The following is a 56,137-nucleotide window of genomic DNA, read 5'->3' on the forward strand; positions in this document are numbered from 1 at the left end:
TCATACAGGGCGCCCTGGCGCAGCGCGCCCTGCGCGGGCAGCATCTGCTGGATGTCGAACAGGTCAAAGATGGCGCGCAACACGCTCACGCCGCCGCCCAGCACGGCCCGGCGGTCGTCCTTGAGCCCGTCGAGCCGGACCTGTTCCAGGTTGCCGGCCTTGATCAGCCGCTCCACCAGCCAGTCCAGCCCGGAACGGGTGATCACGCCGGAGGCCCAGCCGTTGGCGGCCAGGATGTCGGCCACCGCGCCCACCGTGCCCGAGGAGCCGTAGGCCACGTTCCATTCCGAAGGGGGGAAGGTGTCCAGCGCCTCGTCGAGCACCGCCTTGGCCGCGACTTCGGCGGTCTTGAAGGTGGGAGCGGTGAACTGGCCCTTGGGGAAGTAGCGCGTGGACCAGGCCACGCTGCCCAGCCGGTACGACTCCATGCGGCGGGCTTCGTAGCCTTCGCCCAGGATCATTTCGGTGGAGCGCCCGCCGATGTCCACCACCATGCGCTTTTCGTCGGATTGCGGCAGCAGGCGCGACACGCCCTGGTAGATCAGCCGGGCTTCTTCGTGGCCCGAGATGACTTCGATGGCGAAGCCCAGGATGGCTTGCGCGTTGCGCAGGAATTCGTCGCGGTTCTTGGCTTCGCGCAGGGTCTGCGTGGCCACGGCGCGCACCTGCTGTTTCTTGAAACCGTGCAGACGCTCGGCAAAGCGGGCCAGGCACTCCCAGCCGCGCTGCATGGCGGCCTGGTTCAGCACCTTGTTTTCGTCCAGCCCGCTGCCCTGGCGGACGGTCTCTTTCAGGTATTCGATGCGTTCGATGTGGCCCGAGTGGAAGCGGCCGATTTCGAGCCGGAAGCTGTTGGAGCCGAGGTCGATCGCGGCCAGGAGGGTTCCGTTTTGCATAGGGAGAGATGACCACGGCGGCTCCCATGGGGGCCGGTGGTCCGGGAAGTCGGATGAGGAGCCCGGATTGTGACGCATGGAGTGCACCCCCAGCGCCCACGGTCGCCCGCGCGGGCGTGCGGAAAATTGAAACCGTTTGTCTGTGTCGCGGCCCCGGACGGTCGCAGCGGGCTGCCGGCTGCGACGATGCTTGCACCCCGGCCGAGCCGTGGTGACCCGGCTTGACGCAGCGCGCGGGCGTGCGATGCTCGGTGCATCGCGCCACTTGAACATCCGCATGAACGCCGGCCACGACCATCACCACGACCACGCGCCCGACAACTTCAGCCGGGCCTTTGCCATCGGTATCGGGCTCAACACCATCTTCGTGGTGATCGAAGCGTTTTATGGCTGGAAGATCAATTCGCTGGCGCTGCTGGCCGATGCCGGACACAACCTGAGCGATGTGGCCGGGCTGGTGCTGGCCTGGGGTGGGGCGCTGGCGGGCAGGCTGCGCCCCAACGCCCGCCATACCTACGGCTGGAAGCGCGGCGGCATCATGGCCGCCTTTGCCAATGCGCTGTTGCTGCTGGTGGCCATTGGTGCGCTGGCCTGGGAAGCGGTGGGGCGCCTGATGTCCCCCGACCCGCTGGCGGGCGCCGAAGGGGTGACCATCATGGCGGTGGCGGGGGTGGGCATTGTGGTGAACACGGTCACCGCGCTGCTGTTCATGCGAGGCGGCGAAAGGGACCTGAACATCCGCGGCGCCTTTCTGCACATGGCGGCGGACGCGCTGGTGTCCGTCGGTGTGGTGGTGGCGGGCGCGCTCACCTTGTGGATGGGCTGGGCCTGGCTGGACCCGGTGGTGAGCCTGGTGATTGCGGCGGTGATCCTGTTCGGCACCTGGACGCTGTTCCGTCAGTCGCTGCACCTGCTGTTTGACGGTGTGCCCGACAGCGTGGACCTGATGGCCGTGCGCCAGAGTCTGCTGGACCTGCCTGGGGTGACGCAGGTGCACGACCTGCACGTCTGGGCCATGGGCACCTCGCAGATCGCCATGACGGCGCATCTGGTGACCCCCGAGGGCCACCCGGACGATGCGTTCTACCGCGCCGCCACCGATCTGCTGCACGAGCGCTTCGAGATCACGCACGTGACGCTGCAGGCCGTGCGCGAGCCCTTCATGCCGCTGTGCGGCGACGTGAGCCCCCTGTGACGCATCCAGCCGGCGCGCCCGGCCGGCACGATTGGGTACCCCGCGTCAACGAGCGGGTCAGCGAGCGGCCTTGACCGGCCGCCCCGCCATGTCCACCACCGGCTCGCCGTCTTCCTTGGCAAACGCTCCGCGCTGTGGCTGGGGCAGGATGTCCAGCACCTGTTCGGACGGGCGGCACAGGCGGGTGCCGAGCGGCGTGATCACGATGGGGCGGTTGATCAGGATCGGGTGGGTCAGCATGGCGGCAATCAGCTCTTCGTCGCTGCGCTGGGGATCGTCCAGCCCCAGCTCCTGGCACAGGGCTTCCTTGCTGCGCATGAGGTCGCGAACGCTCAGGCCGCCGTCGGCGATCAGCCGCAGCAGGGTGGGGTGGTCGGGTGGGGTTTTCAGGTATTCGATCACCTCGGGCTCGGTGCCGCTGTTGCGGATCATGGCCAGCGTGTTGCGGGAGGTTCCGCATTTCGGATTGTGGTAAATCGTGACTTTGCTCATGGGGGCTCCAGATGGGTTGCGCAGTGTATCGGCCCGCGGCCCGTGTTGCAGGGTCCGTTTTTTTCGGCGGGGAGGGGCGGCCACGTCGATTCGGGAAACGGTCTTGTGAATGTCACAGAGATGTCACATTGACTCCCTAGAGTCCGGGTTGTGAATCTGCTTCAACCAACGCGAGGACTTCCATGAACACCAAACGCACCCTGCTGAAAACCATCGCCGCCGCGGCATTCGCCTCCATGGCCATGGGCTCGGCCCTGGCCGCCGACATCACCGGTGCCGGCGCCACCTTCCCGTTCCCGGTCTACGCCAAGTGGGCCGAAGCCTACAAGGCAGCCACCGGCACGGGCCTGAACTACCAGTCCATCGGCTCTTCGGGTGGTCTCAAGCAGATCCGCGCCAAGACCGTGACCTTCGGTGCCTCGGACGCCCCGGTCAAGGGTGAAGAGCTGGACAAGGACGGCATGGTCCAGTTCCCGGCCATCATCGGTGGCACCGTGCCCGTGGTGAACCTGGAAGGCTTCAAGCCGGGCGAGTTGCGCGTGACCGGCCCCGTGCTGGCCGACATGTTCCTGGGCAACATCAGCAACTGGAACGACCCCAAGCTGGCCGCACTGAACCCGGGCAAGAAGCTGCCCGACCAGGCCATCACCATCGTGCACCGCGCCGATGGTTCGGGCACCACCTACAACTGGACCGACTACCTGACGACCATCAGCAAGGATTGGGCGGACAAGGTCGGCAAGGGCGCCGCCGTCAAGTGGCCCGCCGCTTCGTCGGTGGGTGGCAAGGGCAACGAAGGCGTGGCCGCCAACGTGAACCGCGTCAAGGGTGCGCTGGGTTACGTGGAATACGCCTACGTGAAGAAGAACAAGATGAACTTCATGCAGCTGCAGAATGCCGAAGGCAAGTACGTCAGTCCTGACGACAAGACCTTCGCCTCCGCCGCGGCCGGTGCTGACTGGTTCAGCGTGCCGGGCATGGGCGTGTCCATGGTGAATGCCAAGGGCGCCGAGAGCTGGCCCGTCAGCACCGCTTCGTTTATCCTGATGTACAAGCAGCCTGCCGACAAGGTGGCGTCCGCCGAAGCGCTCAAGTTCTTCGACTGGGCCTTCAAGAACGGCAAGCAGCTGGCTTCCGACCTCGATTACGTGCCGCTGCCCGACTCCCTGACCGATCAGATCCGCGCCAAGGTCTGGAACCAGGTCCAGAAATAAACCGGATTGGGTAAGAAGGCATCCGCCGGCCGGCGCTGAGCTCGCCGGCGGATGCTGTTTTGTGGTGGGTTCGAAGCCAACCGACGGGAGTCAACATGAGCATGGGAACTACCATGAATGCGCCAAGCATGCCCCTTGAAACGGGCAACCCCAACATGGTGTCGATCGCCAGAAGGCAACGACTCCAGGACATCGTCTTTCACCGTTTGACCCAGGGCTTTTCGCTGCTGGTGCTGATGGCCCTGCTGGGCATCATCGTTTCGCTGTTCATCAACGCCTGGCCGGCGTTCCAGAAATTCGGCCTGAAGTTCATCTGGTACGTTGAGTGGGACATCATCAACGAAGAGTTCGGTGCCGCGATCGCCATCGTGGGCACCCTGGCCAGCGCCACCATCGCGCTGCTGATCGCCGTGCCGCTGGCCTTCGGCATCGCGCTGTTCCTGACCGAAACCTGCCCCACCTGGCTGCGCCGCCCGCTGGGCACCGCCATCGAGCTGCTGGCGGCCGTGCCGTCCATCATCTACGGCATGTTCGGTCTGTTCGTGTTCGCGCCGCTGTTCGCCGACTACGCCCAGGTGCCGATGCAGAACGTGCTGGGTGGCATGCCGCTGATCGGTTTCCTGTTTGGCGGCAGCACCAACGGTTTCGGCATTCTGGCCGCGGGCATCGTGCTGGCGTTCATGGTGCTGCCTTTCGTGGCGGCGGTGATGCGCGACGTGTTCGAGATCGTGCCACCCATCCTGCGCGAATCGGCCTACGGCCTGGGCTGCACGACCTGGGAAGTGGTGCGCAAGGTGGTGCTGCCCTACACGCAAAAGGGCGTGATCGGCGGGGTCATGCTGGGGTTGGGCCGTGCGCTGGGCGAGACCATGGCGGTCACCTTCGTGATCGGCAACGCCAACCGCATGCCCACCTCGCTGTTTTCACCCGGCACCTCGATCGCATCCACGCTGGCCAACGAGTTTGGTGAGGCGGCGGACTTCCACATCTCCGCGCTGTTCGCGCTGGGCTTCCTGCTGTTCGTCATCACCTTCATCGTGCTCGGCCTGGCCAAGTGGATGCTGTTGCGGGCCGAAAAGGCCAAGGGTCTCTGACACTCCCATACCCACACAAGAACATGGAACTCAATCAATCGCTCTACCGCCAGCGCCGCTGGACCAACGCCATCGGTCTGACCCTGTCAATGGCGTCCATGGCGCTGGGCCTCGCGGTGCTGTTGTGGATTCTGGTCGTGCTGTTCAGCAACGGCGTTGCCGCGCTCGACTGGAACATGTTCACCCAGTCCACCCCCGCGCCGGGCACCGAAGGCGGTGGCCTGGCCAACGCCATCGTCGGCAGCCTGCTGATGGTCGGTTTTTCGGTGCTGGTGTCCACCCCGATCGGCATCTTGGCCGGGGTGTACCTGGCCGAATACGGCGACCAGAGCAAGACCGCCGAGCTGACCCGCTTCGTCACCGACATCATGCTGTCGGCACCTTCCATCGTGCTGGGTCTGTTCGTCTACGCTATAGCGGTGGCCACGGTGGGCACCTTCTCGGGCTGGGCCGGCACGCTGGCGCTGTCACTGATCGCCGTCCCGGTGGTCGTGCGCACCACCGAAAACATGCTGCGCCTGGTGCCCGGCAGCCTGCGCGAAGCGGCCTTCGCGCTGGGCGCGCCGCGCTGGAAAGTCGCCACCATGGTGACCCTGCGCGCGGCCCGCAGCGGCGTCATGACCGGCCTGTTGCTGGCCGTGGCCCGCATCAGCGGCGAGACCGCGCCGCTGCTCTTCACCGCGCTGAACAACCAGTTCTTCAGCACCGACATGAGCCGCCCCATGGCCAACCTGCCGGTGGTGATCTTCCAGTTCGCAATGAGCCCGTACGACAACTGGATCCGCCTGGCCTGGGGCGGCGCGCTGCTCATCACCCTGTCGGTGCTGGTGCTCAACATCGTGGCCCGCGTGTTCCTGCGCGAGAAGAACACCGCCTGAGGCCCGTCCACCTGGCCACCCCTACCGCCATATTCCATTTCTTCTGGATCTGACCCATGACCAACACCGCCACGCCCGCCAGGAACGCGCTGGAACTGCGCAACCTGAATTTTTTCTACGGCAAGTTCCAGGGCCTCAAGCAGGTCAACATGAACATCGAGGAACGCAAGGTCACGGCCTTCATCGGCCCGTCGGGCTGTGGCAAGTCCACACTGCTGCGCACGCTCAACCGCATGTACAGCCTGTACCCGGGCCAGCGCGCCGAAGGCCAGATCAACTTCTACGGCCAGAACATCCTGGACGACAAGCAGGACATCAACCTGCTGCGCGCCCGCATCGGCATGGTGTTCCAGAAGCCCACACCGTTCCCGATGTCGATCTACGACAACATCGCCTTCGGCGTGAAGCTCTACGAGAATCTGAGCAGCGACGACATGGACGACCGGGTCGAGTGGGCGTTGACGAAGGCGGCCCTGTGGAACGAGGTGAAGGACAAGCTCAACCAGAGCGGCCTGTCGCTCTCCGGCGGCCAGCAGCAGCGCCTGTGCATCGCGCGCAGCGTGGCGGTCAAGCCCTCGGTGCTGTTGCTCGATGAGCCGACCTCGGCGCTGGACCCGATCTCCACCGGCAAGGTGGAAGAACTGGTGCACGAGCTCAAGCAGGACTACACCATCGCCATCGTCACGCACAACATGCAGCAGGCCGCGCGCTGCAGCGACTACACCGCCTACATGTACCTGGGTGAGCTGATCGAATTCGGTGCCACCGAACAGATCTTCTTCAAGCCCACCAAGACAGAGACCGAGGACTACATCACCGGACGGTTCGGCTGACATGGCCCAACGTTCATCCATTCGTGTAACGGGAGTGCTTTCATGAGCGACAAACACATCTCCAGCCAGTTCGACGCGGAACTGAACTCCATCTCCACCCACGTCCTGGAAATGGGCGGGCTGGTCGAATCGCAGCTGCACCAGGCGGTGTACGCGCTGGTCAACCTGAGCACCGAGTCGGCCGACCAGGTGCTGGCCAATGAGGCAAAAATCAACCAGATGGAAATGCAGATCGATCACGAGATCATCTCCACCATCGGCCGGCGGCAACCCACGGCGCGCGATCTGCGCTTTCTGATGGCCATTTCGCGCACCACGCAGAACCTGGAGCGCGCCGGTGACGAGGTGGCGCGCATCGCGCGCATGGTCAAATCGATCATCCAGAGCGGCTCGCCGCGCAATCTGCCGAGCAAGGAGCTGCGCGTGGCGGCCGATCTGGCCGCGGCTCTGCTGCGCAAGACGCTGGATTCGTTCGCCCGGCTCGACACCGCCATGGCCGTGTCCATCATCAAGGAAGATCACCAGATCGACGACGAGTACAACGGCTTCATGCGCAAGCTGATCACCTACATCATGGAAGATCCCCGGACGATCTCTCCCAGCCTGGACCTGCTGTTCCTGGCCAAGTCGATCGAGCGCGTGGGCGACCACGCGAAGAACATCGCCGAGCAGATCATCTTCATCGTGATGGGCGAGGACGTGCGCCACACGTCCATGGACAAGGTGGAGTCGGTGGTCGGATGAGCAAGAGAACACCCCCCGCGCCGCTCCGCGTCTCCCCCCTGGGTGGAGGGCGCCAGCCGCAGCCCGTCCTGAATCAGGGGTTTCTGTCGTGAGAAAACTGCCACGCGTGCTGGTCGTGGAGGACGAGCCGGCGATCGCCGAGTTGATCGCCGTCAACCTGCGGCACAACGGGTTTGCACCCACTGTGGTGTTCGACGGCGCGGCGGCTCAGCGCGAGGTCGATGCGGTGCTGCCCGACGTGATCCTGCTCGACTGGATGCTGCCCGGCGAGAGCGGAGCCACACTGGCGCGCCAGTGGCGCAAGCAGGAGCGCACCAAGACCGTGCCGATTCTCATGCTGACCGCGCGCAGCGACGAGTCCGACAAGGTGCAGGGACTCGATGCCGGGGCGGACGACTACATCACCAAACCGTTCTCCACCCAGGAACTGCTCGCGCGCATTCGCGCCGTGCTGCGCCGCCGCGCGCCCGAGATCGTGAAAGACTCGGTGCAGGTGGGTGATCTGTCCCTGGACGCGGGCACCTACCGCATCACGTTTCGCGGGGCCGAACTCAAGGTCGGTCCGACCGAATTCAAGCTCCTGCACTACCTCATGAAGCACGCAGAGCGGGTGCACACCCGTGGTACGCTGCTCGACAAGATCTGGGGAGATCATGTCTTCATTGAGGAGCGAACCGTGGACGTGCATGTCAAGCGTTTGAGGGAATCACTGGGCGAGGCCGCGGGCATGGTGGAGACCGTGCGCGGCGCTGGCTACCGCCTCACGGCGTTGAACTCCACGGGACGTCCGGCCCAGGGCACAGACACCGCCACCGCATGACGCGGCGTGCGATCGAGCTGCTGCTCCTGGTGGCGCTGGGAGCGGTGTGGGGCTGGGCCCACGACACAGCGGCCTGGACGTTTGCCGGTGCCCTGGTGGGTGCGCTGGTCTGGAGCATCTTCGACGGCCTGCGTGCACGCAGCGTGCTGCGCTGGCTCAACAAGGCCGATGCCTCACGTTCCCCCCATGTGTCGGGCACTTGGGGCGAACTGGTCGAACGCTGCCGCAAGTTGATCAAGAAACTGGAGAAGAAGGCGCAGAACAGCGACGCCCGGCTGGAGGATTTCCTCGCCGCCATCCAGGCCTCGCCCAACGGCGTCGTGCTGCTGGATTCCGCGGGGCGCATCGAGTGGTCCAACCTCACCGCGGCGGCCCATCTGGGCTTCGACCCACAGCGCGATCTGGGCCAGTACGTGCGCAACATGGTGCGCGCGCCGGCGTTCACGGCCTACATGGCCGGTGGCGATTTCAGCCACGAGATACAGATCGATGGCCCGGGTGTGCGCCCCTCGCAGCCGGCGAAGATATCGCTGCAGATCCACCCATACGGCAAGAAGCGCAAGCTTGTGCTCACGCGCGATGTCACCGCCGTGCAGTTGGCCGAAGCCATGCGCCGCGATTTCGTGGCCAACGTGTCGCACGAGATCCGCACGCCGCTCACGGTGCTCAGCGGCTTCGTGGAAACCATGCAGAGCATTCCGCTCGAAGAGGACGATCGCGCGCGCTACCTGGGCCTGATGAGCCAGCAGGCGCAGCGCATGCAGACGCTGGTGAGCGATCTGCTCACGCTCTCACGCCTGGAAGGCAGTCCGGCGCCGGGGCCGGGCGAGTGGATCGACAGCGGGGAACTGCTCACGCACGTGATTCAGGAGGCGCAGGGCCTGACGCAGGCGATCGCCCAGCCGCCACACGAGATCCGCGCCGTTGCTTCGACCCCGTTCTGGGTCTCGGGCGCCAAGACCGAGCTGCTCAGCGCCATGTCCAATCTGCTCAGCAACGCGGTGCGCTACACACCCGGTGGCGGCCAGATTGAGGCTGGCTGGCGTTTGCGGCCCGATGGCGGGGGCGAGTTTTTCGTCACCGACACGGGCCCGGGCATCGCGGTCGAACACCTGCCGCGCCTGACCGAGCGCTTTTACCGTGTGGACCGCAGCCGTTCACGCGAAACCGGCGGCACCGGCCTGGGCCTGGCCATCGTCAAACACGTGACCCAGCGCCATGGCGGTCAGGTGGAGGTGCAGAGCACGCCGGGGCAGGGCTCGACCTTCCAGGTGGTGCTACCCGCTTCGCGCGTGCGCGAGCGGGTCACCGGCTGAGGCAAGCATCCGCGCTCAGCCGCCAACCCGTCGGTAGATCAAAAGACTTTCCTTGTTGTCGGTGAGTCGGCGCACCTTGGCCCGGTAGGCCCATTGTGTGAGGGTGATCCGCTCGTCCAGCGTGGGTTGGCTCGCGGGTGCCACCACCAGCATGCGACAGGCCGGGGCCGGCCCGCTGGTGCTCCGCACCAGCCGCAGGCGGCCGTGGTATTGCAGCGCCGCGATCTGGGCCTGTGTGAGCCCATCGGCGATCACGCAGCTGCCCGCAGGCACCATGCTGGCGATGCGGCGCGAAATCGGGCCGTAGCTGCGTCCGAAGTCGAGCAGCGGCAGCCACAAGGTCATGAGCAGCAGCCAGCACAGCGTGCTGCCCGCGGCAGGCAACACCAGGCTTTTCCAGATGGCCTCGCGGTGCTGGCCCACACGCCAGGCCACCAGCCAGACCCAGGCGGCGGAGGCCAGCAGGGCCAGCCCGAACAGCAGCCAGGAAAACTCGGGCACAAAACCCGGGGCCAGCCGCGCCACGTTGGCCGCCGGTTTGGCGGGCACGCCGGTCTGCATGGCGAACCAGATCACCCAGATGATCAGGGCGCAGCCGGTGAAGAAGATCAATGTGAACCAGTCGATCAGCGCCGACATGCTGCGTCGCAGCGTGGGCAGCGCAAACGCGGCCAGTGCGGCCAGCGCAGGCAGGGCCAACAGCAGCGTGCGGTCGTGCCGTTCGGACAGGGCGCTGGCGGCCACGCCCACCAGTGTGGCCCACAAGGGCAGGGCCACGTGGGGCCGGAAAAGCTGGCGGCGCCAGCGCCACAGCGTCCAGAGCACCAGAGGCCAGGCGGGCCAGGTGAACCACACCAGCAGGCGCCCCCAGCTGGGCCAGTTCATCGGATCGGGCAGGGTCGGCAGGCTGGGCATGGGCATCTGCCCCGCCAGTGACGACACGGCCAACACGATCACGAGCAGTGCGACGGACCACAGCCATGGGTCCGCCCAAGGGGGAGCGGCGGCGCCCAAGGAGCCGCCGTCGGACTCCGCGCTGGCCTGCGTCTGGCGGGCCACCAACACAATCACCAGAAGGCCGCTCCCCAGCAGGACCGTGGTCCAGGGCGCACCACTGAACACCAGGCCCAGTGCGGCCAGTCCCCACACCAGCACCGCGCGCCACGGGTGGCGCGATGTCACATGCGCTAGGCTGGCCGCTGCATAGAGCATGGCCGAAACCATGGCCAGGCGGGCCAGATCGGGTGTGGTTTCGTGTGAAAGCTGGGCCAGGCCCAGGCAGGCCACCAGGGCCAGCAGTCCGGCATCGGCCAGGGCGCGCGCGTAGTCCAGCGGGTTGGCCTCACCGCCGAACGCGAAGCTCACCGGCTGAGCCGCCGGCTGGCGGGCCAGGTGGTAGACGCTGTACCAGGTGCAGATCAGGGTCAGGGCCAGCAACAGCGCAAAAGGAACGCGCGCAGCGAGGTCGGCGGGCAGCAGCGGCAGCCACTGGATGAAGATGGCGCCCAGCCAGTAGGGCAGGGGGCCGGCCTCTTCCACCGCCCAGCCCAGGACCTGAGGCTGCCACCAGCCGCTGTGGCCGGCCGCCATCTCCAGCATCACGCCAAATGCCGTCACGTCGGCGTTCTTCCAAGGCTCGCGCCCCAGGAAACCGGGCAGCACGTAGGCGACGCAGAACAGGATGAGTGCAAGCCGGGGCAGGCGGCGCACGGCCGTCTGGCTGACGATGGCGGGGGTGGTCGGGTTCACTGCGGGGAATATACAGGGCTCAAGAGGGTGTCCTGGCAGCGGGCGTCGCCTTGCCTTTTCAGAGAGATGTCGGAGAGACAGCGCAAAAAAAAAGCAGCCGGGGTGACCGGCTGCTTTTGCAGGAGACTGCAGGAACCCAGAGGTTCCAGACTGCGGCCAGCTTATTTGGCGGCCGGGGTGCCCTTGCCGTAGCGGTTGCGGAAACGTTCCACGCGACCACCCATGTTGTCCACGCTCTTCTGCGTGCCGGTGTAGAAGGGGTGCGACTCGCTGGAGGTATCGAGCTTGTACAGCGGCAGTTCGCGGCCGTCTTCCAGCTTGATCATTTCCTTCGTGTTGGCGCAGGAGCGCGTCACGAACTGGAAGTTGTTCGACAGGTCCACGAAACAGACTTCGCGGTAGTTGGGGTGAATGCCGTCTTTCATGACGTTTCCTTGAGTTCAGGTGCGGCAGCCGCAACGGAACCATTCCGCTGTACTTGTCGCAAATTAATAAAGCCACTGATTATAGCCTGGAGAATGGGCCTGGCCGGAGCGAGATGCCTGAAACCCAGAACACCGCGGAACCGGCTTTGCCGGGCCGCAGGTGTTGCCCCCTGGGGGGTGACGCCGAAGGCGGCGCGGGGGGAGCTTTATCCACCCCTTCGCATCATGTCGAAGAACTCGGAGTTGTTCTTGGTCGACTTCATGCTCTTCAAGACCATCTCCATGGCCTCGATTTCGTCCATGTTGTACATGAACTGCCGCAGGATGCGGGTCTTCTGCAGGATCTCGGGCTGCAGCAGCAGTTCTTCACGGCGGGTGCCGCTGCGGTTGAGCTGGATCGAGGGGAAGACGCGCTTTTCGTACAGGCGGCGGTCGAGGTGGATTTCGCAGTTGCCGGTGCCCTTGAATTCTTCAAAGATCACTTCGTCCATGCGGCTGCCGGTGTCGACCAGCGCGGTGGCGATGATGGTGAGCGAGCCGCCTTCCTCGATCTTGCGGGCGGCGCCAAAGAAGCGCTTGGGGCGCTGCAGGGCGTTGGCGTCGACGCCGCCGGTCAGCACCTTGCCGGACGAGGGCAGCACGTTGTTGTAGGCGCGGGCCAGGCGGGTGATCGAGTCGAGCATGATCACCACGTCTTTTTTCAGTTCGACCAGGCGCTTGGCGCGCTCGATCACCATCTCGGCCACGTGCACGTGGCGCGCGGCGGGCTCGTCGAAGGTGGAGGCAATGACTTCGCCGCGCACGGTGCGCTGCATTTCGGTCACTTCTTCCGGGCGTTCGTCCACCAGCAGCACCATCAGTTCCACCTCGGGGTGGTTGGCGGTGATGGCGTGGCAGATGTGCTGCATCATGACCGTCTTGCCGCTCTTGGGCGGTGCCACGATCAGGGCGCGCTGGCCGCGGCCGATGGGGGCGATGATGTCGATGACGCGACCGGTGATGTTCTCGTCGCTCTTGATGTCGCGTTCCAGGCGCATCTGTTCCTTGGGGAACAGCGGCGTCAGGTTCTCGAACATGATCTTGTGCTTGTTGTCCTCGGGGGGCAGGCCGTTGATCTTGTCGAGCTTGTTCAGCGCGAAATAGCGCTCGCCGTCCTTGGGGATGCGCACCTCGCCCTCGATCATGTCGCCGGTGTGCAGATTGAATCGGCGGATCTGGCTGGGCGAAATGTAGATGTCGTCGGTGCTGGCGGTGTAGCTGGTGTCCGGCGCGCGCAGGAAACCAAAACCATCGGGCAGAACCTCGAGCACACCGTCGGCGTTCACCAGTTCGCCGCCCTTGGCGCGCTTCTTGATGATGGCAAACATGAGTTCCTGTTTGCGCATGCGGCCAGTGTTCTCGATCTCAAGTGCTTCAGCCTGCTTGAGGACTTCAGACACGTGCAGTGCCTTGAGTTCGTTGAGGTGCATGGAATTCACTCCGTGAGGGAGTTGAGTCAAAAAATCGGGGGAGGGGGCGCTGGCGTCCGGTTGTCGGACGGTACGCAATGAGAGGGCTGGTCTCTGTCTGGCCAGCGATGCCGCAAATTATGACAGGAAAAGTGCAGCCCGGAAATCAAGGCCCGGGCATTGCACCTGGGCGGGTCTTGCGGGCTGCGGGCCGACGATCAGGCGAGTTGCTGGTCGATGAAGGCGGTGAGCTGGGCCTTGCTCATGGCGCCCACTTTGGTGGCGGCCAACTGGCCATCCTTGAACAGCATCAACGTGGGGATGCCGCGGATGCCGAACTTGGCCGGCACATCGCGGTTGTCGTCCACGTTCATCTTGGTGACCTTGAGTTTGCCGTCGTACGAGCCGGCCACTTCGTCCAGGATCGGGGCAATCATCTTGCAGGGGCCGCACCACTCGGCCCAGAAGTCGACCAGCACGGGAGCCTGTGCGTCGAGCACATCGGCCTGGAAGCTTGCATCAGAAACGTGTTTGATCAGGTCGCTGGCCATGATTCATCCTAAGAACGTTGAACAGGGAGGTTAAAGTTTGGGCACGCGCATCACAGGCCGGTATGTACCGCACATACCCCCAGGGGCGTGATTCGCTCCATTGTGACAGAAACCCCCGATCCATGACGCCTGCCAGCCTGTTCCCAGAACCCGGTGACGCCACTGCGGGCCTGTCCGGTGCCGGGCCCACGCCACACCCTGTGTCGTTGCGTTGGGACGCGGTGATCGCACGCATCGAAACGTCCATGGAACGGTGCCAGGCCGACGCCGGTCGCACCCTTGTGCTGGTGCCGTACGCCCAGCTCATGGAGGCCGGGCGGCGCGCCTGGGCGCAGGCCCACCCCAGCGGTTTCCCTCCCCGGTTCGAGTCCAGCCGCAACTGGGCCGCGTCGCTGCAGCCGTTCCTGCCGGGTCCGACCGATCTCTGCATGGACATGGCGCGCGACAGCTTGGTGGCGGCCGCTTTCATTGACCGCGTGGCCCAGGGTCGCACCGATCCGTCGTTGCGCTCCGTCATGGTGGCCCGCCTGGTGGAGGCCGCACGTCAACTCGCTCCGCTGGCCGCCGCCGTGCCACCCGAACAGCGCCTGGCCTGGGCCGAGCGTCTGCGCGAAACGATCGCGCCCGCCCAGCAAGCCCTGCATTGGGAGGCCTTGTTGGCCACGCTGGCTTTGGCCTGGGCGAGCACCTCCGCCTACGCCACCGACGTGTTGTGGGGTCCGCTGGCCGCGCCGGGGACGGGTGCCGATGCTCTGGTCGTGTTGCAGGGCTTCCAGCAGGACCCGCTGGCCAGCGCGTTGGCCAGCCATTGGGGCGTTCGCGCGACGGCGCTGTCGCTGCACGAGGCCGCAAGCGACGCCGTGGCCTTCGGCCCGCCGCCGCGCCTGCACGCCTGCGGCGATGCGGAAGACGAGGCCCAGCGCGCCGCCGCCTGCGTGATCGAGCGCATCAACGCCGGGCAGGTGCCGGTGGCCCTGGTGGCGAACGACCGCCTGCTCACGCGCCGCGTCAGCGCCATGCTGCACGGCGCGGGCCTGACCGTGCGCGACGAGACCGGCTGGAAGCTCTCGACCACACACGCGGCGGCCGAGCTGATGAGCCTGCTGCGAGCGGCCGATGCCCGGGCCCGCATGGACGACGTGCTGGACCTGCTCAAGCAGGCCTCGGCCTGGCCCGAAGCGCAGCTGCAGTTGCTGGAGCAGCTCGCCCGCGACGCCGGGGTGTCGCTCTGGCGCGCCGCTCTGCGGTCGCCCCGCCTGGCCCCCGCGTTGCCCGAGGGGCTGCCGACCCTGCTGGAAGGGCTGCAGCCGGCGCGCGCCCTGGTGCCCTGGCTGACGGACCTGGCTGCGGCGCTCCAGGCCTGCGGGCTGTGGGAGCGGCTGCAGAGCGACCCGGCGGGCCAGCAGATGCTCCAGGCCTTGCGGCTGGGCGATGGCGCGGCGCAGGAACTCGGGCTGGTGAGCGAGGCGCTTTCGGGCGCCGCGACGGGTGCCCCGGCCGCGCGAGCGCCGGGGCGCTCGGGCGCTCGCCTGTCGCTCGCGGCCTTCACCGCCTGGGTGCGCGACGTGCTTGAAGGCGCGAGCTTCATGCCCCGCAGCGAAGGCGAGGCCGCGGTGGTGATCCTGCCCATGGCGCAATTGCTGGGCCGCGGTTTCGCCGCCACGGTGGTGCCCGGTTGCGACGAGGCGCACCTCAACCCCAGCCCGGAGCCACCGGGCCTGTGGACCACGGCACAGCGCGAGGCCCTGGGCCTGCCCACGCGCGAAGCGCTGGCCGAGGCCGCGGCCCAGGCCTGGCAGGCCGTGTTGGCGATGCCACGGCTCGATGTGTTGTGGCGCACGCAGGAGCGCGGCGAGACGGTGCTGCCCAGTGCCTGGGTGCAGGCCTTGTCGGCAATCGAATCTGCCGCCGATCCACGTGTGGCCCGACTGCTCGATCCGTTGCCCCAGCCGCGCCCCCAGCCGTCGGCCGGCGACGTGTTGCCCGAGTCACTTTCCGCCAGTGCCTACCAGGACCTGCGCGACTGCCCCTACCGGTTTTTTGCCTTGCGCCAGCTGCGCTTGGCCGAGGCGCCCGAGCTCGAGGCAGAGCCCGACCAACGCGACATGGGCAACTGGCTGCACGCCGTGTTGCGCGCTTTTCACGAACAGCGTGGCGACGCTCGGCCCGGCACGGCGGCCGACCGCGATGCGCTGGACCGGCTGGCCGACAGCACGGCCGAGGCCATGGGGCTCAACGCCGGGGAGGGCGGGGCCGGCTTCCTGCCGTACCGGGCGGTCTGGCCCGCGCTGCGCGACGGCTACCTAGACTGGCTCGCCGGTTTCGAAGCGGCCGAAGGGCGGGCGGGCCCTCGCTTCGAGCGGGCCGAAGCCGCGCTGACCGCCCAGGCGGGACCCTGGAAGCTCTACGGCAAGCTCGACCGCATTGACCGGCAGGACAGCCCCGAGGGCGCCATTCCATTCGTGATCGACTACAAGACCGAGGGCCGCCCCGGCACCCTGGAGCGCGTGAAGGAGCCGCTGGAAGACACCCAACTGGCTTTTTACGCCGCGCTGCTGCCGGACGAAAACCTGCGCGCCGCCTACCTCAGCATCACCGACAAACGTGGCGACGCCCGGGAGGCGCCGACCCTGCTGGTGGAACAGCCCGACGTGCTGATGGCGCGCGAGCGGCTGCGCGAGGGCCTGGCGCACGACATGGCGCGTGTCGCCGCCGGCCAGCCCATGCCCGCGTTGGGCGAGGGCCGGGTGTGCGACTTCTGCGCCGCGCGCGGTCTGTGCCGCAAGGACTTCTGGACATGACCCGCGCCGCCTACCGCATCAACGGCGCCCAGGTGCCACGCGAAGCGTTCTACGCGCTGGCCTGCGATCCGGCACGCAGTATCGCGGTGGAAGCCTGCGCTGGCGCGGGCAAGACCTGGATGCTGGTCTCGCGCATCCTGCGCGCCCTGCTCGACGGTTGCGCGCCGCAGGACATCCTGGCCATCACCTTCACCAAGAAGGCCGCGGGCGAAATGCGCGACCGGCTCAACAGCGAGTTGCGCCGCTGGGCCCATTTGCCGGACGACGCGCTGGCCGCTGAACTGCGTGCCCGTGGCCTGTCCGAGGCCGACGCCGCGCGGCGCCTGCCGCAGGCGCGCAGCCTGCACGCGCGCGTCACTGCGCTGGGCCGCACGGTGCAGGTGCGCACCTTTCACAGCTGGTTCGCCGCGCTGCTGCGTGGGGCACCACTGTCGGTGCTGCAGGAGCTGCAACTGCCGGCCCAGTACGAGCTGCTGGAAGACGATGCCCAGGCCGTGGCCCTGGTCTGGCCGCGTTTTTACGCCGCGCTGTCGGCCAGTGCCGACGACAAACTGGATTTCATGGACAGCGTGGCCGAACACGGCCGCCACCAGACCCTCAAGGCGCTGAGCAACGCGCTGCAGAAGCGGGTGGAGTTCGCACTGGCCGATGCCGCCGGGGTGGTGGACAGCTCGGTGGAGCCCTTTGGCGCCGTGTACCCCGAGCTGGCCGCGTTCGACACCCCCGCTCAGGCCATCGAAGCCGGCGACGCACCGCACGATACGCTGTGGGCGGCTGCGCGCGTGCTCGGCGCGGCCAGCGCGCCCACGTTTTCGGCCAAGGGTGTGGAGCTTGAACAGGCCCTGACGGCGCGCCGCTTCCAGGGCGTGCTGGACGCGCTGCTCACCAAGGACAACAAGGCGCGCAAGTTCGGCGAAAAGATCGCGGGCATCGAAGCGGTGCGGGCCGCGCAGGAGTTCGCGCTGCGCCTGCACGGCGCCACCCTGCAGCAGGCCGCGTGGCAGCACCACCAGCGCATGGCCCGCCTGACCCGCGTGCTGCTCGTGGCCTACGCCGAACTCAAGCGCGAGCGCGGCTGGGTGGACATGAACGACGTCGAAGGCGCGGCCCTGCGCCTGTTGGGCGACGCCGAACTCTCGGGCTGGATGCAGCAACGGCTGGACGCGCGCGTGCGCCACGTGCTGATCGACGAATTCCAGGACACCAACCCGCTGCAATGGCAGGCGCTGTATGGCTGGCTCTCGGCCTACGCCGGGGCGGGCTCGGGCGAGGCACCGTGTGTGTTCCTGGTGGGCGACCCCAAACAGTCCATCTACCGCTTCCGCCGCGCCGAGCCCCAGGTGTTCAAGGCCGCGCAGGCCTTCGTGGTGCAGGGGCTGTCGGGGGCGCTGCTCAGCTGCGACCACACCCGCCGCTGCGCGCAGGGCGTGGTCGCCACGCTCAACAGCGCCATGCTGGCCGCGGTGGAGGCGGGTGATTACAGCAGTGGCTACCGCGCCCACACCACCGAAAGCACGCGGCCGGGCGAGGTGATCGCCTTGCCCCAGCTCGCGCGCAGCCTGCGCGAACGCTCGGCCGATGGGGAAGGCGACGAGCCGGTCTGGCGCGACAGCCTGACCACGCCGCGTCTGCTGCCCGAAGACACCATGTCTGCGCTGGAAGCGCGCCAGGCGGCCGACTGGGTGGCGGCCGAGATCGCCTCGGGCCACGTCCAGGCCGACGACGTGATGGTGCTCTCGCGCCGGCGCGAGCGCCTGGCCTGGATGCACGACGCCTTGCTCGAACGCGGTATCGCCAGCGAGCAGCCCGAGAAGCTCGACCTCTGCGAAGCGCCCGCCGTGCAGGACGTGGTGGCCTTGCTCGATGCGCTGGTCTCGCCGCGGCACGACCTGAGCCTGGCGCGCGCGCTCAAGTCGCCCCTGTTTGGCTGGAGCGACGACGCGCTGGCCCAGCTGGCGCGGCTGCGCCAGCGCTGGACGGTGCGGGCCGACGGCGGTGCCACGCCGGCCCCTGCGAAGCCGTCGTGGTGGGATGTGCTGCAGCGCTTCGCCGGCACGCCGTCGGACGAGCAGCCGGGTTTGTTGCTGCGGCTGGGGGGTGATCCGCAGCAGGCCCACGAGCAGGCGCGCGACTTCTGCGCCACGGCCGAGCGGCTGGCGCTGTACCGCGCCTGGGTCCACAGCCTGCCGCCGCACGACGCGCTCTCGGCGCTGTACGACCACGGCGACGTGCTCGCACGGTTCGCCCAGGCCGTGCCGCCCAGCCAGCGCGGTGCGACCCTGGCCCAGTTGCGCGATCTGCTGGCGCAGTCGCTGGCGCAGGACGGCGGGCGTTTTCTCTCGCCCTACCGCCTGGTGCGCGCGCTCAAGGCCGGTGGCATCAAGGCCACGCCGAGCCAGACCCCGGGCGCCGTGCGGCTGCTCACCATCCACGGCGCCAAGGGCCTGGAAGCCCACACCGTGCTCATGCTCGACACCGACGCCGGCCCCTCGCGGCCCGAGAACATGGGGGTGCTGGTGGACTGGCCCGGCGAAGATGCCGCGCCGCGCCGTTTCGTGTTTCTCGCCAACGAAAAGTCGCCCCCCGCCTGCGCCGCTGGCGCGCTGGAACTGGAGCAGCAGGCGCGCGCGCTGGAAGAGCTCAATGCGCTGTACGTGGCCCTGACGCGGGCCGAAGAGCGGCTGGTGATCTCCAGCTTCGAGCCCCACCAGCGCGGCAGCGCCACCAGCTGGTACCAGCGCCTGCAGCCGCTGGCCAACATGGTGGACGCGCCGCCACCAGCCGCTGACGGGACACCCCACGCGGCCCATAACGGCGCCTTCAATTTGCCCGGTTTGCCCCCGGTGAGCGTGCCGCGCGAGGCCGCAGGCGCTGCGGTCAGCCCCGCGCCGCCGGTGGACGACGCCGCGACCCGCCTCGGGCTCGCGCTGCACCGCTTGCTGCAATGGCGGCCCACGCCGGCCCAGGGCTTTGACTGGACCGGCGAGCACGTCCAGGCCGTCGCGCGCGAATTTGCGCTGGACCCGGTCCAGGCCCGCGAGGCGCTGGCCATGGCGCAGCGCATCGTGGCCGGTGAAGCGGCCTGGGCCTGGGACGCCGAGTGGCTCGACCACTGGGGCAACGAAGTCGAACTGTTTCACCAGGGCGCGCTGCTGCGGCTGGACCGGCTGGTGCGCGAGCGCGCCAGCGGCATCTGGTGGGTGCTCGATTTCAAAAGCGCCGAACACCCCGAGCGCCAACCCGAACTGGTCGCGCAGATGCGCCATTACCAGCAGGCTATGGCCCAGGCGCGCCCCGGTGCGCCACTGCGCCTGGCCTTCATCAACCCCATGGGCCGGCTGATTGCACTGCCGGCCGAACCCCAGACCCCATGACCGATTCAGATTCAGACACCCGGCCCCATGCCACCCCGACCACGGCCGGCGCCGGCTTGCCGGCGCTGAGCGTCGACGTGGCCGTCATCGGTGGCGGCCCCGCCGGGCTGATGGCGGCCGAGGTCCTGAGCCGGGCGGGCCGGCAGGTGCACCTGTTCGACGCCATGCCTTCGGTGGGCCGCAAGTTCCTGCTGGCGGGCAAGGGCGGCATGAACCTGACCCACGCCGAACCGCTGGAGGCCTTCATCGGCCGCTACGGCGAGCGCGCCGAAGCGCTGCGTCCCCTGCTGCAGGCCTTTGGCCCGCGGGCGGTGCGCGACTGGGCGGCGGGCCTGGGCATCGAGACCTTCGTCGGCAGCTCGCAGCGGATTTTTCCCATCGACATGAAAGCCGCGCCGTTGCTGCGCGCCTGGCTTCAGCGCCTGCGCCACCCCGAAGCCGGCGGGCCGCCGGTGGTGTTCCACATGCGGCACCGCTGGCAGGGTTGGGCCGCCGATGGAGCCGCGGCCCCGGCCCTGTGCCTGGCCACCCCGCAAGGCGCGCTGCAGGTGCATGCACGTGCCACCGTGCTCGCGCTCGGCGGCGCAAGCTGGGCCCATCTGGGCTCCGATGGCGCCTGGGTGCCGTGGTTGCGGCAGGCCGGTATCGACGTGGCGCCCCTGCAGCCCGTCAATTGTGGTTTTGACGTGGCGGGGTCGGCCGTGCACGGCATCGCCGCAGGCTGGAGCCCCCATTTCGCCAGCCGCTTTGCGGGGCAGCCGTTCAAATCCGTGGCCATCCGGTTCACCGACAGCCAGGGTCGGCATTTTCAGCGCAAGGGGGAATTCGTCGCCACCGCCACCGGTGTGGAGGGCAGCCTGGTCTATGCCGCCTCCGGCCTGCTGCGCGACGAGATCGCCCGCAACGGCCGCGCCACGTTCGAGCTCGATCTGCTGCCCGACCGCGGTGCGGAACACGTGCTGACCCAGGTGGCGCACCCCCGCGGCTCGCGCAGCCTCTCGGGCCATCTCAAGAGCCGCCTGGGTCTGGACGGCATCAAGATGGCGCTGCTGAACGAATGCCTCGACAAAGACGCGCTCCACGACACCGCACGGCTGGCCGCGGCCATCAAGGCGCTGCCCATCACGCTGGTCGCGCCGCGCCCGATCGATGAAGCCATCAGCAGCGCGGGCGGTGTGCGCTGGGAAGCGCTGGACGAACACCTGATGGTAAAAACCGCGCCGGGCCTGTTCTGCGCGGGTGAAATGCTCGACTGGGAAGCGCCCACCGGGGGCTACCTGCTCACCGCCTGCCTGGCCAGCGGCGTGGCCGCCGGCCAGGGCGCCGTCGCCTGGTTGAACGCGGCCGCGACCTGAGACGGACGTCATTCCGTTTTCACACGGGCTGCGTACAGTGGTCACAACCCGGTCACCGGACCCGGATCAGGAGTTGAAACCATGTCTTTCCACGCACCCCACCGCCGCACATTCCTCCGCCACCTGGCCGTCGCTTCCCTGGGGCTGAGCGGGCTCGCCAGCCGGGCCGCTGGCATTTCCGAGCAGCCCATCAAGATCATCGTGCCCTTCGCGCCCGGCGCCGGCACCGATGCCATGGGGCGCCTGGTGGCGGCCAAGCTGGCCGAGCTGCTCAAGGTCGCGGTGGTGGTGGAAAACCGGGTGGGCGCGTCAGGCGCGCTGGGCGCCCAGGCGGTGGCGCAAAGCGCACCCGACGGACACACTCTGCTGCTGGCGGCCGCGCCCTTCACCACCGTGCCTGCAGCCTTGCCCGGCGCCGGTTACGACCCCCTGGCCGACTTCGCGCCGGTGGGCATGATCGCCCAGGGCCCGCTGGTCTGGGCGGCCAACAACCGGTTGCCGGCCAACACACTGCAGGAACTCGTGGCCCTGGCCCGCCAGCGCCCCGGCGCGCTCAACTACGGCTCGGCCGGTGTCGGTGGCATCAACCACCTGGTGCTGGAGTCGCTCAAGGCGCGCACCGGCACCTTCATCACGCACATCCCCTACCGCGGCATCGCGCCCGCCACCATCGACGCGCTGTCGGGCGAGATCCAGCTGTTGACCGGCACCATTCCCGCCCTCGCGCCCTACATCCGCGACGGCCGGCTCAAGGCCCTGGCGGTCACCAGCGAGCGCCGCAGCCCGGCCCTGCCGCAGGTGCCCAGCATGGCCGAGGCCGGCTTGTCCGGTTTTGACGTGCTGAACTATTTCGCCCTGATGGCGCCACGCGACACCCCCGCGTCGGTGGTGGAGCGGCTCAACACGGCGCTCGCGCATCTGGTGGACATGCCGGAGGTGAAAGCCCGCCTGGCGCTGGACGCGCTGGAGCCCGCCACAGGCACACCCGCCGCGCTGGCGAGCTTCCTGCGAAAAGATTTTGAAGGCTGGAAAAACGTGGTTCAGCGCCAGAACCTGAAGATCGACGCGTTCTGAGCACGGCTGGCAGGGGCGCAGCCCTCACGGTATCCGAGTCGGGTCTCCACCAGCCCCACGGCACGACATCGAGGGCAGGCAGTGGAGGCGAGGGCGGTAGCTGGGTCGAAGTCGTCGGCGAACGCGGGTCATCCGCGAAGCGAAGCGGTCCATACATCCTCGTGAACAATCCTGATCGGACAGCCGCCCTCCCGGTACATCACGGCCTTTTCGATCTTGGTTCCAAAGCTGCCGTGCTTCCATTCCAGGCTACCCAGGCCACCCACGACAAGGTAATCAAGCTTCTTGGTAACTGACCCAACGATGCCGCCGCGCCGTTCAATGGCTTCCTCGCAGGTGCGCCGGGGGCCAAAGACGAAGTCACCTGTAAAGCAAAACAGCTTCCCCGTCACGTCGATTTGTTGAACGCGGTCTAGCGGGAGTTCACTCACGTACCCAGCTTCGGCGACTTCATCCAAACGCCCGCCCAACAACTGACGCAGGGTCTCCGTGAGTTGAGCGCGTTCACCCTCTGTCACGTGCCCGTCGCTCAGAATCTCCTCGACTTGCGCGTACACAAGGCTACCGGGCCACGCCAGCGAGACCGATTCGGCATCGCGGAGCCATTTCCGCAAAAAGCCAATTTCTTGGTCATTCAAGTGCTCGTCAGCAAGCAAGCCCTGAACGATCCCGACAAGTGCCGCGCACGATGTCCGCAATTCGTTGCGAAACGAGGCCGCCTGCCGTTGGTAGATATTGATCATGGCGGTTACTCCTCCGTGCTGGCGAACTTGCTCGCGTCACAGGTATAGATGACGGCAACCTTGGTCTTTGCGCATTGCCGCACGACCTCCGCGGTGGTGTCGATGTCAAGGGACTCACCACGGATGCCTTGGTACATCGCCAAGTAGTTGAGGGTGCCGTACTTCTCGCCCTTGATGGCTTTCTCCACGCCGCCCCGCCACGGCAGGACAACAAGCTCACCCTCAGATGCCCGCTGTGCCAGCGCCGGCTCCTCTTTCCGCTTCTCCCGCCCCCGTTCCCAACAAGCGATCAAGCCGCCATCTGCCCCTTCCCACCTCTCGGCCCACGGCAGGTCGCCCCTGTGAGGCTCAGCTATGTCTCTGTGAATGTGCATGTATTCCTCCTTGGTCCTGATGCTACTCAACAAGTCGGAGCGCGGACAAGGGGTCATGTCTCCGGGGGCGCTGCGGTAAGCCGCCCACCTGTCAACAAACGAACGTCATGCCTCACCCGTTCATCGTCGGCCAGCACATGGGCGCGGATCAGATCGGACAACACGGCGCCGACCTCGGGCGTGATCGCCACCGCCAGGACGGGATTCAAGGCGCTGCGTTTGGCCTCAAAGTCGGCGCCCCATTCGGCCCGTTTCAGGGTCGCCAAGAGGCCCGCTTCGCGGCGGTCGCTGGTGTTCAGCGCGATGTCGGCGCGGGTCTTGCCGTAGACCTCTGTCAGGTCCCGGGGAATGATGATGCGGACGTACCAACGGGCGCCGCGAAGGAACAGCCCCGGGGGGGCTTCGCCATGTCGTTTCCCTTGTTCAAGTGTTGGGGAAGTGACACAGGAAAGTGATACAGCTTGGGACGCGTAAGCCCTTGATTTGGCTTAGGTTATTGATCCGATTGCGGATTTTCTGAATAAGGTGACGAGCCTTGACCCCGGCACTGGATTCACAGTTAGGGCTGCTTGGTTCCCCACCTGACCCGGTTGGCCGCTTCACCATGCGGGAAGGCCCGTCGGGGTCGATTGTAGGCGATGGCGAGCGGGTCTGTCGGGGTGGGGGTGCCGCTTAGAATCGAAGCCATGTCCTATGTCGTCCTGGCCCGCAAGTACCGCCCGCGCAATTTCACCGAAATGGTGGGGCAGGAGCACGTGGTCCGGGCGCTGTCCAACGCACTGACCACCCAGCGGCTGCACCACGCCTACTTGTTCACCGGCACCCGTGGCGTGGGCAAGACCACCGTCTCGCGCATCCTGGCCAAGTCGCTCAACTGCCTGGGTGCCGACGGGCAGGGCGGCATCACCGCCGAACCCTGTGGCGTGTGCCAGGCCTGCACCGACATCGACGCCGGCCGTTTCGTGGACTACACCGAACTCGACGCCGCGTCCAACCGGGGCGTGGACGAGGTGCAGGCGCTGCTGGAACAGGCGGTCTACAAGCCGGTGCAGGGCCGCTTCAAGGTCTTCATGATCGACGAGGTCCACATGCTCACCGGGCACGCATTCAACGCGATGCTCAAGACGCTGGAAGAGCCGCCCGAGTACCTGAAGTTCGTGCTGGCCACGACCGACCCCCAGAAGGTGCCGGTGACGGTGCTGTCGCGCTGCCTGCAGTTCAACCTGCGACCCATGGCGCCCGAAACGGTGCTGGAACACCTGCGGCAGGTGCTGCAGTCCGAGAGCGTTCCGGCCGAGGCGCAGGCCTTGCGCCTGATCTCGCGCGCCGCGCGCGGCTCCATGCGCGACGCGCTCTCGCTGACCGACCAGGCCATTGCCTTTGGCGGCGGCCAGTTGCAGGAGGCCACGGTGCGCCAGATGCTGGGCGCGGTGGACCGCTCGCACGTGCTGCGCCTGATCGATGCGCTTGCGCGGGGCGACGGCGCCACCGTGGTGAACACCATTGAGACCCTGCGTGTGGATGGCCTGAACGCGGCCTCCACGCTGGAAGAGATGACTGGCGTGCTGCAGCGCATTGCGGTGCTGCAGGCGGTGCCCGAACGTGCCGGCTCGCAGGATCTGGACGACCCGGACGCGGCCGAGATCGTGCGCCTGGCGGACGATCTGCCCGCCGACGAAACCCAACTGCTGTACAGCCTGTGCCTGCACGGCCGCGGCGAGCTGGGCCTGGCGCCGGACGAGTACGCGGCGCTCACCATGGTGCTGCTGCGCCTGCTGGCGTTCAAACCCGCCAGCGCCGAAACCCGCGCACCGGCGGAAAAAAAAACACTGAAAACAGGGGTTGAGGCCCCAAACACCCCGTCCCCGGCGGCTCTCGCGCCTTTCGCACGAGCCCCGCAGGCGCCAGCGGCCCCGGTGGCCGCGCCCGCCCACGCACCACAAACCCCGACAGCGGCGGCGCCCACCGCCGCGCGAATCGATGTGCCGGTGCCGCCGTCCGCACCCGCTGCCTCCGTGCGTGGGCCGATGCTGGAGCCCGACCCTGCGCCCGATGACGAAGACCTGCCACCCTGGGTCGACGAGGAACCCGCGCCACCCGAAGAGGGCGTGCAGACCTCGCGCCGCGTGGTGGCGATTCCGGTGCGCGACCCGGGGCCCTCGCCACGGCTGGACCAGCGGCGCGACCCGGGCGAGGCCCGCCCCGTGCCCGAGGTGGTGTCCAGCCCCGAGGGCGATTTCTGGTTCGACACCGTGATGCAGCTGGTGCGCGCCGAAGCGGTGACCGCGCTGGTGCGCGAGCTCGGCCTGCAGTCCCAGCTGGTGGCGCGCGACAGTGGCCAGTGGGTGTTGCGGGTGGAGCGCGAGTCGCTCAACCAGGGCAACATCCGCGAGCGGCTGGCCACGGCGCTGGGCACCGTGGGGCACGAGGTCCGGCTGGCGGTGGAAATCGGGCCGGTGCAGGACTCTCCCTCGTTGCGCCTGGCCGCCGAGGCCGCACGCCGCCAGCGCGAGGCCGAACAGCGCATCATGGACGACCCGTTCGTGCAGAGCATGATGCGCGACTTTGGCGGCAGAATCGTGCCCGGCACACTCAAGGCCACGGCGGCCATGCAAACCCACACCGCGCCGCTGCGCGGATCGCCGTCTCCCGACCGGGCCCACCCCTCCAACGGCGGCCTGGCGGCGGATCGCTGAACCCCTCACTCTTTCGCAATCGACCCCCCAACCAAGGAAAAAGCCATGTTCAACAAAGGACAACTCGCGGGCCTCATGAAGCAGGCCCAGGCCATGCAGGACAACCTGAAAAAGGCGCAGGACGAACTGGCCTTCATCGAAGTCACCGGCGAGTCCGGCGCCGGGCTGGTGAAGGTGCTCATGACCTGCAAGCACGATGTGAAGCGCGTCACCATCGACCCCAGCCTGCTGGCCGACGACAAGGACATGCTCGAAGACCTCGTGGCCGCGGCTTTCAACGCGGCGGTGCGCAAGGCCGAAGAAACCACCAACGAGAAGATGGGCAAGCTCACGGCCGGCATGCCGGGCCTGCCCGGCGGGATGAAGTTCCCCTTCTGAGCGCAGTCGAACCGGCCGCGCAGGCCGGCATTCAAAAAACAAGATTCCCATGGCCGAAAACCACCCCCTTGAACTGCTCGTTCAGGCGTTGCGCCGCCTGCCGGGGGTGGGTGTGAAGTCCGCCCAGCGCATGGCCTACCACCTGCTGCAGCACGACCGCGAGGGCGCGCTGCACCTGGCGCAGGCCCTGCAGCACGCCTGCGCCGAAGTGCGTCATTGCGCGCTCTGCCACACCTTCACCGAAGACGAGGTGTGCGCCACCTGCCGCGACCCGCGGCGGGACCACAGCCAGCTGTGTGTGGTGGAGAACCCGGCCGATCTGGCAGCCATGGAGCGCACCGGTGCCTACAAAGGCTTGTACTTCGTGCTCATGGGCAAGCTCAGCCCGCTGGACGATGTGGGCCCGCGCGACATCGGCCTGCAGAAGCTCTTTGACCGCGTCGACGCGCCCGCCGGTGGCGAAGCCGGCGCTGAGCGCGAGGTGCGTGAGGTGATCCTGGCGACCAACTTCACGGCCGAGGGGGAAACCACGGCGCACGTGATCGCGCAGGGGCTCAAGGCCCGGGGCGTCAACGTCACGCGGTTGGCGCGTGGCGTACCGGTGGGCAGTGAACTCGAATATGTGGACCTGGGCACCATCGCCCATGCCCTGGTGGACCGGCGCTGAACCACGCGCCGGGTGACAGAAAGACCTTTCATTCATGAAATTTGCGGGCCTGACCCTGGCTTATTGGGCTGTCCTGGTGACGGCGTTGTTGCCTTTCCTGTGTGGCTACCTGGCCAAGTGGGGCAAGCTGGGCAAGTCCCGGCGCGAAGGGGGCTATGACAACCACAACCCGCGCGCCTGGCTGGCGCGCCAGACCGACTGGCGCGCACGGGCCAACGCCGCGCAGTCCAACAGCTTCGAAGCACTGCCGTTGTTCATGGGGGCGGTGATCATTGCCCACCAGATGGGGGCGCCGCAGGTGCGCCTGGACCTGCTGGCCTTCGTGTTCGTGGTGCTGCGGCTGATCTACATCATGATGTACGTGGCCGATCTGGCCCTGGCGCGCAGCATGACCTGGACCTTGGCGCTGCTGGTGAACATCGCCATTCTGTTCGTCTGAACACCGGGTCTTTCTGACCGTCCCCCGGTCCGTGCAAACGCGGGGCAACCGGTTACTTTTGCTTGCGTTTTCCCTCGGTGGAAACCCGCTCGGGATTGATCCCGATGCGGTCGGGGCCGGCCTCGCTTAGCCTTGCCTGTCGCTTGAGTACAAGTGCAGGAAGGGATGTTTCATGTGGACTCGTCGTGGGTGGTGTCGGGTGTGCGCGTCGGCGCTGCTGGGCACGCTGCCGCCCGCAACCTGGGCTCAGGCTCCCAGCCCGGCGCCCTTGCCTCGCGCGGGCGGCTCCCGCGTGGTGGTGGCGGTGGAAGACAAATCGGCTTTCTGCTACCTGCCGCTGACCGTGGCCGAGCGCATGGGCTACTTTGCCAGCGAAGGGCTGGACGTGCAGGTGCGCGAGTTCACCGACCGCGGGCAGGCCCTGCAGGCGGTGCTTCTGGGCTCGGCGCAGGTGTTCTCAGGGCCTTACAGCAGCATCATCAACATGCAGGCCCGTGGCCAGATGTTCCAGTCGTTCGTGCTGCAGGGGCGTGCGCCCCAGATCGTGCTGGGTGTCTCTCTTCAGACGCTGGGGCATTACAGCGGGTTGCGGGACCTGCGTGGCAAGAAGCTGGGCATCATGGCGCACGGCTCGGGCACGCACCGGGTGGCGCGTCTGGTGCTGGCGCGCGCCGGGCTGGGCGTGCAGGATGTTCAGTACACACCCTTGCCCAGTGCGACTTCCGCGGTGGCGGCGTTTCGTGCCGGAACGATCGATGCGATCTGCTACACCGACCCGGTCATCACGCAGCTGGAGCAGGGGGGCGAGTTGCGGGTGGTGGCCGACACGCGCACCGTGCGTGGCAGCGCCGAGGTGTTTGGCGGGACCTTGCCGGCGGCCTGTCTGAGCGCGCCGGGTGCTTTTCTTGCTGGCAACGCACGCCAGTGCCAGGCCCTGGCCAATGCGATGGTGCACGCCCTGAAGTGGCTGCAGACGGCAGGCCCGTCCGACATCATCAAGGCGGTGCCGGAGCACTATTTCCTGGGTGACAGGGCGTTGTACCTGGCCGCGTTCAGCCGGGCGCGTGAAGCCTGGGCGCCCGACGGTGTGATGCCGGAGGATGGGCCGGCCACCGCGGCGCGCATGCTGGCGTATTTCGACCCCTCGGCGCCGTTGCAGCGGGTGGACCTCGCGCGCACCTTCACCAACGATTTCGCGCGCAAGGCCAAGGCCCGGTTCAAGGCCTGAGCCGCGCACCCATCCGTCGTTTCAGTTCTAGTTCTTCTTGCTGGCCGCCACCTTGGTGACCGCGCGTTTGGACGATGTGCGGGCCTTGGCGGTGCGGGTGCCGGTCTTCTGGACCGCTTTCTTCCTCGTGGCGACCTTGACGGATTTTTTCGCGCTCCGCGAACTGGCCACCGCCGGGCGCTGCGGCAACATCAGCGTGACGCGCTGGCCCGGTTTGAGCCGCGCGTTGATCGCCAGGCTGTTCCAGCCGGCCACGCTGACCGCGCTCACGCCGTAGCGGCTGGCCAGCCGGCTCAGGGTGTCGCCTTTGCGCGCGCGCACCGTGCTGCGTCGCAGCATCACCTCGGGTTGCAGGCTCAGGTGCCCGTTGTCGGCCACGTGCAGGGGCACGTCGCCGTTGCGCGCCTGGGTGCGGGGCACCAGCAGGCTGGAGCCGGCGCGCACCTTCATGCGCGGCGGGATGTTGTTGACTTCGCGCAGCTCGGATTCGCTCATGCCCACCCGGGCGGCCGCCTGCGCGGCCGTCATGGTGGTGGGCACGACCCAGGCGGTCCAGCTGGCCAGCGGGCCCGCAAAGGTCTGCAGGTTCTGCTGGAACACCACCGCGTTGTCCCAGGGCAGCAGGATGTTGGGCGTGCCCGCGGCCATCACCACCGGGCGGCTGAGCGAGGGGTTGAGCGCGCGGAAATCCCTTTCGCTGACGCCGGCGAGCTGGGCGATGACGGCCACGTCCATGTCGCGCTCCAGCGTGACGGTGTCAAAGAACGGGTGGTTGCCGATCAGGGGCAGGGTGGTGTTGAAGGCCTCCGGCCGGCTCAGGATGTTCTTCACGGCCTGCAGCTTGGGCACGTACATGCGGGTTTCCATCGGCATGCCCAGGTCGAGGTAGCCGGTCGGCTGGCCCAGGCGCTGGTTGCGCGTGATGGCGCGGTTCACATTGCCCTGACCCCAGTTGTAGGCGGCCAGGGCCAGGTGCCAGTCGCCGAAGCGGCCGTGCAGCTGCTGCAGGTAGTCGAGCGCGGCGCGGGTGGAGGCCAGCACGTCGCGCCGGTCGTCGCGAAAGATGTTCTGCTTGAGATCGAACGATTCACCGGTGGCGGGCATGAACTGCCACATGCCGGCCGCGCGCGCACTGGAAACCGCTTGGGGGTTGAAGGCGCTTTCAATGAAGGGCAACAGCGCCAGCTCCATCGGCATGTTGCGGCGCTCGATCTCTTCGACGATGTGGAACAGGTAGCGGCTGGAACGCTCGGTCATGCGCTGGATGTAGTCGGGCCGGGTGGCGTACCACTGCTCGCGGTCGCGCACCAGCTCGTTGTCCAGGTCGTTCATGGCGAAGCCGCGCCGTATGCGGTCCCACAGGTCGGTGGGGGCCGCGAGGGTGACCACGGTGGGCAGGTTGGTGCTGGCGATGCCGATTTCGCTCAAGGGCGCGTTGGGGAACACGCTGGGGGCCGGCGGGGCCGTGCTGGCCGTGGAGCCCGGAGTCGTGGTGGCCGGGGATGTGGTGCCCGGTGGAACCGAAGCACAACCCGCGAACAGCAACACAGAGGCCACCAGTGTGAAGAACCTGAAGCGCGCCGGTTGCGCTGACGGGCGCGGCGAACCGATGCGAGCGGAGCCATTCAGCGACGCTGCGGAAAGAAGGTGAGCGGGAGCGGTGGGCATGGCAAGGGTCATCTGAAGTCGTTTTTCCATTCACGAAGCGTGGCGAACAGGCTCACGTCGTCGTCGGGTGTGTGGGGAGCGTGGGCGATGGCGGCCCGCCGCACGGCCGTCTCGAGGGTGCGCAGAAACGGATTGATCCGTTTCTCGAGTCCGATGGAGCTGGGCAGCGTGGGAAAGTTCAGCGCGCGCTGTTGCTGGCAATGCGCGGCGTACTCGGCCAGCGCGGCGTTGCCCGGTTCCACCGCCTGCGCGAATTTCAGGTTGGACAGGGTGTACTCGTGGGTGCAGCAGACGCGGGTGTCGTTGGGCAGGGCGCTCAGACGGGTCAGCGAGTCCAGCATCTGCGCGGGCGTGCCTTCGAACAAGCGGCCACAGCCACCCGAAAACAGCGTGTCGCCACAGAACAGCAGGGGCGCACCGTCCACGTCGGCGCAGTGGTACGCGATGTGCCCGGCGGTGTGGCCGGGGACCTCCAGCACCTCGAACACCAGACCCAGGGCTTCGACCCGATCGTGCGCGGACACGCGCCGCAGAGGTTCGGGCATGGGTTCGCGGGCCGGGCCGATCACCCGTGCGCCGGTGGCCTGCCGCAGCTCGGCCACGCCACCGGTGTGGTCCGCGTGGTGGTGGGTGATCAGGATGGTGTCGAGCGCCAGACCCTCATGTTCCAGCCACTGGCGCACATGGCTGGCCTCTCCGGGGTCGACCACCAGTGCGCGACCTTGATCGTGCAAGACCCAGATGTAGTTGTCGGTGAAGACCGGAATGGGGTGTAACTGCATGGAAATCGTTCGGTTCGCCAGCGCAATGCGCGGGCCTTCGGCCCGGCCGCGCCACCCTTGCGGGCCACGGCAGCTGGCGGCCCGAGAGTATCGCAGAGGAGCTGGTCTGTCCGTGTTTCAAAAACGAACCGACGGACGGCCCTGGCCCGCCCGTCAGGAAGGTCGGCCAACCGCGGCGGATGAGCCCCCGGGGCGGAGCCCTCCAAGGGCCCGGTGGCGGTGGGCCGGGCGACCGATTACGATGGCCTCCGCTTGACGGCGGGCTGCCCTTGCCCGCTGTGCCACCCGGAGACCGTTTGCATTGAACCCCGACACCACCCCGGGCCTGCCGACCGATGGCATGACCGACTGGCTGCGCACCGCACCTGGACAGTACGTGCTGGGCTGGGAACAGGCCCAGTTCGATCTGGCCGTGGCCGACCTGTTCGGATACAACGCCTTGCAATTGGGCCTGCCCGAGCTCGCCACCCTGCGGGCCAACCGCATGCCACACCGCTGGCTGGCGCTGCCCGAGGAACTGGTGGCGCCCGATGCGCTGCTGGCGGGAGGAAGCTTCAACGGCGGGCAAGACGCCTCCCGAACGGGGGGATCGACCCCGAATCGGGGTGCTGCGCAGCCACCGGGGCCGTCGCGCGTGGCCCTGATCACCGACGCCGCGGCGCTGCCGTTTCCCGCCGCCTGCTTGGACCTGGTGGTGCTTCCGCACACGCTGGAACTCAGTGCCGACCCGCACCACGTGCTGCGCGAGGTCGAGCGGGTGCTGGTGCCCGAGGGCCGGGTGGTGATCTCGGGCCTGAATCCGGCCAGCCTGTGGGGCCTGCGGCAGGGGCGCGGCCGGCTCGGGTCCCGCCTGGGCCTGACGGCGCTCGGCGCCGAGAGCCTGTACCTGCCCGAGGCGGGCGAGTTCATCGGGCCCTGGCGTCTGCGCGACTGGCTGCGCCTGCTCAGTTTTGAAGTAGAGTCGGACCGCTTTGGCTGCTACCGGCCCGCGGTGCGAACCGAAAAGTGGTTGCAGCGAACGGCCTGGATGGACCGCGCCGGCGCACGCTGGTGGCCCATTTTCGGCGCGGTGTATTTCGTGGTCGCGGTCAAGCGGGTGCGCGGCGTGCGCCTGCTGGGGCCGGCCTGGAAACCGCGGCGCGCCAGTTCGGCGGCCCCGGTGTCGGTGGCCCACCGACACTGAGCGCAGGGCCGCTCGGCCCGCAACGCGTGAAACGACGCACAGGCCAAGGCCGGCGCGCAACCGCCCCTCGACTGGCTCAGGACGGGCCGCAGCCGGGGAGGTGTCCTGTTTTTTCTCTGGAGCATATCGATTGAACCATGTGGTGATCTACACCGACGGCGCCTGCAAGGGCAATCCCGGCCCAGGCGGCTGGGGCGTTTTTCTCAAGGCTGGCGGACACGAAAAGGAACTCTGGGGCGGTGAGCGCGTGACCACCAACAACCGCATGGAACTCACCGCCGTGATCGAGGGCCTGGCCGCGCTCAAGCGGCCGTGCAAGGTGTCGGTGTACCTCGACAGCCAGTACGTGCGCAAAGGCATCACCGAGTGGATCCACGGCTGGAAGGCCAAGGGCTGGAAGACCGCTGCCAAAGAGCCGGTGAAGAACGCCGACCTGTGGCAAAAGCTCGATGCGCTGGCGCACGACGGCGTGCACCACATCGAGTGGCACTGGGTCAAAGGCCACGCGGGCGACCCGGGCAACGAGCGTGCCGACGCCCTGGCCAACCGGGGCGTGCCGGGCTGAAACCCGCGGTGTCCTGCGGTCGGTCAGGGCGATTGAACTTCCCCAGGCCATGGCCGCTCTTGACTGATACATTGCAACTTTTTGTTGGCAGCGGCGCCAAGGCTGGCGACGAATCCCCGATCCAGACGCTTCAAACCATGGCAAACAAGACGCTTTATGTGGTGGTGGCCGCTGCCGGCCTGGGGCTGGCGTCCGCTGGCGCCTGGTGGTTCCAGCACCGGGCGGCGCCGGCTTCGGCCAACGCCACAAGCGCGGACCAGGCATCGACCGGTGCCCGCCAGGGATCGACCGGCGCGCCGGCGGGCCGTGCCGGGGGAGCCACCGGCATGCCGGGGGTCGAGGTGGCGCAGGTCAAGACCCTGCGCATCCAGGACGACGCCCAGGCCGTGGGCACGCTGCGTTCGCGCCAGAGCGTGACGCTGCGTCCGGAGGTCAGCGGGCGCGTCGCCCAGATCGCCTTCGCCGACGGCGCCCGCGTGCGGCGCGGTCAGTTGCTGGTGCAGCTCGACGACGTGCTGCAGCGCGCCGAACTCAGCCAGGCCCAGGCCCAGCTGTCGATGGCGCGCGCCAATTTCAAACGCAACCAGGAACTGGTGGCCGAGAACTTCGTGGCGCGGCGCGTGCTGGACGAAAGCCAGGCCAGCCTGCAGGTGGCCGAGGCCCAGGTGGCGCTGGCGCAGGCGCGTCTGCAGCGCATGCGCATCACCGCGCCGTTCGATGGCACGGTGGGTCTGCGCAGCATCGATCTGGGCGACTACGTCAAGGACGGCGCGGACCTCGTCAACCTGGAAGACACCTCGGCCCTGACGGTGGATTTCCGCCTGCCCGAGCGTTACCAGACCCGCATCGCCGCGGGCCAGACCGTGCAGGTGACGCTGGACGCTTTGCCCGGCAAGGCCTTTGCCGCCCGGGTGCAAGCGGTGGACCCGCTGCTGGACGCCAACGGCCGCTCGGTGGCCGTGCGCGCGCTGCTGCCGCCTTCGCCCGACGCCGATCTGCGCCCCGGCATGTTTGCCCGCGTGCTGACGATTTTTTCGGTGAACGACAAGGCGCTGGTGGTGCCCGAAGAGGCGATCGTGCCGCAGGCCGGCAAACAGTTCGTGTTCCGCCTGGAGAAAGAAGGCGAGGGCGATGCGCTCAAGCTGGTGTCGCGCCGCACCGAGGTCCAGGTGGGCGTGCGCCAGGGCTCGCAGGTGCAGGTGGTTACCGGGCTGAGCGAGGGTGACACGGTGGTCGTGGCCGGTCAGCAGCGGCTGCAACGCGATGGCACGGCCGTGCGGGTGGTGGAGATGGGTGCGCCTGAAGCGAGGCCCCGTGAGACGGCTCCGGCCGCCGGCCCGGATGCCGCACCGGCCACACCGGCGCCCGCGCCCGCCGGCGTCCGCCCGGTGCCGGCCGCCAGTTGACGCGCCAGGCGCCTTTGCACAGGAACAGCCCGCATGCAATTGCCTGAAATATCCATCCGCCGGCCGGTGTTCGCCTCCGTGCTGTCCATGCTCATCCTGCTGGTGGGCTGGGTGGCGTTCAACGGCCTGACGGTGCGCGAGTACCCCAAGATCGACGAGCCCACCGTCACCGTCAGCACCACGTTCACCGGGGCCTCCAGCGAGGTGGTGGAGTCGCAGGTCAGCAAGACGCTGGAAGACTCGCTCGCCGGCATCGAGGGGGTGGACATCATCACTTCCATCAGCCGGCAGGAGCGCAGCCAGATCACGGTGCGCTTCAAGCTCGAGCGCGACCCCGACTCGGCCGCGGCCGACGTGCGCGACAAGGTCAGCCGTGTGCGCCAGCGCCTGCCCCAGGGCATCGACGAGCCGGTGATCGCCAAGGTCGAGGCCGACGCCTTTCCGGTGATCTGGCTGGCCCTGAGTTCGGACACCCACGACTCGCTGCAGCTCTCCGACTTCGCCAACCGCCTGGCCAAACCGGTGCTGCAGACCGCGCCCGGCGCTGCCGACGTGCGGGTGTACGGCGAGCGCAAGTACGCGATGCGTGTCTGGATCGACCCGGACCGTCTGGCCGCCTACAGCCTGACCGTGCAGGACGTGGAAGACGCGCTGCGGCGCTCCAACCTGGAGGTGCCGGCCGGGCGCATCGAAAGCACGCTGCGCGAATTCAACGTGACCGCGGCCACCGACCTGCAGACCCCGGCGCAGTTCCGCGACGTGGCCCTGCGCAACGTCAGCGGGCAGACCATCCGGCTGGGCGACGTGGCGCGTGTCCTGCAAGGCCCGCAGGACGAGCGCACCTCGGTGCGCCTGAACGGCCGCGACTCGATTTCGCTGGGCGTGATCCGGCAGGCCACCGCCAATCCGCTGGAGCTCTCGGCCGGCGTGCGCGAGCTGCTGGAAAAGGTCAAGAAGGACCTGCCGCCCGGCGTGAACGTGGACATCGCCAACGACAACTCGGTGTTCATCGACCGCTCCATCAAGGCGGTCTACCTCACCATCGCCGAGGCGGTGGTGCTGGTGGCGCTGGTGATCTTCGTGTTCCTGCGCACCTTGCGCGCGTCCATCATCCCGCTCATCACCATTCCGGTCAGCCTGATCGGCTCGTTCGCCCTGATGGCGCTGTTCGGCTTTTCCATCAACACCCTCACGCTGCTGGCCCTGGTGCTGGCCATCGGGCTGGTGGTGGACGACTCCATCGTGATGCTGGAAAACATCTTCCGGCACATCGAAGAGGGCTTGAAACCGTTCGACGCCGCCATCAAGGGCGCACGTGAAATCGGCTTCGCGGTGGTCGCCATGACGCTCACGCTGGCCGCGGTGTACGCGCCGCTGGCCTTCACCCCCGGGCGCACCGGGCGCTTGTTCGCCGAGTTCGCGCTGGCGCTGGCCGGGGCCGTGGTGGTTTCGGGTTTCGTGGCGCTCACGCTCTCGCCCATGCTGTGCTCCAAGCTGCTGCGGCACAACCCCAGGCCCACGCGTTTTGACGGTTTCATGGAGCGTGTGCTGGTGGCCGCCACCCGGGTCTACAGCTCGGCGCTGGCGCTGGCGCTGCGGGCGCGCTGGCTGGTGGTAGGCGTGATGGTCGCCAGCGCCCTGGGCAGCTGGGCCCTGCTGCAGACCACCAAGCAGGAGCTCGCCCCGCTGGAAGACCGGGGCGTGATCCTGGCCAACATCAACGGGCCGGACGGCGCCACCCTGGCCTACACGCGCCGCTACGCCGAAGCGATCGAACGCATCGGCCAGGACTATCCCGAGTTCGACCGCATCTTCAGCAACATCGGCAGTCCCACGGTCGCGCAGGGCAGCGTGTTCCTGCGCGCCAAGCCCTGGGAAGAGCGCAGCCGCACCACGCAGGAGATCGCGCGCGAGATCGCGCCGCGCCTGGCGGCCCTGCCCGGCATCAGCGCCTTCCCGATCACGCCGCCTTCTCTGGGCCAGGGTTTTCGCGAGCGGCCGATCAACTACGTGATCGTCACCTCCGACAGCTACGACAACCTCGCCCGCGTGGTGCGCGAGTTCCAGGACGCGCTGGCCAAGAACCCCGGCTTCGTGCAGGTGGACACCGACCTGCGGCTCAACAAACCCGAGATCCGCATGGACGTGGACCGCGAGCGCGCGGCCGACATGGGCGTGAGCGTGGACGCCATCGCACGCACCGTGGAGACCCTGCTCGGCGGGCGCACCGTGACGCGCTACAAACGCGAGGGCGAACAATACGACGTGGTGGTGCAGACCGACAGCGCGCAGCGCAGCACGCCCGACGACATCGACCGCCTGTTCGTGCGCGGCCGGGACAACGCCATGATTCCGCTGGCCTCGCTGGTGAAGATCCGCGAGGTGGTGGTGCCGCGCGAACTCAACCACTTCGGCCAGCGCCGCAGCGCCTCCATCACGGCCAATCTCTCGCCCGATCTCGCGCTGGGCGATGCGCTCCAGTTCATGGACGCCACGGCGCGCGAGATCCTGCCACCGGGCTACACCACCAACCTCAACGGCCAGAGCCGCGAGTTCCGCAACTCATCGGGCTCGCTGGCCATCGTGTTCGTGCTCTCGCTGCTGTTCATCTACCTGGTGCTGGCCGCGCAGTTCGAGAGCTTCATCGACCCGCTGATCATCATGCTCAGTGTGCCCCTGTCCATGTTGGGCGCGCTGCTGGCGCTCAAGCTCAGCGGCGGCACGCTCAACGTGTTCAGCCAGATCGGGCTCATCACCCTGGTGGGGCTGATCACGAAACACGGCATCCTGATCGTGGAGTTCGCCAATCAGCTGCGTGAACAGGGCCTGGGCATCCTCGACGCCGTGAAGCAGTCGGCCGCGTTGCGCCTGCGCCCCATCCTCATGACCACCGGCGCCATGGTGCTCGGTGCCCTGCCGCTGGCGCTGGCCACCGGGGCCGGGGCCGAGAGCCGCCAGCAGATCGGGTGGGTGATCGTGGGTGGCATGAGCCTGGGCACCCTGCTCACCATCTTCGTGGTGCCGACCATGTACACGCTTCTGGCACGCAAGAAGCACGGTTCGCGTGTGCTGCCGACGGCCGCGGCGCAGGGCACGGATCTGCTCAGCGCCAAATAGCGCGCCCCAAGAACCAAAGAATCCAAACAAGAAAGCCACCCGAGGGTGGCTTTCTTGTTTGGGAAGCGCTGGCTCAGACCACGCCGTCGAACATCATCACATCGACCTCGTCGCCCACGGCCACGTTGCCCTGGCCGTGGTGCAGCACGATCAGGCCATTGGCTTCCACCATGGAGCGCAGCACGCCCGAACCCTGGTTGCCGGTGGTGCGCACGGTCAGGCTGCCGTCGGCCGAGCGCGTGACGATGCCGCGCTGGTATTCGGTGCGGCCGGGTTTCTTGCGCAGGGGCTCCAGGCTGTGGGCCTTGAGCAGCACGGGTTCGGCCCCGGTGCTGCCCATCATGCGCTGCAGGGCAGGGCGCACGAAGGCCAGGTAGGTGACCATCACGGCCACCGGGTTGCCGGGCAGACCGAACAGGACAGCAGACTTTCCCGATTCCGCGATGCGGCCCACCGCCATCGGTCGGCCCGGGCGCATCGCGATGCGCCAGAAAGCCACGTCACCCAACTGCTTCATCATGGCCTTGGTGTGGTCGGCTTCGCCCATGCTCACGCCGCCGCTGGTGATGATGGCGTCGGCCTGGGTCGTCGCCTGGCGGAACGCGGCTTCGAGCAGCGCCGGCTGATCGCCCACGACACCCATGTCGATCACCTCGACCCCCATGCGCGTGAGCAGGCCGAACACCGTGTAGCGGTTGCTGTCGTACACCGCGCCCTCACGCGGCGCCTCGCCCAGGCTCAGGATTTCGTCGCCGGTGGAGAAATAGGCCACCTTGACGCGGCGAAACACCGGCACGGCGGGCAGGCCCAGGCTGGCGATCAGGCCCAGCGCGGCCGGGCCCAGGGTCTGGCCACGGCGCAGCGCGGGCTGGCCCGCCATCAGGTCTTCGCCCGCGAAGCGGCGGTTGTCGCCGGCCTTCACCACACCGGCCGGGATGTGCACGCGGTCGCCGTCGAGCGTCACGAACTCCAGCGGCACCACCGTGTCCAGCCCGGCGGGCATGATGGCGCCGGTCATGATCTTCAGGCACTCGCCTGCGGCCACCGTGCCGCTCCAGCCCTTGCCGGCGAAGGCCGTGCCGGCCACGCGCAGGCTCAGGGCTTGCCCGGCTCCCAGCTGGGTGCCGTCGAACGCGAAGCCATCCATGGCCGAGTTGTCGTGTGGCGGCACGCTGATGGGCGAGACCACGTCTTGCGCCAGCACCCGGCCCAGGGCGTCGAACACGCCCACGTCTTCGGTCTCGGTCACCGGCTCGACCAGGCGCGCCAGGAACTGGTTGACGTCGGCCGCGCTCAGGGCCTGCGGGTCGTAGCCCTGCAGCTCGGCGGCGATCTGTTCAATGGTTTTCATGGCCCGTCGGAATCAGGGTTTTCCAGCGCGTGCAGCTCGGCCAGCGTGTTGGTGTTGAAGAAGGCCTTGGGGTCGTCGCCGGGCCGGTCGAACGGCACCACCACCGTGCGGTGCTGGTCGGTCCAGCGGTCGATCTTGCGGCCGCCCGCCTGCGTGAAGGCCACCAGGCTTTCGAGCAGTTGCACCCGCATCAGGCAGAACACCGGCTGGGTGCGGAGCTGCCCGTCGTCTTCGCGCGCCGCGGCCATGGCGATCTCCGTGCTGTCGTCGTCGAAGGCCTGGGCCAGGCGCTGTGCCAGATCAAGCGGGAACAGCGGCGAGTCGCAAGGCACGGTCAGCAGGTACGGTGTTTCACAGCGCTCCAGCCCCGTCAGGAAACCGGCCAGCGGCCCGGCGTAGTCACTCAGCGTGTCGGGCCAGACCGGCGAGCCGAAGGCCTCATAGGCCGAGAGATTGCGGTTGGCGTTGACCATCAGATCGCCGATCAGCCCACCCTGCTGCATCTGCAGCCGCAGCAAGGCCTGCAGCGCCAGCGGCGTGCCGTTGAAGTTCTGCAGGCCCTTGTCCACGCCGCCCATGCGGGAGCCGCGGCCGCCGGCGAGCACGAGGGCGGTGATTTCAGAAGCTTGGATCAAGATAGACCTTGCGAAGTAGAAGCATGTGCCAGTGAGTAGCGCGAAGGATGTTTCCGGGGCGAAGTGACTGAAACCAAGGATGCGCTGGAACCGGCTTTGCCGGGCCACTCGCATCGCCCGTTTGAGGGGGTGACGCCGAAGGCGGCCCGGGGGCGGAGCCATCTACCCACCGATGTAGCTCATCTCCACACGTCGTGTCCCCGTGGACGCGTCCGGCGGCAGGCTGGCGCGCAGCTCGGAATAACGGTTGCTGCGGCCCTGCCAGATGGCGGCGATGGCGCTGGCGAGCTCTTCGTCGCTGGCGTTGCCGCGCACCAGCGGGCGCAGGTCGTGGCCCTGGCTGGCGAACAGGCACAGGTAGAGCTTGCCCTCGGTGGACAGGCGGGCGCGGTTGCAGTCGTGGCAGAACGCCTGGGTGACGCTGCTGATGACGCCAATCTCCCCCGCCTGCACGTCGTGCTGGCCGTTGGCGTCGGCATAGCCCCAGCGCTCGGCGGTTTCACCGGGCGCCGAGGGATCGAGCTGCACCAGGGGCAGTTCGCTTTGGATCAGCCGCACCACATCGGCGCTGGGCAGCACCTCGTCCATGCGCCAGCCGTTGGTGGCGCCAACGTCCATGTATTCGATGAAGCGCAGCACGATGCCTGTGCCCTTGAAATGGCGCGCCATGGGCAGGATCTGGTGGTGATTGGTGCCGCGCTTGACCACCATGTTGACCTTGATCGGGCCCAGACCCGCGGCCTGAGCGGCGTCGATGCCGCGCAGCACGTCGGCCACGGGAAAGTCGACGTCGTTCATGGCGCGGAAGATGGCGTCGTCCAGGCCATCGAGGCTGACCGTGACCCGCTGCAGGCCGGCGGCCTTGAGCGAAGCGGCTTTGCGCTCCAGCAGGGAGCCGTTGGTGGTCAGCGTGATGTCCAGCGGACGGCCCTCCACCGTGCGCAACGCGGCGAGCTGTTCGATCAGGACTTCGATGTTCTTGCGCAGCAGCGGCTCGCCGCCCGTGAGCCGGATCTTCTGCACGCCGTGGGCCACGAACTGGCGCGCGACGCGCGTGATTTCCTCGAAGCTCAGCAGCGCGCTGTGCGGCAGATAGGGGTAGTCCTTGTCGAACACGTCCTTGGGCATGCAGTAGCTGCAGCGGAAGTTGCAGCGGTCGGTCACGCTGATGCGCAGGTCGCGCAGCGGACGGCCCAGCGCATCGCCCAGCAGGCCGGTGGCGGCGATGGGCGCCAAGGGGACGGCCGCCAGCCGCGTGGCGCTGCGCTGATCGACCAGGGGAATGACGCGTTCGGACATGCCCTTGATTATGGGCGAGGACCCATCCGTCCGCACGGACGGACCCGGTGCCACAGGGGTCTAAAAATGGGTTTCCGATCTTCCTGGGCCAGCGCAGGTGCCCGGCGTGGCCGGATCACGGCGCGCTCACCGGGGTGAACAGGCGGGCGTTCTCGCGCAGCCAGCGGGCCGACAGATCGCTCGATTGTTGTGCCGGGTGGAAGTCCGGCCGGAAGTACGCGCGCCAGGGGCGGTAGCTCAGGCGCAGAAGTCCCTCGCGACCGAGCAGGTGGTGCGCGGCGCTGCGCCAGGTGCTCCAGCGCCAGAGCGTGCCGTCGTGCCGCAGGTTGTTGACCGTCTGGCGCAAGGTGTCGGAGAGAAAAATCCAGGTCACCCGGCGCATCCACTTCACGCGCCAGGCATGGCCGCCGCCGAGGGCCTGGTACAGATCGAACGCGGTGCATTTGTGCTCGGCTTCTTCGGCGCTGTGCCACAGCCAGAGGGCCTGGAGCCGGGGCTCGCAGCCGTCGAGCAAGCTCGCGTGAGACAGCATCCACTCGGCGAACAGGGCGGTGAAATGCTCGTTCGCCGCGGTGATGGCCAGACCGTGGCGCAGGTCCGTTCCTTCGAGCAGCCGCAGCCGTTCACGGGCTCGCGGTTCCCATTCGTTGACCAGACCGTGCTTCTCAATCTGCGCATTGAACAGCGCGTGGATGCGGCGATGCGTGGCTTCCTGCCCGATGAACCCCTGCACCTCGTCTCTGCGCTGGTCCTGCTGTTCAGCGGGCAACGCCTTGAAGCCGTTGCGCACCGAGTCGATGAAGAACTGCTCGCCGACCGGAAAGCTCATCGACAGGGCATTGAACCAGGCGCTCAGGAAGGCGTCGCCGTTGCACCAGTGGCGTTGCAAGGGTTGCTCCAGGTCGATCAAGAGGCGGCGGACCATCAACTCGGTCATGGCTTGTACGGTGCGGTGTCCGGGTTGGTACTGATGAGTACCGTGGCGGTCATGCTGATCGCCACGGCCAGTCCTGTCAAGCGGGGAAACGGGCACCCACCCGGCGGTCTTCTGCCCGATGGGCGGACTAAGATGCCCCATCATGAATGTCCAGGAAGCCAGCGCCCCCGAGGCCGAACAGCACGAGCACCGTCAGCGCATGATGCGCGCCATGGCTGCCGTGGCGGCGGACAAAGGTCTGTCGGCCGCGACCATCGCCGACATCGTGCGCGAGGCCGGCGTGTCCAAACGCAGTTTCTACGAGCATTTCGACAGCAAGGAGGCGTGTTTTCTGGCCTTGTACCGGGCGGCCAGTGCCTCGGCCCTGCGCACGCTGAGCGATGCGGTGCAGCCCGATCGGCCGTGGCAGGCCCAGCTGGAGCACGCGCTGGGGGCCTATTTCTCGCATCTCGCCGCCGGCCCCAGCCTGTTGCGCAGCCTGTTCGTTGAAATCCACCACGTCGGTCCCGCTGGCATGGCCGTGCGCCGCACCGTGATGCAGCAGATGGCCGACTTCCTGATGCGCACGGTGAACGGTGCCGATGACCGCGGGCCCGCCTCCGGTTACCCGGCACTCACCCCCACCATGGCCATGGCCGCGGTGGGCGGCATCAACGAACTGGTGCTCGACATCATCGAGCGCGGCGCGGCCGACCAGTTGGCCAGCCTGGCGCCTCGCGCCAGTGAAATCGTGCGGGTGCTGACCCGCACGCAGCTCGCCGGTCTCTGAGCGTTGGCGGACGGAACAGGCGCCCCATGAAAAACGGCCCGCTGTGGCGGGCCGTTTTGCTTCGAGAAGGCCGGTCTCAGGCGGCCATGGGCAGCAGCGGCACGATCAGCAGGGCCACGATGTTGATGATCTTGATCAGCGGGTTCACAGCCGGGCCAGCGGTGTCCTTGTAGGGGTCGCCCACGGTGTCACCGGTGACGGCCGCCTTGTGGGCCTCGCTGCCCTTGCCGCCGTGGTGGCCGTCCTCGATGTACTTCTTGGCGTTGTCCCAGGCACCGCCGCCGGTGCACATGGAGATCGCCACGAACAGGCCGGTCACGATGGTGCCCATGAGCAGGCCGCCGAGCGCCTTGGGACCCAGGAACAGGCCGACCAGGATGGGAACGACCACCGGGAGCAGCGAGGGAATCACCATCTCCTTGATGGCCGCGGTAGTCAGCATGTCCACCGCGCGGCCGTACTCGGGCTTGGCCGTGCCTTCCATGATGCCTTTGATCTCGCTGAACTGGCGGCGCACTTCCACCACCACCGCACCGGCCGCGCGGCCCACGGCCTCCATGGCCATGGCGCCGAACAGGTAGGGGATCATGCCGCCGATGAACAGGCCCACGATCACCATCGGGTCGGAGAGGTCGAAGCTGATCTGGTGGCCGTAGGACTCCAGCTTGTGGGTGTAGTCGGCAAACAGCACCAGCGCGGCCAGACCGGCCGAGCCGATGGCGTAGCCCTTGGTCACGGCCTTGGTGGTGTTGCCCACCGCGTCCAGCGGGTCGGTCACGTCGCGCACGCTGCTGGGCAACTCGGCCATTTCGGCAATGCCGCCGGCGTTGTCGGTGATGGGGCCGTAGGCGTCCAGCGCGACCACGATGCCGGCCATGCTGAGCATGGCGGTGGCCGCGATGGCGATGCCGTAGAGGCCGGCGAGCGTGTAGGACGCCAGGATGCCGACGCACACGAACAGCACGGGCCAGGCGGTGGAGCGCATGGACACGCCCAGACCGGCAATGATGTTGGTGCCGTGCCCGGTGGTGGAGGCCTGTGCGATGTGCTTGACCGGTGAATACTGGGTGCCGGTGTAGAACTCGGTGATCCAGACCAGCGCGGCGGTGAGCGCCAGGCCCACGGCGCAGGCGCCCCACAAACGCAGCTGGCTGCCGCTGGTGGTGATGGCGTTGTCCGGCATGATCCAGGCGGTCACGAAGTAGAACGCGATCAGCGACAACACACCGGCGATCGCCAGGCCCTTGTAGAGCGCGGGCATCACGTTCTTCATGCCCGGGCTGGCCTTGACGAAGAAGCAGCCGATGATGGAGGCGATGATGGACACGCCGCCCAGCACCAGCGGGTACATCACGGCCTGCATCGGTGCGGCGGTGATCATCAGGGCGCCGAGCACCATGGTGGCGATGAGCGTGACCGCGTAGGTCTCGAACAGGTCGGCGGCCATGCCGGCGCAGTCGCCCACGTTGTCGCCCACGTTGTCGGCGATCACGGCCGGGTTGCGCGGGTCGTCTTCGGGGATGCCGGCTTCGACCTTGCCCACCAGATCGGCGCCGACGTCAGCGCCCTTGGTGAAGATGCCACCGCCCAGCCGCGCGAAGATGGAGATCAGCGAGGAGCCGAAGGCGAAGCCGATCAACGGGTTCAGCAGCTTGGCCAGGTCTTTGTCGGGTGTCAGGTTGCCGTTGCCCACCAGGAACCAGAAGAATCCGGCCACACCCAGCAGGCCCAGCCCCACCACCAGCATGCCGGTGATGGCGCCGCCGCGGAAGGCCACGTCCAGCGCCGGGCCGATGCCTTTGGTGGCGGCCTGCGCGGTGCGCACATTGGCGCGCACCGACACGTTCATGCCAATGAAGCCACAGGCGCCCGACAGCACCGCGCCCAGCACGAAGCCGATGGCGGTCTGCCCGTCGAGAAAAACAGCGATGAGAATGGTCAACACCACGCCGACGAGGGCGATGGTCTTGTACTGCCGGGCCAGATAGGCCGCGGCGCCGGTCTGGATGGCCCCGGCAATTTCCTGCATGCGGGCGTTGCCCGCGTCCTGAGAAAGAATCCAGCTGCGGGACCAGAAGCCGTAAGCCACGGCCACGAGTCCACACACCAGCGCAAACACCAGCGCAGATTGTCCAACCATAAAGTAACTCCTGCTCGTTTTTGACTTGGAGGGGGCAACGCCTCCGGGGTACCCCCGCTGCGTTGCTTCCTCGCGTCCTTGAACGGCATGTCTGAGAGCATGCTGGGCAGGGCGATTGGCCAACGCCCGGAATTTAGCGGGATTTGAGCCGCTTGGGAAATGATCTGGATCAGAAAGTAAGGCTGGCATCAGTAAAATCAGGGTAAATCCCGCCTGCGTGCGCACCGGTTTGCGCCACCTGTTCGGGTTCCCTGCGCCATGCCTGTGCGCTTGTGACCGCCTCCGATTCCTCAACTCTCAGAAAATCCCCATGTCTCTCGACAACGTCACCCCTGGCAAGAACATTCCCGAAGCGTTCAACGTGATCATCGAAATTCCGATGAACGCCGATCCGATCAAGTACGAAGTGGACAAGGAAACCGGGGCGATCTTCGTGGACCGCTTCATGAGCACCGCCATGCACTACCCGACCAACTACGGTTATGTGCCCAAGACACTGTCCGGTGACGGCGACCCGGTGGACGTGCTGGTGATCACCCCCGTGCCGCTGATTCCCGGTGTGGTGGTGCCTTGCCGCGCCATCGGTATCCTGAAGATGACGGACGAAGCCGGCCAAGACGGCAAGGTGCTGGCCGTGCCGACCGACAAGATCCTGTCGCTTTACAGCCGCTGGCAAAAGCCGGAAGACCTCAACCCGATGCGCCTCAAGGCCATCGAGCACTTCTTCGAGCACTACAAAGACCTCGAACCCGGCAAGTGGGTCAAGGTGCAGGGCTGGGAAGACAAGGCTTCCGCGCACAAGGAGATCATGGACGGCGTCGCCGCCTACAACAAGAAGCAGGGCTGATCAAACGCTGGGCCCTCGGCGGCGCGCCGTGTGCGTGCGGCCAAGAAAACAAAAGGCCTGTACGGCGAACCGTACAGGCCTTTTGTTTTCGGGCGGTGCGCTGGACGCCGCGAGGCTTCAGTTCGGGGCCGCGTCGATGTCTCCGCGGTACTCGATCTTGCCGCGCACCCGGGCGCGTGGGTGCATGTCGATCAGCTCGTCGTAGCTGGCATCGCCGATCAGCGTGGCCGAACCGGTGATTTCCAGCGCCTTGCGCGCGATCACGGTGCCGATCACTTTGCCTTCAATGAACACATAGTCCGCTTCCAGCCGGGTGTTCTCGATCACGCCGGTGGCGCCCACGTGCAGCGTGCCGCCGGTTTCGAAGGTGATGTTGCCCTTGAGCTGGCCGTCGACCTTGATGCCCTGGTCGCGCGTGGTGTGGAAGTTGCCGTCGAAGACAGCACCTTCGGCGATCAGGCTGGTGATGGCCGAGAGGCGCTCGGCGGGGACGAGGCGGGTCGATGCGGGGTTGTGGCTCATGGGGTCAGGGCTCCTTGCTGTGCAACCAGTTTTCGGGTTTCAGATGAGGGGTGGAAGGGGGCGGTGCCGGTGGTGCGGTCTGTACCGCGGCCTGCGCGGTCGTCGCGGTGGGCCAATGGGTGTCGAGCCGCAGGCCCGCGTTGTGCGCTGCATCGACCGGGTCGATGCCCGAGGCGAGGGTGGTACTGGGGGGTGGGTCGTTCGCGGGTGGCGGCAGGACAGGGCCCTGAGGCCCAGGAGCGGACCCCATTGGCGGGTTTGGCGGTGTTGGCGGCAACGGAGCGCTGGATGCCACTGCCGGACGGGCTGTTTCGAAGGGCCTGCGCAGGCTGGGCCAGACACCGAGCCACAACAGGAGGCCCAGGCCGATGATCAGCACGATGGGCAGCACATAGCGCCTCAGGCACCACAGCAGCCAGCGCCCCAGCAGCCGGCGCCGGGCGACCCAGCGGTCGCGTCGCCAACTGGCCCGCAGCGCGGCCTGGCGCACAGCCTCGGTGTCGGGCACCGGCGCTTTCGCCATACGGTGGGGTGGTCGTGCCGATCCGTTCCACAGCATGGAGGACCGTCAGGTGCCCGGCTTCTGGACGGGCACACGCTCCAGCGTGGCGTTGAGGTCGGCGCCATTGACCTGGATGCGTCCATAACGCACCAGGCCATGCACGCTGGCGGTGTCGTGCAACGAGACTTCACCCTGGCCGGAATCCAGAATCCCGTCGGTGTGGCCCATGACGGAGATCTTCTGGGCGGTGATGTCGCCCTTGACGCGACCGGTTTCGGTCACCACCACGGCCACTGCGACGCCGGGGGCCTGCGTCAGATTGCCATCCACCTGACCAGCGATGCTGCAGGGGCCACGCAGTTCGGCGTTGCCCACGAAATGCATGCCTTCGGCCACCATGCTTCGGGCCTGCCCACCTTCGAGGACGTCAACCGGCACGGCCGCATGCACCTGGGGCTGCAGCAGCGGCAGATGCCCCGGCTGGCTCGGCGGCATGGCCCGTCCCACATCGATTTCCAGCGTATTGCCTTCGACCGGCTGCATGCCGTTGTTGTCCTGGAAGTCCTGCGGTGGTGGGGGCGGGTTGTCGTAGTCGTTCATGTCGTCGGTTCCTAAATCCTGTTCCAGGTGGCGGTCGGGGTGCAGATAACGATCGGCTTTCATGGCAGTGGGTCGGATCGAGGGTGTCAAGGCTGGTCGGTGTGCACGTCCTGCAGCACCGGCAGCTTGCTGCCGGGTTTGAGCGTCTTGAATGGCCCCTGCAGATCGGCGCCTTCGTACAGCTGCAGGCGCCGGGCCATGAGCGTGCCGGTGGAGACACCCGTTTTGGACACGTAGGCCATGCCCTGGCATTCGAGGCTGGTGTCGCTCGGGTCGGCGTCCGTCGCGCCCAGTTGCCCAAACAGATAGAAGTCGCCCATCACGCGAACCCTGCCACGAACCACGCCACCTGTCCAGACGATGAGGCGGCCGTTGACACGGATGCGGCCGGAGATTTCGCCCTGCACGAGCAGGCCACCTTCAAACTGCAACTCGCCGCTGAGCCGGCTGCCTGCCGCCACGCGGTTGACCACGTTCATGGCCACCGGGTCGAGCGTGAGCGTGTCCTGAGGGGTCTTCAGTTCCACCGGGTGACTCCCCAGAAAACCACCGAGACCAGCAGGCTCAGCAGCCCCAGCAGGGCGATCCACAGCGCGTGCCGTTCGAGGAAACCCCGCACGGGCCCCGGGCGAAGACGAGGGCGCCCCACCGGGTCGTTGGCATGGCTGAGCACCACCCAGTCGCGCCAGAGCTGTGTCAGGCGGCTCTCCCCGCTGCTCGGGTCGACGTCCAGCCCCTGGGCAGGGCCGCTGGGCACCACACGGCGCTTGCCCAATGAGACCGTGAACGGAGCGCCCACGATGGTCTGGGTGAAAAAAGCGTCGGTGTCGTCCATGTCGGCTGAGTGTAGTCAGTATGTAACCAGACACGGCCATCGCGCGGACCCCGGCGGGCGTGTGGGCCGGTGTGTCCTGGCGTGGCGGCGTTCAGTCGCTATTGTGGGGTATGTGCGCCGATGAACCGTGTGGCGGCGCACGCAGCGGGCTGCGTTGGGCCAGGTGGTCCAGGTACTGCCCGATGCCCGCGCCCTCGCGCTCCAGGAAACGCTCGACCGCGTCGGCGAAGGAGGGGTGGGCCAGCCAGTGGGCGCTGGTGGTTTTGACCGGCAGCAGGGCGCGCGCCATCTTGTGCTCGCCTTGCGCGCCGCCTTCAAAGCGCAGGAAGCCGTGCTCAATGCACCAGGCCAGTGGCTGGTAGTAGCAGGCCTCGAAATGCAGACAGTCCACCCGTTCCAGCGCACCCCAATAGCGCCCATAGGCCACCCGCGCATCGGCATCGAGGGCGATCAGACTGCAGGCGATGGGGTGGCCAGCGCGTTCGGCCACGAACAGCAGCCAATGGTCGGCCATGGTGTGGGCCATGCGCTGGAAAAAGTCGCGATTCAGATAGGGCGCGTTGCCGTGTTCGAGGTAGGTGCGCTCGTAGCAGCGGTAGAAAAATGCCCAGTCCGCGGGCGTGATGTCCTGTCCCCTGGCCCATCGGAAAGTCACCCCGGCATCGGCTACCTTGCGGCGTTCCTGGCGGATCTTTTTGCGTTTTTCCTGCTGCAGGCTTGCGAGGAAATGTTCGAAGTCGGTGAACGGTGTGGAAAGTGCGGAGGCCCCGTTCGTCCAGTGGAACTGCACGGTGTGGCGCAGCAGCATGCCGTTCTGCTCGCAGGCCGCTATGTCCTGCGGTTGGGCGAACAGCAGGTGCAGCGAGGACAGGTCTTCGTCGCGTGCATGCTGAAGCAAGGCGCGCACCAGTGCTGCGCGGGCCTCGGGGTCGCGGGCCAGCAGCCGCGCGCCGGGCACCGGGGTGAATGGCACCGCCACCAGTGCCTTGGGGTAGTAGTCAAGCCCGTGCTGGGCATAGGCGTTGGCCCAGGCCCAGTCGAACACGTACTCGCCGTACGAGTGGTTCTTCAGGTACATCGGGCAGGCCGCGTGCAGTTCGTCGCCACGCCAGAGGGTGACGAACTGTGCCTGCCAGCCGGCCTTCTCCCGCGCACAGCCGCTGTCGTGCAGTGCTGTCAGGTACTCGTGGCGCATGAAGGGGCTGGGATCGGTTTCCAGCGCCAGCAGGTGGTTCCAGGCGGTGGCCGGGATGGCCGCAGGCGAGGCCAGGACCCGGGTGACATAATCGTTGGCGCGCTGGTGCGCAGACACTTTCTGCCCCTTCATGCCATGCCTGAAGGGGGCATTTCCCGGGTGGACGGACGGGGTATCTTTGACCCCGTGGCGGTGGCCCCCGCAGCAACTTTTCCAGATTCCATGACACTTCCCATTTGCGTGGCTCAGCTCAATTTCGTGGTGGGCGACATGGCCGGCAACGCCCGCAAGATCATCGATGCGGCGCGCCAGGCGCATGGCCGCGGCGCACGGGTGTTGCTCACACCCGAACTCGCCCTGTGCGGCTACGCCGCCGAAGACCTGTTCCTGCGCCCCGCCTTCATCGACGCCTGTGATGATGCCCTGAAAACCGTGGCCGCCGAGACCGCCGGCCTCAATGGCCTGCACATCGTGGTGGGTCATCCGGCCAGGGCGGCGGGCGCGAGCAACGTGGACCGGCGGGAACGCAGCGTGTCGGTGGCCCGCCTGCACAACGCCGCGAGTGTGTTGCTGGAAGGCCGGGTGCAACAGACCTACGCCAAGCGCGAGCTGCCCAACTACCAGGTGTTCGACGAACGGCGCTACTTTGTGCCGGGCCACGAGGCCTGCGTGTTCGACGTGCGCATGGCGGGTGACGTGGTGCGGGTCGGTTTGCTGATCTGCGAGGACGCCTGGTTCGACGAGCCGGCGGCCGATGCCCAGGCCGCTGGGGCCGACGTGCTGGCGGTCATCAATGCGTCGCCCTTTCACACCGGCAAGGGCGGCGAGCGCGAAGCCACCATGCGCGAGCGCGTGCGTGCCACCGGCCTGCCGCTGGTCTATGCCCACCTGGTGGGCGGCCAGGACGAGATCGTGTTCGAGGGGCGCAGCTTCGTGCTCGGCGACGACGGTGCGCTGGCGGGCCGGGCGGTGAGTTTTGAGGAAGCGCTGTTTGACGTGGCCTTCACTCGGCAGGGGTCGGGCTGGCGGATCGACGCCACCACCGACCGCGCCCACAGCCAGGAGGCCGACCTGTGGCACGCGCTGGTGCTCGGTGTGCGCGACTACATCGGCAAAAACGGATTTCCCGGAGCGATCCTGGGCTTGTCGGGCGGGATCGACTCGGCCCTGGTGCTGGCCATTGCGGTGGATGCGCTCGGCAAGGACCGGGTGCGCACGGTGATGATGCCCTCGCCCTACACGGCCGATATCTCCTGGATCGACGCGCGCGACATGGCCGAGCGCCTGGGTGTGCGCTACGACGAGATCGCCATTGCGCCGCAGTTCGACGCATTCAAGGCCAGCCTGGCCACCGAGTTCGCCGGCCTGCCCGAAGACACGACGGAAGAAAACCTGCAGGCGCGCATCCGCGGCACGCTGCTGATGGCCTTGTCCAACAAGTTCGGCAGCATCGTGCTGACCACCGGCAACAAGAGCGAAATGGCCACCGGCTACTGCACGCTGTACGGCGACATGGCGGGCGGTTTTGCCGTGATCAAGGACGTGGCCAAGACCCTGGTGTTCCGTCTGGCGCGCTGGCGCAACGCGCACGACCCCTATGGCACCGGTGCCAACCCGATCCCCGAGCGCATCATCACCCGTCCGCCCAGCGCCGAGCTGCGGCCCGACCAGAAAGACCAGGACAGCCTGCCCGAATACGCCGTGCTCGACGCCATCATCGAGCGCTACATGGAAAACGACCAGAGCCCCGACAGCATCGAGGCGGCGGGCTATGCGCGCGCCGACGTGGACAAGGTGGTGCGCCTGATCCGCATCAACGAGTACAAGCGCCGTCAGGCGCCGGTGGGCATTCGCGTGACCCACCGCAGTTTCGGCAAGGACTGGCGCTACCCGATCACGAGCAAATATCGGGCTTGAGTCTCCCGCTGAAACGGCCTAGGAAAACGGCAACTCCAGCACCGCGCGTAGCTCGCCCACCTCGATGCCGGCAGCATTTTTCAGCGGCGGCGGGATCAGGCTGGCCAGGACCGCGCGGCTTTGTTCATCGAGCCAGCCGAGCTGCTCCAGCGCCGCCACGAAAGCCACCATCAGTGGCGTCAGCTGGCCGTCGCTGCATTTGGCCGCGATGGCCACGCCACGGCTGAAACTGGCCAGCACCTGCACACCGTCGGCGCCCACCTTGCTCACCCAGTCGCCACGGCCGGCGCGCATCAGCGCCAGATCGTTGCGACCCTGTCCACTGACCAGCTCGGGGTGTTGGCTCATGGCGCGAGCAATGCGCTGCGGGGCATCGCCGTACACCGGGTCCGGCGCGGCGAGCGTCAGGCGGGCGAAAGCGTGGGCCAGCGCGCGCAGCGGCAGCGCGTAGTTGGGGGCGCTGCAGCCGTCGATGCCCCACACCAGCTGGTCCACCGGCACACCCGAGAAATGGCTCACACTGGTCCGGATCTGCTCCTGCACCGGGTGGTCAAGGTCGAGGTAGCCGCTCAGGGGCAGGCCGAGCGCACTGGCCAGCAACAACATGCCCGTGTGTTTGCCCGAACAGTTGTGGTGCAGACGGGTGAATCGCGCACCGGGCTCGGGCGTGGCGTCGTTGAAGCGGTAGAAGAACGGCGTGTGGGTGCCGCAGGCCAGCGCCGACTCGCCCGCGTCGATGCGGGACAGCAGCGCAGCAACGCGCTCCACGTGCATGGGCTCGCCGTTGTGGCTGGCGCAGAGCAGGGCGATGTCGGCGTCGTCCAGCCGATGGCGCTGTGCCGCCTGCGCAATCACGGGCATGGCTTGAAACGGCTTCAGCGCCGAGCGGGTGAAAACCGGCGTGTCGACGTCTCCCACACTCGCCAGCAGCCGGCCCTGCGTGTCCACCACGGCCAACGATCCGAAGTGGACGTTTTCCGGATGGATGCCCCGGACACTGACGGTGATGGGCACGTGGCGGGGCAGGGCGTGGGGCGCGGTGCGGACGGCTTCGGAAATGGGCATGGGCATGCTTCGATTGGGGGTGCCTTCAGTGTACGCAGCGTGCGGCTGGCCTTGGGCATAAACTAGCGCATTCCCTCAAGACTTGCCCTGGAGAACACGCATGAAGCAGATCACCGCCGTCATCAAACCATTCAAGCTGGAGGAGGTGCGTGAAGCCTTGGCCGAGCAGGGTGTGACCGGTCTGACCGTGACCGAGGTGAAGGGGTTTGGGCGCCAGAAGGGACACACCGAGCTGTACCGGGGCGCCGAATACGTGGTGGACTTTCTGCCCAAGGTAAAGGTGGAGGTGGTGGTCAAGACCGACGACCTGGACCGCTGTGTCGACGCCATCATCCGCGCCGCGCGCACCGGCAAGATCGGGGATGGCAAGATTTTCGTCACCTCCGTCGAGCGGGTGGTGCGCATCCGCACCGGCGAAGAAGACGAAACCGCGGTTTGAGGGGAAGCGGCGGGTCCGCCCCCCATTCAGATCGCGTCGAGCTGGGCCGCGGGTGACAGGCCCGCAGCCTGCACCAGTTCGGGCAGCAGCCGGTGTGCGTCGCTGTCGACGCGGATCAGGTCCATCTGCCAGGCGCCCATGAACTGCGCTTCGACGCTGGTGCGCAGGAACTGCATCAACCCATCGTAGTAACCCGCCAGGTTGAGCAGGCCCACCGGTTTGTCGTGGTAGCCCAGCTGGCGCCAGGTCCAGACTTCAAAAAACTCCTCGAACGTTCCAATGCCGCCAGGCAGCGCAACGAATGCGTCCGCCTTTTCGGCCATCAGACGCTTGCGTTCATGCATGGTGTCGACCACGTGCAGTTCGGTGCAGCTGTGGTTGGCCCATTCCTTCTCCACCAGGGCCTTGGGGATGATGCCGACCACGCGCCCGCCCGCGTCCAGCGTGGCCTGGGCCACGGTACCCATAAGGCCGTTGCGACCACCGCCATAGACCAGTTGCCCTCCATGGCTGCCGATCCAGTGACCGACTGTGCGGGCAGCGTCGGTGAACTCGGGGCGGGCGCCAGGGCGGGAGCCGCAATAGACACACAGGGAAAAGTGGGGGGCCGTCATGGGAAGTTGAAGAAGGTGAGGTGTTCAGACCAGCCGGGTCCAGAGCGCCGCAGTCCAGACGCCGAAACAAAGCAGCAGGCTCAGCAGCACGGCCGCGCTGCCCATGTCCTTGGCGCGTTTGGAGAGGTCGTGCCATTCCGGGCCGATGCGGTCGATGGCGGCTTCAATGCCGGTGTTCAGCAGTTCGACCACCATCACCGCGAGCACGGTGCCCGCCAGCAAGGCCACCTCGACCCAGCTGCGGCCCAGCCAGAAGGACAGCGGAACCAGCACCAGGGCGGCCAGCGCTTCCTGCCGGAAGGCCGTTTCGCCCCAGCCCGCGCGCAGTCCGGCCATGGAGTAACCGAAGGCGTGCAGCATGCGCGCCAGGCCGGTGCGCTGTTTCTGGGCGTTGACGGGTTCGCGGGCGGAACGGGTTGACACCGCAGGTGCGGTTGTGGCGGGGCGGTTGGGGGTGGTGGTGGGCATACCGGTAGACAAGAGACTTCAGGCCTGATGTTGGGCCGCCTTGAGGGGCGCTGCAGGCTTGTGGTGAACCAGCCGCGTGCCCGCGAGTGCGTCGTGCAGGAACTGGCGTTGGGGATGGAAGCGCGAAAGAACCGCCCAGATGGCCACCCAGCCGATCACGATCACGGTCAACTCGCCACCGGGCAATCTGAACGCGCCACCCACGGCCAGCGGTGGCAGGAACCACATCCACGACAAGAGGTAGCGCAACAGCGCCCGCGCCTGGGTGAGCGGCTGCCCGCGGCGGTCCACCACGCGGATGTGCCAGGTCTTCAAGGCCAGCGTCTGGCCTTTGGCCCAGAACCAGGTGAAGTAGATGCCGAACACCACGAACAGAAAGCCCTGTTGCAGGTGGCGGTTGTCGAGCGCGTGGCGGGTTTGGGTGAGTGTCGAAAACAGGTAACCGGCAATGAACACCACGCCGAACAACAGGATGCCTTCGTACAGCCAGCAGGCCATGCGGCGTGTCAGGGACGGGGCGGTCAGGGAGGGCTGGGCCTGCAGGTTGGTGTCGGACGCGGTCATCGGATGCGGTGGAAAGTGGCCCCGAATTGTCGCATTGCGGCCAATATTCGCGGCCTGGCCACGATTGCATCCACCCTTGTTGATCCACAAGACGTGTTGCAGTGCGATAATCACAGGCTGCAATTCAACAGGCAAACGGGCCAAGGTCCGGCGGGTTATGTGTCCGCCCATGTCCATTGGCCTCAAGTCCCGACACCGCTTCACAAGAGTGGGTGAAGGGGCACCCAAGGTATTTCGTCAGAGAAATTCTCGAAAGGTTCATCATGGAAATCAACAAGGCCGAGCTGGCCTCCGCTGCCGCTGCCTCCGGTGCAGCCCCCCAAGAACTCCGCGGCGCAGAAATCCTCATCAAGGCCCTCCAGGCCGAAGGTGTGAAGTACATCTGGGGCTATCCCGGCGGTGCCGTGCTGCACATCTACGACGCGTTCTACAAGCAGGACACCATCCAGCACGTGCTGGTGCGGCACGAACAGGCCGCTGTGCACGCCGCCGACGGCTACGCGCGCGCCACCGGCGATGTGGGCGTGGCGCTTGTCACCTCGGGTCCGGGCGTGACCAATGCCATCACCGGCATCGCCACCGCCTACATGGACAGCATTCCCATGGTGATCGTCACCGGCCAGGTACCCACCGCCGCGATCGGCCTGGACGCCTTTCAGGAATGCGATACCGTCGGCATCACGCGCCCCATCGTCAAGCACAACTTCCTGGTGAAAGACGTGCGCGACATGGCGATGGTGATGAAAAAGGCCTTTCACATCGCCCGCAGCGGCCGGCCCGGCCCGGTGGTGGTGGACATCCCGAAGGACGTTTCTTTCAACAAGACCGTCTACACCGGTTACCCCGAGTCGGTGGTGATGCGGTCCTACAACCCGGTGCGCAAGGGCCATGGCGGCCAGATCCGCAAGGCATTGCAGCTGTTGTTGACGGCCAAGCGGCCCTATATCTACACCGGTGGCGGCGTGCTGCTGGGCAATGCCGTGCAGGAGTTGCGCACGCTGGTCGACATGCTGGGTTACCCGGTGACGAACACGCTCATGGGCCTGGGTGCCTACCCGGCGACCGACCGCAAGTTCCTGGGCATGCTGGGCATGCACGGCACGGTGGAGGCCAACAACGCGATGCAGAACTGCGACGTGCTGCTGGCCGTGGGCGCGCGCTTTGACGACCGCGTGATCGGCAACCCCAAGCACTTCGCGCAGAACGAGCGCAAGATCATCCACGTCGACATCGACCCGTCGAGCATCTCCAAGCGCGTCAAGGTGGATGTGCCCATCGTTGGCGACGTGAAGGACGTGCTGACCGAGCTGATCAGCATGGTGCGCGAAAGCCCGCTCCGGCCCGACGAAAAGGCGCTCGCGGGCTGGTGGGAAGCCATCGAAGGCTGGCGTTCGAAGGAATGCCTGAAGTACGACCGCGGCAACAAGGACGTGATCAAGCCGCAGTACGTGGTGGAAACACTCTGGAACATGACCAAGGACGCCGATGCCTACATCACGTCCGACGTCGGCCAGCACCAGATGTGGGCGGCGCAGTACTACAAGTTCAACGAGCCACGCCGCTGGATCAACTCCGGTGGCCTGGGCACCATGGGCGTGGGCATTCCCTATGCCATGGGTATCAAGCTGGCCAAGCCCGAGAGCGAGGTGTTCTGCGTGACCGGTGAAGGTTCAGTGCAGATGTGCATCCAGGAACTGTCCACCTGTCTGCAGTACAACACGCCGATCAAGATCATGGCGCTGAACAACCGCTACCTCGGCATGGTGCGCCAGTGGCAGGAACTCGACTACGAGGGCCGCTACAGCCACAGCTACATGGACGCGCTGCCCAACTTCGTGAAGCTCGCCGAGGCCTATGGCCACGTCGGCATGCTGATCGAACGCCCGCAGGACGTGGAACCGGCGCTGCGCGAAGCGCGCAAGCTCAAGGACCG

52 protein-coding genes and 1 other RNA gene (2 of these 53 only partly in view) are annotated in these 56,137 nt (G+C 67.2%); 26 read left to right on the forward strand and 27 right to left on the reverse strand.

Features of this window, described 5'->3' with window-relative positions; translation table 11 throughout:
* Positions 1-896, reverse strand: partial view of an exopolyphosphatase gene (gene ppx / locus AC07YZ_RS00530; RefSeq protein ID WP_494793302.1) — the 5' portion only. Its footprint begins 589 nt before the window's first position; 896 of the gene's 1,485 nt are visible here — the first part of the coding sequence; its start codon is at positions 894-896; its stop codon lies beyond the left edge, outside the window.
* Positions 897-1,173: 277 nt separating this feature from the next.
* Here ppx and AC07YZ_RS00535 point away from each other — a divergent pair, with 277 nt between their 5' ends.
* Positions 1,174-2,091: a cation diffusion facilitator family transporter gene (locus AC07YZ_RS00535; RefSeq protein WP_494793303.1), complete on the forward strand. Its 918-nt coding sequence runs from the start codon at positions 1,174-1,176 to the stop codon at positions 2,089-2,091.
* 57 nt (positions 2,092-2,148) lie between these two features.
* Here the strand turns inward: AC07YZ_RS00535 and arsC are convergent, their stop codons facing one another.
* Complete coding sequence (gene arsC, locus AC07YZ_RS00540) at positions 2,149-2,583, reverse strand: arsenate reductase (glutaredoxin) (RefSeq protein WP_494793304.1); 435 nt, start codon at positions 2,581-2,583, stop codon at positions 2,149-2,151.
* A 182-nt stretch (positions 2,584-2,765) separates the two neighbouring features.
* Here arsC and pstS point away from each other — a divergent pair, with 182 nt between their 5' ends.
* The 7 genes from pstS (at position 2,766) to phoR (ending at position 9,482) form a co-directional block, all read left to right on the forward strand.
* A complete protein-coding gene (pstS, locus tag AC07YZ_RS00545) occupies positions 2,766-3,797 on the forward strand; it encodes a phosphate ABC transporter substrate-binding protein PstS (RefSeq protein WP_226493311.1) in 1,032 nt (343 codons plus the stop codon).
* 128 nt (positions 3,798-3,925) lie between these two features.
* Positions 3,926-4,891, forward strand: a complete 966-nt coding sequence (pstC, locus tag AC07YZ_RS00550; RefSeq protein ID WP_413465767.1) for a phosphate ABC transporter permease subunit PstC — start codon at positions 3,926-3,928, stop codon at positions 4,889-4,891.
* A 23-nt stretch (positions 4,892-4,914) separates the two neighbouring features.
* Entirely contained in the window at positions 4,915-5,769 is an 855-nt protein-coding gene (pstA, locus tag AC07YZ_RS00555; protein ID WP_226493309.1) for a phosphate ABC transporter permease PstA, read from the forward strand.
* 56 nt (positions 5,770-5,825) lie between these two features.
* Positions 5,826-6,602 (forward strand): phosphate ABC transporter ATP-binding protein PstB, encoded by a 777-nt coding sequence (gene pstB / locus AC07YZ_RS00560; protein ID WP_226493308.1) that lies wholly within the window; start codon positions 5,826-5,828, stop codon positions 6,600-6,602.
* Positions 6,603-6,644: 42 nt separating this feature from the next.
* Complete coding sequence (gene phoU, locus AC07YZ_RS00565) at positions 6,645-7,346, forward strand: phosphate signaling complex protein PhoU (RefSeq protein ID WP_226493307.1); 702 nt, start codon at positions 6,645-6,647, stop codon at positions 7,344-7,346.
* A gap of 88 nt (positions 7,347-7,434) precedes the next feature.
* The gene (phoB, locus tag AC07YZ_RS00570; protein ID WP_226493306.1) at positions 7,435-8,166 is read left to right on the forward strand and encodes a phosphate regulon transcriptional regulator PhoB; all 732 of its coding nucleotides are present in this window, start codon (positions 7,435-7,437) and stop codon (positions 8,164-8,166) included.
* A complete protein-coding gene (gene phoR, locus AC07YZ_RS00575; protein ID WP_494793305.1) occupies positions 8,163-9,482 on the forward strand; it encodes a phosphate regulon sensor histidine kinase PhoR in 1,320 nt (439 codons plus the stop codon). The genes phoB and phoR overlap by 4 nt, the downstream gene beginning before the upstream one ends.
* Positions 9,483-9,497: 15 nt before the next feature.
* Here the strand turns inward: phoR and AC07YZ_RS00580 are convergent, their stop codons facing one another.
* The 4 genes from AC07YZ_RS00580 to trxA all read right to left on the reverse strand — a co-directional run bounded on the left by AC07YZ_RS00580 (position 9,498) and on the right by trxA (position 13,655).
* Positions 9,498-11,231 carry a glycosyltransferase family protein gene (locus tag AC07YZ_RS00580; protein ID WP_494793306.1) on the reverse strand — a complete coding sequence of 578 codons (1,734 nt, stop codon included), beginning with the start codon at positions 11,229-11,231 and terminating at the stop codon, positions 9,498-9,500.
* Between the two features lie 161 nt (positions 11,232-11,392).
* Entirely contained in the window at positions 11,393-11,656 is a 264-nt protein-coding gene (locus AC07YZ_RS00585) for a type B 50S ribosomal protein L31 (RefSeq protein WP_226493303.1), read from the reverse strand.
* 206 nt (positions 11,657-11,862) lie between these two features.
* Entirely contained in the window at positions 11,863-13,125 is a 1,263-nt protein-coding gene (gene rho, locus AC07YZ_RS00590; RefSeq protein WP_068168546.1) for a transcription termination factor Rho, read from the reverse strand.
* A gap of 197 nt (positions 13,126-13,322) precedes the next feature.
* Complete coding sequence (trxA, locus tag AC07YZ_RS00595; protein WP_068168549.1) at positions 13,323-13,655, reverse strand: thioredoxin TrxA; 333 nt, start codon at positions 13,653-13,655, stop codon at positions 13,323-13,325.
* 122 nt (positions 13,656-13,777) lie between these two features.
* Here trxA and AC07YZ_RS00600 point away from each other — a divergent pair, with 122 nt between their 5' ends.
* From AC07YZ_RS00600 to AC07YZ_RS00615, 4 genes are all read left to right on the forward strand, one after another.
* On the forward strand, positions 13,778-16,456 hold the full coding sequence (locus AC07YZ_RS00600; protein ID WP_494793307.1) for a PD-(D/E)XK nuclease family protein: 2,679 nt from the start codon (positions 13,778-13,780) through the stop codon (positions 16,454-16,456).
* Positions 16,453-19,830 (forward strand): UvrD-helicase domain-containing protein, encoded by a 3,378-nt coding sequence (locus AC07YZ_RS00605; RefSeq protein ID WP_494793308.1) that lies wholly within the window; start codon positions 16,453-16,455, stop codon positions 19,828-19,830. The genes AC07YZ_RS00600 and AC07YZ_RS00605 overlap by 4 nt, the downstream gene beginning before the upstream one ends.
* Positions 19,827-21,185 carry a TIGR03862 family flavoprotein gene (locus AC07YZ_RS00610; RefSeq protein ID WP_494793309.1) on the forward strand — a complete coding sequence of 453 codons (1,359 nt, stop codon included), beginning with the start codon at positions 19,827-19,829 and terminating at the stop codon, positions 21,183-21,185. Before AC07YZ_RS00605 ends, AC07YZ_RS00610 begins: the two co-directional genes overlap by 4 nt.
* Before the next feature lie 81 nt (positions 21,186-21,266).
* Positions 21,267-22,259: a Bug family tripartite tricarboxylate transporter substrate binding protein gene (locus tag AC07YZ_RS00615; protein ID WP_494793310.1), complete on the forward strand. Its 993-nt coding sequence runs from the start codon at positions 21,267-21,269 to the stop codon at positions 22,257-22,259.
* 128 nt (positions 22,260-22,387) lie between these two features.
* On the opposite strand, the gene AC07YZ_RS00620 is transcribed toward AC07YZ_RS00615, so the two are convergent.
* The 4 genes from AC07YZ_RS00620 to ffs all read right to left on the reverse strand — a co-directional run bounded on the left by AC07YZ_RS00620 (position 22,388) and on the right by ffs (position 23,997).
* On the reverse strand, positions 22,388-23,002 hold the full coding sequence (locus tag AC07YZ_RS00620; RefSeq protein WP_494793311.1) for a BRCT domain-containing protein: 615 nt from the start codon (positions 23,000-23,002) through the stop codon (positions 22,388-22,390).
* A gap of 5 nt (positions 23,003-23,007) precedes the next feature.
* Positions 23,008-23,376 carry a hypothetical protein gene (locus AC07YZ_RS00625; protein ID WP_494793312.1) on the reverse strand — a complete coding sequence of 123 codons (369 nt, stop codon included), beginning with the start codon at positions 23,374-23,376 and terminating at the stop codon, positions 23,008-23,010.
* A gap of 53 nt (positions 23,377-23,429) precedes the next feature.
* Positions 23,430-23,765, reverse strand: coding sequence for a DUF6538 domain-containing protein (locus AC07YZ_RS00630; protein ID WP_494794022.1), 336 nt, complete (start codon positions 23,763-23,765; stop codon positions 23,430-23,432).
* Positions 23,766-23,900: 135 nt separating this feature from the next.
* Positions 23,901-23,997: signal recognition particle sRNA small type (gene ffs, locus AC07YZ_RS00635), an RNA gene on the reverse strand.
* Between the two features lie 65 nt (positions 23,998-24,062).
* On the opposite strand from ffs, the gene dnaX reads away from it, so the two are divergent.
* The 5 genes from dnaX (at position 24,063) to AC07YZ_RS00660 (ending at position 28,784) form a co-directional block, all read left to right on the forward strand.
* A complete protein-coding gene (gene dnaX / locus AC07YZ_RS00640; RefSeq protein WP_494793313.1) occupies positions 24,063-26,072 on the forward strand; it encodes a DNA polymerase III subunit gamma/tau in 2,010 nt (669 codons plus the stop codon).
* 45 nt (positions 26,073-26,117) lie between these two features.
* On the forward strand, positions 26,118-26,450 hold the full coding sequence (locus AC07YZ_RS00645; protein WP_068168561.1) for a YbaB/EbfC family nucleoid-associated protein: 333 nt from the start codon (positions 26,118-26,120) through the stop codon (positions 26,448-26,450).
* A gap of 49 nt (positions 26,451-26,499) precedes the next feature.
* On the forward strand, positions 26,500-27,117 hold the full coding sequence (gene recR, locus AC07YZ_RS00650) for a recombination mediator RecR (protein WP_494793314.1): 618 nt from the start codon (positions 26,500-26,502) through the stop codon (positions 27,115-27,117).
* Positions 27,118-27,151: 34 nt separating this feature from the next.
* Positions 27,152-27,556 (forward strand): MAPEG family protein, encoded by a 405-nt coding sequence (locus AC07YZ_RS00655; protein ID WP_226493296.1) that lies wholly within the window; start codon positions 27,152-27,154, stop codon positions 27,554-27,556.
* A gap of 172 nt (positions 27,557-27,728) precedes the next feature.
* The gene (locus AC07YZ_RS00660) at positions 27,729-28,784 is read left to right on the forward strand and encodes an ABC transporter substrate-binding protein (RefSeq protein WP_494793315.1); all 1,056 of its coding nucleotides are present in this window, start codon (positions 27,729-27,731) and stop codon (positions 28,782-28,784) included.
* A gap of 27 nt (positions 28,785-28,811) precedes the next feature.
* On the opposite strand, the gene AC07YZ_RS00665 is transcribed toward AC07YZ_RS00660, so the two are convergent.
* Together AC07YZ_RS00665 and gloB are read right to left on the reverse strand one after the other, a co-directional pair.
* Positions 28,812-30,341: a transglycosylase SLT domain-containing protein gene (locus tag AC07YZ_RS00665; RefSeq protein WP_494793316.1), complete on the reverse strand. Its 1,530-nt coding sequence runs from the start codon at positions 30,339-30,341 to the stop codon at positions 28,812-28,814.
* Positions 30,342-30,460: 119 nt separating this feature from the next.
* Entirely contained in the window at positions 30,461-31,234 is a 774-nt protein-coding gene (gene gloB / locus AC07YZ_RS00670; RefSeq protein ID WP_494793317.1) for a hydroxyacylglutathione hydrolase, read from the reverse strand.
* Positions 31,235-31,574: 340 nt separating this feature from the next.
* Between gloB and AC07YZ_RS00675 the strand changes: the two genes are divergently transcribed.
* The 4 genes from AC07YZ_RS00675 (at position 31,575) to AC07YZ_RS00690 (ending at position 37,505) form a co-directional block, all read left to right on the forward strand.
* Positions 31,575-32,417, forward strand: a complete 843-nt coding sequence (locus AC07YZ_RS00675) for a class I SAM-dependent methyltransferase (RefSeq protein ID WP_226494746.1) — start codon at positions 31,575-31,577, stop codon at positions 32,415-32,417.
* Positions 32,418-32,547: 130 nt separating this feature from the next.
* Positions 32,548-32,982, forward strand: coding sequence for a ribonuclease HI (gene rnhA, locus AC07YZ_RS00680; RefSeq protein WP_494793318.1), 435 nt, complete (start codon positions 32,548-32,550; stop codon positions 32,980-32,982).
* A gap of 137 nt (positions 32,983-33,119) precedes the next feature.
* Positions 33,120-34,388, forward strand: a complete 1,269-nt coding sequence (locus AC07YZ_RS00685; protein WP_494793319.1) for an efflux RND transporter periplasmic adaptor subunit — start codon at positions 33,120-33,122, stop codon at positions 34,386-34,388.
* Between the two features lie 33 nt (positions 34,389-34,421).
* Positions 34,422-37,505, forward strand: coding sequence for an efflux RND transporter permease subunit (locus AC07YZ_RS00690; protein WP_494793320.1), 3,084 nt, complete (start codon positions 34,422-34,424; stop codon positions 37,503-37,505).
* A gap of 73 nt (positions 37,506-37,578) precedes the next feature.
* Here AC07YZ_RS00690 and moeA read toward each other — a convergent pair whose 3' ends face one another.
* The 4 genes from moeA to AC07YZ_RS00710 form a co-directional block, all read right to left on the reverse strand.
* Positions 37,579-38,856, reverse strand: a complete 1,278-nt coding sequence (moeA, locus tag AC07YZ_RS00695; protein WP_494793321.1) for a molybdopterin molybdotransferase MoeA — start codon at positions 38,854-38,856, stop codon at positions 37,579-37,581.
* Positions 38,853-39,491, reverse strand: a complete 639-nt coding sequence (mobA, locus tag AC07YZ_RS00700) for a molybdenum cofactor guanylyltransferase MobA (protein WP_494793322.1) — start codon at positions 39,489-39,491, stop codon at positions 38,853-38,855. The genes moeA and mobA overlap by 4 nt, the downstream gene beginning before the upstream one ends.
* 162 nt (positions 39,492-39,653) lie before the next feature.
* Positions 39,654-40,790 carry a GTP 3',8-cyclase MoaA gene (moaA, locus tag AC07YZ_RS00705; RefSeq protein ID WP_494793323.1) on the reverse strand — a complete coding sequence of 379 codons (1,137 nt, stop codon included), beginning with the start codon at positions 40,788-40,790 and terminating at the stop codon, positions 39,654-39,656.
* A gap of 115 nt (positions 40,791-40,905) precedes the next feature.
* Positions 40,906-41,727: a metal-dependent hydrolase gene (locus AC07YZ_RS00710; RefSeq protein ID WP_494793324.1), complete on the reverse strand. Its 822-nt coding sequence runs from the start codon at positions 41,725-41,727 to the stop codon at positions 40,906-40,908.
* 142 nt (positions 41,728-41,869) lie between these two features.
* On the opposite strand from AC07YZ_RS00710, the gene AC07YZ_RS00715 reads away from it, so the two are divergent.
* The gene (locus tag AC07YZ_RS00715) at positions 41,870-42,496 is read left to right on the forward strand and encodes a TetR/AcrR family transcriptional regulator (protein WP_494793325.1); all 627 of its coding nucleotides are present in this window, start codon (positions 41,870-41,872) and stop codon (positions 42,494-42,496) included.
* Between the two features lie 76 nt (positions 42,497-42,572).
* Here AC07YZ_RS00715 and AC07YZ_RS00720 read toward each other — a convergent pair whose 3' ends face one another.
* Positions 42,573-44,636, reverse strand: coding sequence for a sodium-translocating pyrophosphatase (locus AC07YZ_RS00720; protein ID WP_226493285.1), 2,064 nt, complete (start codon positions 44,634-44,636; stop codon positions 42,573-42,575).
* Positions 44,637-44,946: 310 nt separating this feature from the next.
* Between AC07YZ_RS00720 and ppa the strand changes: the two genes are divergently transcribed.
* A complete protein-coding gene (gene ppa / locus AC07YZ_RS00725) occupies positions 44,947-45,483 on the forward strand; it encodes an inorganic diphosphatase (protein WP_494793326.1) in 537 nt (178 codons plus the stop codon).
* A gap of 117 nt (positions 45,484-45,600) precedes the next feature.
* On the opposite strand, the gene AC07YZ_RS00730 is transcribed toward ppa, so the two are convergent.
* From AC07YZ_RS00730 to AC07YZ_RS00755, 6 genes are all read right to left on the reverse strand, one after another.
* Complete coding sequence (locus AC07YZ_RS00730) at positions 45,601-46,005, reverse strand: bactofilin family protein (RefSeq protein ID WP_068168598.1); 405 nt, start codon at positions 46,003-46,005, stop codon at positions 45,601-45,603.
* A 4-nt stretch (positions 46,006-46,009) separates the two neighbouring features.
* Positions 46,010-46,528 carry a hypothetical protein gene (locus tag AC07YZ_RS00735; RefSeq protein WP_494793327.1) on the reverse strand — a complete coding sequence of 173 codons (519 nt, stop codon included), beginning with the start codon at positions 46,526-46,528 and terminating at the stop codon, positions 46,010-46,012.
* A 45-nt stretch (positions 46,529-46,573) separates the two neighbouring features.
* Complete coding sequence (locus AC07YZ_RS00740; RefSeq protein WP_226493282.1) at positions 46,574-47,170, reverse strand: bactofilin family protein; 597 nt, start codon at positions 47,168-47,170, stop codon at positions 46,574-46,576.
* Between the two features lie 23 nt (positions 47,171-47,193).
* Positions 47,194-47,634, reverse strand: coding sequence for a polymer-forming cytoskeletal protein (locus AC07YZ_RS00745; protein ID WP_494793328.1), 441 nt, complete (start codon positions 47,632-47,634; stop codon positions 47,194-47,196).
* Positions 47,625-47,942: a hypothetical protein gene (locus AC07YZ_RS00750; RefSeq protein ID WP_494793329.1), complete on the reverse strand. Its 318-nt coding sequence runs from the start codon at positions 47,940-47,942 to the stop codon at positions 47,625-47,627. Before AC07YZ_RS00750 ends, AC07YZ_RS00745 begins: the two co-directional genes overlap by 10 nt.
* A 91-nt stretch (positions 47,943-48,033) precedes the next feature.
* Entirely contained in the window at positions 48,034-49,269 is a 1,236-nt protein-coding gene (locus AC07YZ_RS00755) for a GNAT family N-acetyltransferase (protein WP_494793330.1), read from the reverse strand.
* 90 nt (positions 49,270-49,359) lie between these two features.
* Here AC07YZ_RS00755 and AC07YZ_RS00760 point away from each other — a divergent pair, with 90 nt between their 5' ends.
* Positions 49,360-51,054 carry an NAD+ synthase gene (locus AC07YZ_RS00760; RefSeq protein ID WP_226493278.1) on the forward strand — a complete coding sequence of 565 codons (1,695 nt, stop codon included), beginning with the start codon at positions 49,360-49,362 and terminating at the stop codon, positions 51,052-51,054.
* 18 nt (positions 51,055-51,072) lie between these two features.
* Here AC07YZ_RS00760 and AC07YZ_RS00765 read toward each other — a convergent pair whose 3' ends face one another.
* Positions 51,073-52,119 (reverse strand): asparaginase, encoded by a 1,047-nt coding sequence (locus AC07YZ_RS00765; RefSeq protein ID WP_494793331.1) that lies wholly within the window; start codon positions 52,117-52,119, stop codon positions 51,073-51,075.
* A 100-nt stretch (positions 52,120-52,219) separates the two neighbouring features.
* On the opposite strand from AC07YZ_RS00765, the gene AC07YZ_RS00770 reads away from it, so the two are divergent.
* A complete protein-coding gene (locus AC07YZ_RS00770; RefSeq protein WP_068168637.1) occupies positions 52,220-52,558 on the forward strand; it encodes a P-II family nitrogen regulator in 339 nt (112 codons plus the stop codon).
* 26 nt (positions 52,559-52,584) lie between these two features.
* Here AC07YZ_RS00770 and AC07YZ_RS00775 read toward each other — a convergent pair whose 3' ends face one another.
* Genes AC07YZ_RS00775 through AC07YZ_RS00785 form a run of 3 tightly spaced genes read right to left on the reverse strand, consistent with a single transcriptional unit; the run spans position 52,585 to position 54,138 of the window.
* On the reverse strand, positions 52,585-53,172 hold the full coding sequence (locus AC07YZ_RS00775) for an LOG family protein (RefSeq protein WP_226493276.1): 588 nt from the start codon (positions 53,170-53,172) through the stop codon (positions 52,585-52,587).
* Positions 53,173-53,196: 24 nt separating this feature from the next.
* Positions 53,197-53,640: a diacylglycerol kinase gene (locus AC07YZ_RS00780; protein WP_413465764.1), complete on the reverse strand. Its 444-nt coding sequence runs from the start codon at positions 53,638-53,640 to the stop codon at positions 53,197-53,199.
* Between the two features lie 18 nt (positions 53,641-53,658).
* Positions 53,659-54,138: an RDD family protein gene (locus AC07YZ_RS00785; RefSeq protein ID WP_413465806.1), complete on the reverse strand. Its 480-nt coding sequence runs from the start codon at positions 54,136-54,138 to the stop codon at positions 53,659-53,661.
* A gap of 329 nt (positions 54,139-54,467) precedes the next feature.
* Here AC07YZ_RS00785 and AC07YZ_RS00790 point away from each other — a divergent pair, with 329 nt between their 5' ends.
* Positions 54,468-56,137, forward strand: the 5' portion of a protein-coding gene (locus tag AC07YZ_RS00790) for an acetolactate synthase 3 catalytic subunit (RefSeq protein ID WP_494793332.1). The gene runs 106 nt beyond the window's last position; the window shows 1,670 of its 1,776 coding nt (coding positions 1-1,670); it begins with the start codon at positions 54,468-54,470; its stop codon lies beyond the right edge, outside the window.

Source organism: Hydrogenophaga sp. GW101-3F08, from assembly GCF_059424585.1.

Bases quoted from the DNA above. Each gene is read 5' to 3' on its own strand.
- AC07YZ_RS00535 (WP_494793303.1), top strand. From the start codon at position 1,174: ATGAACGCCGGCCACGACCATCACCACGACCACGCGCCCGACAACTTC.
- arsC (WP_494793304.1), bottom strand. From the start codon at position 2,583: ATGAGCAAAGTCACGATTTACCACAATCCGAAATGCGGAACCTCCCGC.
- pstS (WP_226493311.1), top strand. From the start codon at position 2,766: ATGAACACCAAACGCACCCTGCTGAAAACCATCGCCGCCGCGGCATTC.
- pstC (WP_413465767.1), top strand. From the start codon at position 3,926: ATGCCCCTTGAAACGGGCAACCCCAACATGGTGTCGATCGCCAGAAGG.
- pstA (WP_226493309.1), top strand. From the start codon at position 4,915: ATGGAACTCAATCAATCGCTCTACCGCCAGCGCCGCTGGACCAACGCC.
- pstB (WP_226493308.1), top strand. From the start codon at position 5,826: ATGACCAACACCGCCACGCCCGCCAGGAACGCGCTGGAACTGCGCAAC.
- phoU (WP_226493307.1), top strand. From the start codon at position 6,645: ATGAGCGACAAACACATCTCCAGCCAGTTCGACGCGGAACTGAACTCC.
- phoR (WP_494793305.1), top strand. From the start codon at position 8,163: ATGACGCGGCGTGCGATCGAGCTGCTGCTCCTGGTGGCGCTGGGAGCG.
- AC07YZ_RS00585 (WP_226493303.1), bottom strand. From the start codon at position 11,656: ATGAAAGACGGCATTCACCCCAACTACCGCGAAGTCTGTTTCGTGGAC.
- rho (WP_068168546.1), bottom strand. From the start codon at position 13,125: ATGCACCTCAACGAACTCAAGGCACTGCACGTGTCTGAAGTCCTCAAG.
- trxA (WP_068168549.1), bottom strand. From the start codon at position 13,655: ATGGCCAGCGACCTGATCAAACACGTTTCTGATGCAAGCTTCCAGGCC.
- AC07YZ_RS00600 (WP_494793307.1), top strand. From the start codon at position 13,778: ATGACGCCTGCCAGCCTGTTCCCAGAACCCGGTGACGCCACTGCGGGC.
- AC07YZ_RS00605 (WP_494793308.1), top strand. From the start codon at position 16,453: ATGACCCGCGCCGCCTACCGCATCAACGGCGCCCAGGTGCCACGCGAA.
- AC07YZ_RS00610 (WP_494793309.1), top strand. From the start codon at position 19,827: ATGACCGATTCAGATTCAGACACCCGGCCCCATGCCACCCCGACCACG.
- AC07YZ_RS00615 (WP_494793310.1), top strand. From the start codon at position 21,267: ATGTCTTTCCACGCACCCCACCGCCGCACATTCCTCCGCCACCTGGCC.
- AC07YZ_RS00620 (WP_494793311.1), bottom strand. From the start codon at position 23,002: ATGATCAATATCTACCAACGGCAGGCGGCCTCGTTTCGCAACGAATTG.
- AC07YZ_RS00625 (WP_494793312.1), bottom strand. From the start codon at position 23,376: ATGCACATTCACAGAGACATAGCTGAGCCTCACAGGGGCGACCTGCCG.
- dnaX (WP_494793313.1), top strand. From the start codon at position 24,063: ATGTCCTATGTCGTCCTGGCCCGCAAGTACCGCCCGCGCAATTTCACC.
- AC07YZ_RS00645 (WP_068168561.1), top strand. From the start codon at position 26,118: ATGTTCAACAAAGGACAACTCGCGGGCCTCATGAAGCAGGCCCAGGCC.
- recR (WP_494793314.1), top strand. From the start codon at position 26,500: ATGGCCGAAAACCACCCCCTTGAACTGCTCGTTCAGGCGTTGCGCCGC.
- AC07YZ_RS00655 (WP_226493296.1), top strand. From the start codon at position 27,152: ATGAAATTTGCGGGCCTGACCCTGGCTTATTGGGCTGTCCTGGTGACG.
- AC07YZ_RS00660 (WP_494793315.1), top strand. From the start codon at position 27,729: ATGTGGACTCGTCGTGGGTGGTGTCGGGTGTGCGCGTCGGCGCTGCTG.
- gloB (WP_494793317.1), bottom strand. From the start codon at position 31,234: ATGCAGTTACACCCCATTCCGGTCTTCACCGACAACTACATCTGGGTC.
- AC07YZ_RS00675 (WP_226494746.1), top strand. From the start codon at position 31,575: ATGACCGACTGGCTGCGCACCGCACCTGGACAGTACGTGCTGGGCTGG.
- AC07YZ_RS00685 (WP_494793319.1), top strand. From the start codon at position 33,120: ATGGCAAACAAGACGCTTTATGTGGTGGTGGCCGCTGCCGGCCTGGGG.
- AC07YZ_RS00690 (WP_494793320.1), top strand. From the start codon at position 34,422: ATGCAATTGCCTGAAATATCCATCCGCCGGCCGGTGTTCGCCTCCGTG.
- moeA (WP_494793321.1), bottom strand. From the start codon at position 38,856: ATGAAAACCATTGAACAGATCGCCGCCGAGCTGCAGGGCTACGACCCG.
- moaA (WP_494793323.1), bottom strand. From the start codon at position 40,790: ATGTCCGAACGCGTCATTCCCCTGGTCGATCAGCGCAGCGCCACGCGG.
- AC07YZ_RS00710 (WP_494793324.1), bottom strand. From the start codon at position 41,727: ATGACCGAGTTGATGGTCCGCCGCCTCTTGATCGACCTGGAGCAACCC.
- AC07YZ_RS00715 (WP_494793325.1), top strand. From the start codon at position 41,870: ATGAATGTCCAGGAAGCCAGCGCCCCCGAGGCCGAACAGCACGAGCAC.
- AC07YZ_RS00720 (WP_226493285.1), bottom strand. From the start codon at position 44,636: ATGGTTGGACAATCTGCGCTGGTGTTTGCGCTGGTGTGTGGACTCGTG.
- ppa (WP_494793326.1), top strand. From the start codon at position 44,947: ATGTCTCTCGACAACGTCACCCCTGGCAAGAACATTCCCGAAGCGTTC.
- AC07YZ_RS00730 (WP_068168598.1), bottom strand. From the start codon at position 46,005: ATGAGCCACAACCCCGCATCGACCCGCCTCGTCCCCGCCGAGCGCCTC.
- AC07YZ_RS00735 (WP_494793327.1), bottom strand. From the start codon at position 46,528: ATGGCGAAAGCGCCGGTGCCCGACACCGAGGCTGTGCGCCAGGCCGCG.
- AC07YZ_RS00740 (WP_226493282.1), bottom strand. From the start codon at position 47,170: ATGAAAGCCGATCGTTATCTGCACCCCGACCGCCACCTGGAACAGGAT.
- AC07YZ_RS00750 (WP_494793329.1), bottom strand. From the start codon at position 47,942: ATGGACGACACCGACGCTTTTTTCACCCAGACCATCGTGGGCGCTCCG.
- AC07YZ_RS00755 (WP_494793330.1), bottom strand. From the start codon at position 49,269: ATGAAGGGGCAGAAAGTGTCTGCGCACCAGCGCGCCAACGATTATGTC.
- AC07YZ_RS00760 (WP_226493278.1), top strand. From the start codon at position 49,360: ATGACACTTCCCATTTGCGTGGCTCAGCTCAATTTCGTGGTGGGCGAC.
- AC07YZ_RS00765 (WP_494793331.1), bottom strand. From the start codon at position 52,119: ATGCCCATTTCCGAAGCCGTCCGCACCGCGCCCCACGCCCTGCCCCGC.
- AC07YZ_RS00770 (WP_068168637.1), top strand. From the start codon at position 52,220: ATGAAGCAGATCACCGCCGTCATCAAACCATTCAAGCTGGAGGAGGTG.
- AC07YZ_RS00775 (WP_226493276.1), bottom strand. From the start codon at position 53,172: ATGACGGCCCCCCACTTTTCCCTGTGTGTCTATTGCGGCTCCCGCCCT.
- AC07YZ_RS00780 (WP_413465764.1), bottom strand. From the start codon at position 53,640: ATGCCCACCACCACCCCCAACCGCCCCGCCACAACCGCACCTGCGGTG.
- AC07YZ_RS00785 (WP_413465806.1), bottom strand. From the start codon at position 54,138: ATGGCCTGCTGGCTGTACGAAGGCATCCTGTTGTTCGGCGTGGTGTTC.